Genomic DNA, 57,671 nt, shown 5'->3' with positions numbered 1-57,671 from the left:
TCTGGCATTTGAGGTTGAATTACGACTTTCTTGTTGAGAGCTTCTGGCTGAATCCCGAAGAACTGACTAACAATGGGTACCGCGTAACCATAAATATTCCAGGCCTGGGATATCATCCCGTAATCTGGTGAAACTTCATACATACTCCCGGGAAAAGCGAAACTGAAACTACGCGTCATTCGCTCCAGGTAATCCAAAGCTTTTTCGGGTCTTCCATAATTGTTTTCAGCAATTATCTGCACAGCGGTGGGTAAAGTCATTACCGCACCGGTATAAGTAAAAACCTCCCCACCTTTAAATGAATTTTCTTCGGTTTTTTCCACTTCATCACGATCTATCCCGGTTACAAAGACCCCAAAAGGATTTCTGTATTTTTCAGCAGTATTTAAAGCTTTTAATGCTTTTTCGGGCTCTGCTATTTTGGTTTCCATTGGGGTATTTACCACCCAATTATGGTGCACTACAAAAGGCCTTGACCCTTCTGAAGGATTAGCCTCTATTTTCGCTTTGGTTTCCTTTAATTCCTTAACCGCCCAGGGTTTTTCCAAGGTATCAGCCCTCACGATAGCATCATCTATCAGCCTAAAGGCCTGTTTGTCTGTTCCTATAAAATCGGCGTAAGAATTAAATTCTTCAGACCAGAATTCTTCGTTTATTTTCTTTTTGAGGTTTTCAGCCATATCAGCATACTCCCTGGCCAATACCTGCTCCTCAAGGATTGCAGCCATTTTTGAAGCATCGGCAAATGCTTTCTGGCTGTAGACAGCAACATCTATCATTTCACTATCCAGCCCATGAATTTCCATCATCCCGAAACCTTCGGGGAAAAGATTAGCATCGGTATCTTGTGTTTGCAACCACTCCAGCCCTTTTTTAATGGTAGGAAAATATTTTTTTAGAAATTCCAGATCGCCATTCCATTTAAAGATCTCCCAAATTAAGGAGGCAAATTGTGGGGTTTCGTTAATATTCCCGTCGTTGAATACAGCGCCATTGGTAGACATTTCATGAATAATTTTCCCATTGCCATTAACCACCTCACTCATACTATCCAGCAATTTAATCGTACTATAAACCGCATCGGTTTGGCCAACCATCATATAGCCTTGCAAGGCATATTCACTGTCTACGCCAAACCACCAGGGATAATCAGGGATGCCGGCGGTGATACCAGTGCCAATTCCCGGTACGGTCTGTACCAGCCAATCGCTATTATATTTAAGCCATTCAAAGGCCTGTTCAATATTTTTATCGGGAATCGTGAGTTTAGATTTATTGGCCAGGCCTTTATAACGTTCTTTTTTATCGGCCACCTGGGTTTTTAGATTTTCTCTGATCTCATTATATGTCTTTAGCACTGCTTTCCTGCTTTCAAAAGAGCCGGCAATACTGAAATTAATCACTTCCTGCCCCCCTGCACGAATTGTGAGTTTGTAACTCTGTGAAGTCGAAATTCCCTTCCCCTTATACTTTGTTTTAGATTTCTCCTGTTCTTCGGAAGTCCTGTCTGCACCAACAACAGTAAACCAGGGATTATTTTCGTCCTTTATCAACCACGCGTTTTCCTCCGGAAGAAATTCAGCGACATCCTTGTGATCTACCATCCCGGTACGATCGCCCAGCCAGGTGGGCCTAAGATCTGAAGAAGCTGTAAAAATAAAATCTGCATTTATTTCTTCTGAAGAATTATTCTGAATTATATACTGCACGGCCAGGCCTTCCTCCCCATCGGGAACAAACTGCCACCGGGTAACTTCAATTACATTATTTTCAAGCTGAAAAATATGTTTTCCGGCAAAAGGATAGTTGACAAATTCCGAAGCATTATTTAACTCAATCTTCTTTTCATTTAAAACGATTTCCGCAGAAAAACCATCTAACAGTTTAATAGGATGATTCCAAACACCGCCCATTTCACCTTGAATATGCCAGCCGAGTTCCGGAAAATTACCATTTTGGTGCCCCACAACGTAAACCCGGTCTCCCGCTGTAACGAAAGGCGAGTCCAGGTATTCAGCTTTTCCGGAAATATGTGGAGTATCCAGTGTCCAATCGGTAAAACTTTCCTGGGCAATTAAAAGATTAAAGCTAAAAATCAAGCTAAAACTAAAGAGAGATATTTTTTTCATAGCTGAAATTTACAAAACTTTAGTTTAGTCGTAAGTCAGAAAAAAAAATTGGTGAAAATCTTACACCAGTAATAATCCGGTAATATAAACCAGCGTTCCTACCAACATCATCACCAAAGTATAAGGAAGAATTTCCCGGGCCTTTAGTTTTGTAATAGCAAGTAAGGGCAAAGCCCAGAATGGCTGCAACATATTGGTGATTTGGTCGCCATAGGCCAGTGCCATGACTGCTTTATTAAGCGGCACCCCAAGTTTTAAAGCGCTTTCCAGAATTATGGGGCCCTGCACCGCCCACTGGCCTCCCCCGCTGGGCACAAAAATATTCACTAAACCAGCGCTAAAAAAACTGTAAACCGGGAGACTTACATCTGTCGCGATACTGACAAAAAAGCCTGAAATATCCCCCACCAGACCGGTTTCACGCATTACGCCCATAATCCCGAAATACAACGGAAACTGGATTAAAATCGCCGCTGCTCCCCCAATGGCTTCCTGCAAGGCTTTTAAAAATGAAGCGAAAGATGAGTGCAGTAAGATGCAAAGGCAGAGCATTAGGAAATTCAGCATATTCGGGGTTAAGTTTCCAATTAAAAGTTCTTCGGAATAACTTGCAAAAAAGGCTGCGAGCAATAAAAACCCGAATGCAAATCTTAGCCATTTTGAATGGTCTAATTTTTCGGCCCCGGTGATTTTTGTAAGTTGATCTGATTTTGTTTCCGATTCAATTTTCACCGTTTTCGTTTCGCTAATTCTTGAAAGGAGATAGAGCGTAAGCGGAATTAACACTAATAAGGTCGTGAAGATCAATAAATTCCATTGAGAAAAAATAGTGCTTGCTGTGGGCAAGCTGCTAGGTAACTGCGAAAGAAATTCAGAATCTGCGCCGGGGAACAAACTCGCTAAATGCCCATCTTCTGCCGCTTTTAGTGGTGCACTGCCGCTCATCCCACCGTGCCATACCATTAAACCCACATAGCCGGCGGCACCAATTAAGGGATAATTAATTTTGAACCCTCTACTGGAAGCTGCTTCAGCTACTTTCCTGGCCATAATCGCCCCAAAGATCAAACCCAAGCCCCAATTAAAAAACGCAACCAGCATTGTAGAAACCGAAACGATAATCACTGCGCTTGCATTTCCGGTCACAATTTTGGTTAACTGACTCGTAAGCCAGGAAACAGGTTTACTGAGCACTAAGACATGCCCCAATACTAAAATCAGCATCATTTGCACCATAAAGACGATGAGGGCAGGATCCCACATCCCGGTTTGCCAGAAATCGAGGATTTTAATTGCCGAAGTGGTATTGGTTTCCCCGGTAAAGAAAAATGCGATAAAAAGTGTAATCAGGGTAAGTAACACCGCTAAAGTAAAGGGCGCCGGAATAAGTTTTTTAAAGGTATTTTCAATGAATTGGCTCAGGTTCAAATTATAGAATTTATACGTGCTGGTCTACCAAAATCGCATTACCATCTGGATCTAATACTATAAAACTAGCCGGACCTGATGTGCTTTCATCGGCTTCACTTTCAAAGCTTACTCCTTCCATTTTTAGTTGCTTTTGAATTTCCCTCACATCATCAAACTCCTCCAGTTTCCTGGCTTTCGCGTCCCAGCCGGGATTGAAGGTGAGAATATTATTCTCGAACATACCCTGAAATAAACCGATTAGGCAGTCTTCATTCTTCATAATAAAATAATTCTTATCAAAATCGCCGGCAAAAACCTGAAAGCCCAGTTTTTTATAAAATGTCTTTGAAGCCCTTAGATCTTTAACGCTCAGACTTACTGAAAATGCCCCTAATTTCATACGATTTGTGTTTTGGTTATTAATATTCAATAATAATATTCCATTTAAAGTAGGTTATTGATGGGCACTGCTTAAAACTATAAATTATTTCTGGAATTTATATAAAATAAAGGTTTCTAATTGAAAACCCTTAAAATGAAGATTGGTTAAAAAAGGAACCCCCCGCCAAATTGACGAGGGGTTCAAATTCTCAAGTTTTTTACAGTATACAATCTACATTATACATTTTAAAAATTACAATTTCTCCAAATCCCTGGTTTCAGATTTATCGGCTTCCATAATGCTTATCGCATAACCACCGCCGGGAGCAGATTTTTGTGAAAGTTCAGACTTACTGTTCACCATGTATTTCTTGATCTCATAGGCCTGCGGGTTCTCTTTATAATGCGCATCTTCGGCATCGGAATATACCGTGGCGATATAGGTTTTTCCTTTTTCAAGAAAATCGAATTCAATTTCTGAAGTTCTTGGAGTTTCCCCATTTACATTTCCTACAAACCAGTTATTACCATCCTTTTCCTTTCGAGCAATGGTGATGTAATCTCCGGGCTCAGCTTCCAGGTAAACACTTTTGTCCCAATCTATCGCCACATCTTTTATAAACTGAAATGCATCCATAAACTGCTCGTAATGCTTAGGCAAATCGGCTGCCATCTGCAATGGAGAGTACATCGTTACATACAGGGCCAATTGATTGGCCAAGGTGCTGTTTACGTGAGAATTGTTGTCGGGATTCAGTTTACTGATATCCATTTCAAAAATTCCCGGAGTGTAATCCATCGGCCCGCCAATTAAACGTGTAAAAGGCAAAACGGTCACGTGATTTGGTTTATTTCCGCCGAAGGCTTGATATTCAGTTCCACGAGCCGATTCGTTTGCGATAAGGTTTGGCCAGGTTCTCGCGATTCCGGTTGGTCTAACGGCTTCGTGAGCGTTAATCATGATCTCATATTCAGCAGCTTTTTCCAGTGCATATTGATAATGGTTAACAATCCACTGGCTGTAATGATTTTCCCCTCGCGGAAGAATGTCGCCTACATAACCGGTTTTTACCGCGTTATAGTTATTGGCTTTCATAAACTGGTAAGCGGTATCTAAATGCCTTTCATAATTCCTAACCGAAGCCGAAGTTTCGTGGTGCATAATCATTTCCACGTCTTTGCTTTTGGCGTATTCCCTGATTTCATCGACATCAAAATCTGGGTAAGGCGTTACAAAATCGAATACATAATCTTTAGAATTTCCAAACCAGTCTTCCCAGCCTACGTTCCAGCCTTCCACTAATAAACCATCAAATCCATGTTCTGAAGCAAAATCAATATAATATTTTACGTTTTCAGTAGTTGCAGCGTGGGTATCGTTGGGCTCAGCGGCTTCAAAATCGGTTTCGCCAAGTTTTACTGCAGCAAATTCATCGGTGTAATCCCAGGAACTCATTCCTGTGATCATTTCCCACCAAACACCCATATATTTCATTGGCCTAATCCATGAAGGATCTTCAATCTTATTGGGTTCATTCAGGTTATACGTAATTCTTGAAGAAAGGATATCTTTTGCGTCATCACTAACAATGACGGTTCTCCAGGGCGTTTGTCCCGGGGCGATCATATAAGCTTTGTCGCCATTAACATCCGGGGTTAACCAGGATTCAAAAACCATAGTCTCATCATCAAGGTTAAGGTGCATCGCAGGATAATCGAGTAAAGCAGCTTCGTGTAAATTGATGTACAGGCCATCTTCGGTTTTTAGCATTAGCGAAGTTTGCACTCCGGTAGGAGAAAAAGATTTTTGGGAAACATTGGCGGTAACCGCTTTTTCCATCAGTCCTCTTATTTCTGAAAGTTTACTTTCGGTATAATCGTATTCCTGGGTATCATAATCACCGGCGATCCAGAAAGCGGTGTGATCTCCACTCATGGCAAATTCGGTTTTTTCATCTGAAATCACGAAATGCGCAAGATTGCCTTGCTGCGGAAATTCATATCTAAATCCGAGTCCATTATTGAACAAACGGAAACGAATCAACATTTTCCGTTCTGAATCCTCCTGATGTAAATGAACTACAAGTTCATTATAATTATTTCTAATCTCGCTTTCTTCACCCCAAACCGGTGTCCAGGTTTCGTTAAAAGTAGATTCTTCGGTATTTTCTATGCTAAAATTTGAGGTAAAGGAATGTTCATCTTCCTTTAGTTCTATTCCCAGTTTACTGGTTTCTACTATGGTTTTTCCTTCAAAATCCAGTTTATAAACCGGGGTACCATCTTCCTGAAGGGAGAAATTCATTTCCAGGTTTCCATCGGGAGATTCCAGGTTTTGAGCCTGCAGGCTTCCAAAAACAGCCAGGGAAAACAGGCTCAATATTAATCGACTTTTCATAAATTCTACTTTAAAGTGTGTGAATTTACAAAAGTAAGGTTTTATGTATTTAAAGGAAATTAAAGCCCTAAAACTCTTCCATAAAGGGCAGAAAAGTTATATCTAGGAAGCCAGCATTCTAAAAAGCTCCTCGTCTATTTTGGCATTTTCGTTACGATGATACTTGTTGAGTAAATTCGTGATAAGCTCACCTATTGCGTCTTGCCGATCTTCAGATTTGTTCATAAACTGGATTTTCCCCCAGCCGCGAATATCGCAAACCATCATTCCTTTGGCATCCCAAATTGTTTGTTGCCTGCTATCGTAACTAACCGGAAACTTTAGAGTTTCTAAAGCTAAATTGTTCTTTTCGTTTGAATTCATCACCTAATTTTTTGCTATTATTTTCAGCAAAATTAGATGCAAACATTTCGGAATAAGTTATTTAAAAATTAAACCTTAAGCCTTGATCTTTAATTGAATGTTAAGTTGAAGAAGTAAACTTCCAGGTAATATAAGCTTAGTATTTACTTGACTTTCAATTAACCTAAGTACTGCTTAACTGATGTATTTTTGAGTTGAAAATTGGGAATAGAAAAGGGGGCAATTCTGAAATAAAAGTCAAACCCCCTTTTTTTATGCGAATTTTTAAGAAATTAATTATCCTTAAAATATATTGTTTTTCCTTTTCTGGCCGATTCTTTTGCTTTTTCTAAAATTTCTACAACAACAAGATTCAATGGAAGACTGTACAGGTCAAAATCTCCTACTTCTATTTCCTCATTAACCACTGCCGCCAAATAGGAAAAAGGATCGTCGTAAGGATCTTCACGTGTATCTAATTTGAGGATTTGTTCTATTTCACTTTCGCTAGCGCGCATTTTAATAGTTTTAGCATCGCTGGCAATAGCGTAAGCTTTGGTTCCATAAACTTCCATATCTTTTCGCGAAAAAGTCCAGTCCCAGGAGGCCTGGATCACACACTGTGCTTTTTCATACTGAAGAATAATCGTGGCTTCATCATCGACTTCCTTATAAATCTCAGGTTTATTCTGATTCGTTACCGCAGTAACCGAAATTGGTTTTTCTCCATCCAATAACCAGGTCATTAAATTGGCGCCGTAGCATCCAAAATCCATTAAAGCTCCTGCGCCATTCTTTTCGGGATCTACCAGAATTTCCAGAAACTCCTCACTAACCCCAATTTCTTTTGGCCCCTGATGCCCGGAATTTACCATTACTTTTCTAATATCTCCAAGTTCGCCTGCTTCAGCTAAATCTTTTATATACTGATTACTCGAATACCAGGAAGTTTCGTAGTTAGTAAGCACGTGAATGGAGTGTTTTTTGGCCAGCTTTTCGATTTCCCTGGCATCTTTTATAGTTGTTGCCAGTGGTTTTTCAAGCATTACATGAATCTTTCTTGGCGCACAAGCTTTTACCACCTTAAGATGCTCATTATTTGCACCAAAAGCGGAAACGGCTTCAGGTTTTACAGCATCGAGCATTTCTTCAAAATCGGTATAAAAGAGATCCTCATCCAGATCATACCTATCCCTGTATTTTTTGATGAGCTCTTTATTACTTTCATAAATGCCTACAATTTCAATATCGTTCTTATCCTCCCGGTTAAAAATCCAATTCACGTGACCGTGAGTTAAGCCCGCCACCGCCAGCTTTATTTTTTCCTGGGAAAAACTTTGAGTAACAAACAGACTGAAAAGAAATAATGTGCAAACTTTTTTCATAATAATCGATTGAAATTGTGTCGGAAAAGAAAGTTACTCATCTAAACTTCAAAACCAAAATCTTATTTATTTAGCATTCCAGAGCATTAATGAGTAGAAACTGGAGTCTCCCCGCTAAAATGATGAACTATTAGCACTTAGAGAAAATAAATATAAACGAAAATCAAAAACCTCGGGGCAAGTCCACGAGGTATGCATTGGAAAATACTTTTAAAAAATTCGAGGCAAGCCTCGGAGAATTAAACCCTCAATGAGGGATTTAAAGAAAAATGCCGCCCAGTAATAAGCAGCATTTTTTATTCTCTCTAGCTTTTCAATTCAGTTTATTTATCTGAATCATCCGCAGTTTCTTCTATTTCCTTTTCCCATTCTGAAGCTATTACCTCATCTTTTTTTATGAGATTTCCTGAAGTGGTTATTTTAAAATGCTTATTTTCTGAAATTTGTAAATCCCAGATAATATTTTCTGCCTCCGGAAATTCAGCATTGCCATTCATTTGCTCTTCAAATAATCTTTTAACGATATTTCTGTCTGAAAGGCCATCATTCAATAACCTCAGCAGCGTTGCTTTGCTTAGGTCGGAATCGGCATCTGTATTTGAAGGAGTAATCGTAAAATGAATAATGGTGGCACTAGAGCTTGGGAATTTCCCATTGTAAGCTTTAAAAAGCAATTGATTCACGTGGAATAATCTGGATTGTAATTCCATTTCGGGATATTCCTCACAAACCGTGTCTGTCAACATATCGTTAGAAATCTGTTCAATTTGTCCTTCAGACAATTCCTCGCCCAGCTTGTAATCTAAAACCAATTTAGCCGCTTCACCAGGTTCAAAATCTGATATGGCCATAAATAATAATTCTCTTAAGTTTTCAGAATCAGATTCTTCCGCATCTGGAAAATCGAATTTTTTCAGCAATTGAATGTAATCTTCATTCGTCCAATACTCCTTAATTTCGTCTACATTGTGGACTTCCTCTATGTTTATTTTATATTTCATCTTAATTTTTTATTCGGTTGTAATAAATAATTTATCGCTAGTGACATGATAATCATTTTCTACCACTAAACAGATGAATATCTCTGAAATCTTAACTTTATTCCGAAGCAAATACAAAACTTAATTTCACTCCCAATCAGCAGCTTTATTTCGTAAAAATATAGTGCTGTGTCGCGGTAAAATAATCGCGAAAAACCTGATTTAAGGGATGGTTTTCCTGGCTTGCCTTTATGCCTACATAGGGATAAGCTTCAATAATATTTCGGGAGATATTTTTCACTGAATTTGAAGCTGAAATATGAATTTCTTCTATAAAATCCGTAGTAATGCTTTCTTGATTCGCAATTTTTGCTTCAATATCTTCTGAATATCGACTGATTTGTCGGTTGTGAAAATTGAGGTTTTCTTCTAAGTTTCTTAAAGCATCTACCGATTTGACAGAACGAGCTTCCACCAAAAAATGCTTGGCCATACCAATATAATTAACCCAAAGTGTGAGATCGGCAAATACTGAAAATGGAATTTTAAAAATATCCTGTGGTTGATAAAATTCATTGTAGATAAAACTAAAACGCTTAGGAACCAGTACTTCTTTTACTTCAAAAGAATGGGTAACCGAAGCTTTTAAACCCATCGTATTCCAGTCTTCAATAACCCTGACATCTTTTTTAGGCAATACAAACGAGCGTACTTTTGGCGATCCATCTTCATTTAATAAAGTTTTACCATTTTCGTGAATTTCAGCATTCAGTGTAAAATGACTTAAGTAGGGAGCACCTGTGGCATAACGCCAGATTCCGGAAATTTTATAATTATCGCCTAGTTTCTCGGCTGTTCCAAATACTCCCCCACTACCCCCTAAAATTGTAACTTTTGAATTATGAAAAACCTCCCTTGCCGTTTCAGGTTTCAGGTTTCCTATAAAGTAATTAGCACCACTGCATAAAGTTACCGTCCACCCCAGGCTGCCATCAATTCTGGCCAATTCCTTGAGTTTTGCAAGTCCTTCAGTAAGGGAGAATTCTAATCCCCCATACTTTTTAGGCACCCATAGGTTCCAGAGGTTTTCATCTTCGATCAAGGTTAAAACTTTTTCAGGAAATATATTTACGCCCAAACATAATTTTCTAAGCTCTTGCAACTTGTTGTCTTCTTTCATTCCTAACAATTTTTCGCCATTTAAAATATCCCGAAGTTCCAACTATAAAAAGGAAAACTGTTAATCCGGCATATATGTATAGTTCTTTGTAAATAAGTAAAGGAATAGCAATGGTATTACTGATATTTAGAAAAATCCAGTTCTCCATTTTTCTTTTAGCCATAAGCCACATCCCGGCCCAGGCGAATCCACTAACACCGGCATCCCAAAACGGAACATCAGAATTGGTATGAAACCGCAACCAGTAGCTCATTGCTGTAAAACACACTAAAACAATTGCAATGGCTTTTAGATGTTCAGATTTGCTTGAGTAAGAAATTGGGGTTTCTTCTTCTTGCCTGCCATACCTCCAGTAAAACCAGCCATAAATACTCATCACCAGATAATAGAGGTTCAAAATAATATCGGCATATAATTTTGACTGGTAAAGCACCCAAAGGCTTATAAGAATAGCGGCAATCCCGAATAAATAATTATGAATATTATTTTTTCTCGCCAATAATACCTGCACCACTCCAAAAGTAGTCCCCACGGCTTGCAACCAGGTAAGGTGTGTAAAGAAATCCTCTATCATTGTTCTCGTTTTTAACCAATGAAATGAGGAGATGAAGTAACTGAAGATTGCAGGAATGTAACCTCAGCTTAGAAATCCCTACGCCGGCATTATCCGGATCAGGTTCAGAGTAAAAAACTCCCGGGTATCATCTCAGCCTGCCTTATGGCAAGCACCCCATTTCAAGTACAAAGCTATAATTATTTTGGGGAAATTTCTGATAATTATTAATAATCAAAATATATTGAAACAATCAAGTTATCACCGTCATTGTCGTCAATTAAAGTATGATTTATGGTGGTGATTATCTCCAATTATCCTATATTTTCGGAGATTGGAAGGGTAAATATAAACTTTGTGCCTTCTTCTGGCCTGGAGATAAGTTTAATAGTGCCATTATGCTGCTCAATTATTTTTTTAACTATAGCTAAACCATACCAGATTTGGAATGTTTTTATTAGTTTCTAAACGTTTAAATATTATAAAAACCTGTTTTATTGCTACTGGGAATACCCATACCATTGTCTTCTATAGCAAACTTGTAATTACTATTCTTTGATTTTTTTGCAGGTTATTTTCACTTCTGGTTTTCGTCTTTCTTGTGAATATTTCTTTCGACCAGTTAATAAATCGGGAGGAGATAAAAAACCAGAATCATTTACATTTAAATATTACAATTTTATTGGGAGGAGGTTAACTCGATCTAATATCCAATACCGTAACCTAACTTTTCGAGCGGCTGTAAGTTCTTTAAATTCCTAAATTGATTAGTTGGTTAAGGTTAGTTTAACCATTTATTTTTCATTACTATTACAACCAAATAAATAATACTTAATCGAACTGCATTCGGGTTCGATTTTTGTTTAAGTCTCATAGCAATAATAAGTCTTTGTGAAGTTTAGGTTTTAGTATTTAAAAATAGGAAGAAATGATTATGGAAGAAATTTTAGATACAACAGAATACAGAAGAGTTAAACATCTGGCAGAACTTGATCTGGATTACCAGAAACTTCATGAGGAATTTGAAGATCTAACCCAGCTGGCAGCCTCAATTTCAGAAACTGATATTTCTTTGGTAAATCTTCTGGATTCACATATGCAATGGTCTGTTTCCGGTAATGTCTCCTTCAATCCAATACCAAGAGAAGAATCGGTTTGCACCTATACTTTACGGGAGTCTGAATTTTTTGAGGTATCCCGACTGGATCAGGATTCTCGTTTTTTGGATAAAGATTACGTGAAAGGGGAAAACGGCTTAAAATATTACTACGGCATTCCCTTAAAAATGGAAACCGGTATTCCGGTAGGCGCGCTCTGCGTTTTAAGTAGTAAGACCAAAGAGCTAAATGAAGATCAGATTAAAAAGCTCCATATAATAGCTCGAGAAATTATTAAAAGACTGGAGCTAAAACTTAAACTACGACGAACAGAGAGAAATGCAGATAAGGAAAAGCAATTAAAGCAAAGGCTGGCTCACGATATACGCGGTCCAATAAGCGGGATCGTACAGCTTCTCAATCTCGCTCAAGAAGACAACTATACTACTGGAGAAATGCGGGAAATTCTTAACCTGGTAAGCGATAGCGGTAAAAGCGTCCTGGATCTTACAGAAGATATCTTACAGGAAGCTCTAGAGGCTCAAAAGAAAGACAAGTATAAGTTCAACCTCTTAACTTTTGCAGAAAAATTACGGTCACTTTATATTCCACAGGCACAAAGCAAAGGAGTAAATTTTGAGGTCAATTTTAGCGAAGACATATCTACCATGTTCCCTAAAAAAGATCTTTTACCGGTATCGGGTAACCTTATTTCAAATGCAATCAAATTTACCCCCCCAGAAGGTACTGTATCTGTGTTTCTGACCATTGAAGAAAATAATCAGGAAAAGGAACTGCTTATCATGGTAAAGGATACAGGCAGGGGAATGTCTGAAGACAAGTTAAACGATCTTACCTCAGGAGAGGCAATCTCTGAACAGGGTACACAGGGAGAAAAGGGTTTTGGTTTTGGTTTACGGCTGGTGATGGACCTTGTTGAAGAAATGGAAGGCAAACTCGAGGCTTCTTCTACTCCGGGAGCAGGAACAAAAATTACTGTTCGACTTCCTGTAGAATTCCTATAAATAGTTTAAAATTTTAAAAGGACTAAAATTCTCCTGCTTTCTTTCAGGACATATTATTTCTCTGATTTGCTTAAGACTACTGCAACCAAAGAGAAAAAAGGGGTATTCTGTACCCCGTTATTTATTTGAGAAACTATTGAAAGAAGATTCATTTCTACATACAAATTATAAACCTAAAGGCTTTTTAATAAGGACTCACACCCTATGCAGTCTCCTGGATATTATCACATAGAAATTTAACTCAAGAGCAAATCTAAGCGACCAACACGCAGAAAATAGCTAAAAAAATTAATTGTGGACTAAAAAGCACAAGTAGCTCCAAATAAAAAACGCAACCTCTTTAAAAACAAGTGATTGCGATTCAATACTCTCGATATATTGTGACCTCGCCAAGAATCGAACATTCTTTTTAGAGACTTTATTTTAAAGGACTTCAACCAATTAACCCTTATTCTGTTGACGATTTGTGAACTCTTATTGGTGATTTTCACTTCGCATATCAAAGATAATCATTTCTACACAAATGCATTTCTTTTAAAAATTGAGGTAATCTAATTGATTTTTTAATTATGGAACAAATAGGATGAAATTGAAAATTATTTCAAAAACTAAATCTTTTGATTCGAAGAAAAAGGGTATGAAAAAAGAAAAGAAAGAGCAGTAAAATAAAAAGCTACATTCGACAGGTACACCTTATCTTTGGATTAGGAAGTGGACTCGTAGTATTTATAATGGCGGTTACCGGTTGCTTGTGGGTATTCAGGAAGAAATAGAAGCTTTCACTTCTACCGGATATTCAAAAAGAAAATTCCTTGTAATACCATCTATCGAAACCCGAGGAACTGCTCATGAAATTTTCCGGGAAGATTTGGTACATGGAACATTGTATGCTGCCGAGCATGAACCAATAAAGGTTATTTTTTACGAGTTTGAACCCGAATTTTATCATACTGTATATATACATCCATACAATGGAGAATTATTACATATGGATAACAATCTTACCGGATTTTTTCCTTTTATGCTTGAAGGCCACAAATTTTTGTGGTTGCCTAAATCTATTGGTGAACAACTCGTTGCCTGGAGTACTGTAATTTTTGCCATTATGTTGCTTACCGGGATTATTCTTTGGTGGCCGAAAACAGAAAAACCGCAGGCAGAGATTTACACTGGACTGGAAAGAAACTACAAAATGGAAAAGAAAAAATTATGACCTTCATTCTGTCCTTGGATTTTACATTAGTCTTATAGCAGTAGTAATAATATTTACCGGGCTAATCATGTCCTTTGAAGGATTTCAAAAATTTGTTAATGGAGGACTTGGGAGTGATAAAGAAGTAGTATGGAGAGTGCCGCAAAATATTCCAACTCCTACAGAAACTTCGGGGTATCTGGAACCTATAGTCGAATTATTCTATAGATTACTAAATGAATATCCGCAAGCTGTTGACCTGAAATTTCATTATCCAATGACAGAAGATGAAGCGGTTTACGTGGAGATTGGGTATAATAAAGGCGTTTATTATAACGCTGATTATCTTTTTTATGACCAGTATAGCCTCGAAGAATTAGCCTCTCCTACTCCCTACGGAGTTTATAATGATGCAGGCTTTCCTGAAGAAGTCATGCGAATGAATTATGATACATTTGGGGGCAATTGGTGGGATTCCGGGTAAAGTTCTTGCATTCTTTGCAAGCCTTATTTGTGGAAGCCTTCCTGTAACGGTTTCATACTTTGTTATGGTCGGACATTTAAAAAGAAAGCTAAGGTCCCTTATAAAAGATCTACAAAACACGCACTTACAAAAACTGAATAATTTTCAGTTTACAACAACCTGATTCTGTAACAGTAATGCTTTCCAGATAGATTTTTTATTTATATTAATTTTAAATAAGCTTTTTTTTATAAAATTCCCTTCCTACATTTGCACCTTATTTATAATTAGTCCAAATTAAAATATATTAAAACAATGAGCCAGAAATATATTCTCCTACCCCTGCTCCTTATCATTTTTCAATTCAGTTTCAGTCAGACCCCCGGAAGTATCCAGGGAAAGATTATTAATAAAAATGGAATAGCAATTTCCGGAGCCAATGTAGAAATCCCGGGCACCAAAATGGGTACCGAATCAACTCTTGAAGGAGAATTTGTTCTCCACAACGTGCCTGCAGGAAATTATACTCTCAGGATCTCATATGTGGAATTTCAAACCAGAGAACTGGCAGTATCTGTTCAGGCAGGACAAACAACAACTTTATCTACCGTAATTCTCAACAGCAATGAGCAAAACCTTGATGAAGTTGTAATTAGAGCCAATGGTTATATCAATGAATTTACAAGAGGTAAAAGTGACTATGTGGCAAAATTACCTTTAAAGGACATTGAAAACCCCCAGGTATACAACAATATTACCGCTGAACTTCTTGAAGAGCAAGTTGTGACCAACTTTGATGACGCCTTGAAAAATGCTCCAGGAATAACCAAATTATGGGAAAGTACAGGAAGAGGTAATGACGGTGCCGGATATTTCTCTCTAAGAGGATTTCCAGTACAGCCTACACTTGTTAATGGACTTCCAGGACTTACTAATGGCAGTCCAGATCCTGCAAACATAGAGAGAATTGAGGTTGTAAAAGGACCATCAGGAACTTTATATGGCAGTAGCCTTATCTCTTACGGTGGCCTTATTAATATATCTACTAAAAAACCTTTCGATTATTTCGGCGGAAATGTGTCTTACACTTTGGGTAGCTTCGGGTTAAACCGGGTTACTACAGATGTTAATACCCCGCTGGATGAAACCGGAAAGGTTGCCCTGCGAGTAAACACCGCATATCATAAGCAAAATAGTTTTCAGGATCTGGGTTTCAGAGAATCTTTCTTTTTTGCCCCCTCGCTAAGTTATATGGTTAATGACCGACTCTCATTTTTGGTAAATACAGAAATTTTCAGAGGGGAGAGCACTAACCCGACTATGCTATTTTTAGATCGTGGAGCCCCACTAAGAGCTACCAATATTGAAGAGTTGGGATATGACCCTGAGCGCTCCTACACCAGCAATGACCTCACAATAGTTAACCCCAATTTCAGCCTTCAGGGCCAAATGAATTATAAATTATCCCCGGACTGGACTTCTCAAACGGTATTTTCAAGAGGTTCCACAAAAACGAAGGGATATTACTCATACCTCTATGAAACAACTCAGTATTACCAGGGGAGAGAAGAGGCTGAAGGTTCTTTGACCAACCTTGATGACGGTCTTGTTTTCTCACGGTATATAAGCAAGCAGAATTCCAACACGTTAACTACAGATATTCAGCAAAATTTCATTGGAGATTTTCAAATTGCGGGTATGAGGAATCGTATGGTAGTAGGCCTGGATTACTTTAACAGGCAGGTTATTGACAATAGTACAGGATATATAGGAAATGGTAATGTTTACGTTGGGAATGCCAGCTTACAAAATGTGAACGAGAGCGTTTTTGGGATCTATGATCCTTCAGCTTACATAACCAATAATGACAGTGGGAAACTTTCTACTGCAGCTACAGATAATTTGCTTGCAAATGCGGGATTAAATAACAACACCACCCGTGAAGATATATATAGTGCATATGTCTCAAACGTATTAAACTTTTCTCCAAAACTTTCAGCAATGGTAAGCTTAAGAATAGACCAGTTTGAAAGCGAGAATAACAGCCAGACAGCGCTATCTCCTAAATTTGGTATCGTCTACCAGCCAATCCTGGAAAGAGTTTCCTTTTTCGCAAATTACATGGACGGGTTTAGTAATGTTGCCCCGCTCCAGCAAGGTGATCCGGCTGCAGGAGTAACCACAACTGTTACCTTTGATCCTGAAAGAGCAAGGCAACTGGAGATAGGAACAAAACTTAACCTGGTTAAGAATAAGGTTTCAGCCAATATAAGTTACTATAACATTGAAGTAACTAATATGGTAATGGAAGAAACCGGAAGGCCGTTCTTTTATGTACAAGATGGAGAGCAGTATAGCCGGGGGTTTGAGGCCAGTGTAACAGCAACTCCTTTTGCAGGATTAAATCTTATTGCAGGTTATAGCCATAACGATAGTAAACTAACTGAGTCTGACCAAACCGACTTTTTAGGAAGACGTCCGGAATCTGCCGGTCCTAAAGATCTTGCCAATTTTTGGGCAAGTTACAGGGTGCCAACAGGAAAATATCTGGGATTTGGTATTGGTGTAGGCGGGAATTATGCCAGTGAAAATATGATATTTAACCGGGCTTTAGGAGGTGTATTCACACTTCCCTCTTATACCGTTCTTAATGCATCTGCTTTTTATAATGTTGAAAAATTCTCAATAATTTTTAAGCTAAATAATCTTACAGATGCTGAATACTATAACGGTTGGTCAACCATCAACCCTCAAACTCCACGGAATTTTGCTGCGAGTTTTACCTATAATTTTTAATTTGCGATAAGCCTGAAACGGCCGTCTGGGATATTAATCCAGGCGGCTTTTTTTAAAATATGTCCAAAAAGAAAAAACATAATTTCTGGAAAAAATGGGCTGGCAGACTACACCTGTGGCTTGGCTTTATAACCGGAATAATTATTTTTATAGTCGCCATTACCGGAAGCATTTTTGTTTTCCATGACGAAATCCAGGATCTCACCAGGGATTGGAGAAAAGTCGTACCCCAGGAAAAATCATTTGTTCAACCATCTTTTCTTCTTGAGAAAGTTGAAAAAGCATTTACTGGTACAGACGCCAGTATGGTAATTTATCAGAAAAAGGAAAGGCCTGCACATGTTTTCACTACTATAGAAGGCACACCGCATCATATTTATTTTAATCCCTATACAGGTGAGTTAACACACGTTCAAAATCTTGATAAGGACTTCTTTTTATTTATTGAGGACCTTCACATGCATTTACTCTTACCGGAAGAGATAGGTAAGCAGGTGGTAGGGGTTTCCACTCTTATTTTCATCGCAATGCTTATCACCGGAATAGTTCTTTGGTGGCCAAAGAATCTAAAGAATATCCAAAAAAATCTTAAGATTAAGTGGAATGCAAGATGGCGCCGGAAGAATTATGACTGGCACAGAACAACAGGGTTTTACATTTCTTTTTTAGCTCTGTTTATGGCCATTACGGGTCTTAGTTTTTCTTATGAATGGATGTACGAAAGTTTTTATGCTATAGGAAATTTGGGAAAGGAATATCCGGAAGATAAGGTAGTCCCGGAAATCAGGGTGGTTACTGAAGAAATTTCTGCAAATCCACTGGATATTGCTATGTTCAAAACCTTTGAACTTATGCCGGAAAGCGGAATGTATTTTATCTGGGATCAGGGCGTGAATGCACCCATTGTTACCGGTGCTTATCCTGATGCCCTGGAATTTGACCATCAGTCAAATTTTTATTTCCATCCCCAAAACGTGGAGTTGCTGCAGGAGCATCATTATGATGATAAAAGTAACGGACTCAAACTGCAGGAAATGAGTTATGGATTACATACAGGGCAATATTTTGGATTAACAGGGAAGATCATAGCTTTCTTTACCAGTCTCTTTGTTGCCGGGTTACCTGTTAGCGGGTTTATGATCTGGTGGGGTCGAAGAAACAAGAAAGGTTATAAAGACATTGAATAACTGAAATAATTTTCTATCACCATCCTTTTCAAAAACTTTTATATTACTTTTGCCTTGTTTAAAATCAATCTAAATAAGAATGAGTTTTACAATCGCCCATTTAAAGCGGGGTCAAAAGGGAATAATTAAAAATGTTTTCATGAACGATGTACCCTTGAAGTTACTTGAAATGGGCTGTCTTCCGGGGAATGAGGTAGAGTTGGTGCAAACCGCACCTTTTCGTGACCCAATGTACCTAAATATCCATGGCTGCCATTTAGCAATTCGTAAGGAAACTGCTCTTTTAATTGAAATAGACCTTATATAATGGAGAAACACATTAATGTTGCTTTAATAGGTAACCCAAATACCGGTAAAACTTCAGTATTTAATGCCCTAACGGGACTTCGCCAGCAGGTTGGAAATTATCCTGGAATAACTGTAGAAAAAAAAGAGGGAATTTGCAAACTTTCCCGTGGTTCAAAAGCTCACATTCTCGATCTTCCAGGAACTTATAGTCTTAATGCTTCTTCTCTTGATGAAAATATTGTAATTGAACTCCTTCTTAATAAAAACGATAAAGATTATCCCGATGTCGCCGTGGTGGTGAGCGATGTAGAAAATCTTAAGCGCAATCTTTTATTATTTACACAAATCAAAGATCTTGAAATTCCCACCATCCTTGTTATAAATATGGCCGACAGGATGAAGAAAAAAGGAATTACCCTGGATGTCACAAAGCTGGAAGAAAAACTGAAGACGAAAGTAGCCCTTGTAAGCGCAAGACAAGGTTCAGGAATTGAAGAATTAAAAGAGCTTATTTTAAATTACAAAAATATTTCTACCGAGCCTTGTTTAAAGGCTTCGGTAATGGATCTTGAATATTTTGAAAGGCTTAGGAAGGTTTTTCCTAATCAATCTTTATATAAGCTTTGGTTAGTTATTACTCAGGACATCAATTTTGGAAACGTTAATCGGCAATCTTTAAACAAAAATCCCGATTTTCAAATGAAAAGTAATAATGACCTGAAACGGCTTCAGCAAAAGGAAACCATTTTAAGATACCAGTTTATAAACGGCCTCCTGAAATCTGTAATGACCGTAGATCTTAACAAGGCAACAGACTTCAGGATAAAACTGGATAGAATCCTTACCCACAAAGTATGGGGATATCTTATTTTTTTCAGTATTATGTTAATCATTTTTCAGGCCATATATAATTGGTCTACTTACCCAATGGATCTTATAGATGGAAGTTTCGCCACCTTAAGTGAATGGGTGAAAAATAGTCTCCCGGCCGGTCCCTTTAACAATTTAGTAGCCGAGGGTATCATCCCGGGTTTAAGCGGTGTAGTTATTTTTATTCCGCAGATCGCCTTTTTATTTCTTTTTATCTCCATTCTCGAAGAAAGCGGATATATGAGCAGGGTGGTTTTCTTAATGGATCGTATTATGCGCAGATTTGGGCTTAGCGGAAAAAGTGTTGTTCCCCTGGTCTCGGGAACCGCCTGTGCTATTCCGGCAGTTATGGCCACCAGAAATATTGAGAACTGGAAAGAACGCCTTATAACCATACTTGTTATTCCATTTACCACCTGCGCTGCCAGATTACCGGTATACCTTATAATTATAGCTCTTGTAATTCCCGACAGTACATTTTTAGGCTTTAATCTACAGGGGTTAACATTGATGCTTTTTTACATCTTAGGTTTTGGTATCGCAATATTTTCGGCATGGGTGCTTAACCAGGTGTTGGACATTAAATCAAAATCTTATTTTGTGGTTGAAATGCCAAACTACAAATTACCCATGCTTAAGAATTTAGCATTAAATGTAATAGAGAAAACTAAATCTTTTGTTCTGGGGGCGGGAAAAATCATAATGGCCATATCAATAATTCTTTGGGTGCTTGCAAGTTACGGTCCAGGTGACGAGTTTGAAAATGCTGAAGAAATTATAGCTTCACAGCATATGGGAGATTTACCGGATGCAGAGCTGGAGCAGGAAATAGCCTCTCATAAATTAAAATATTCCTACATTGGAATTGTAGGCAGAGGAATTGAACCTTTGGTTACACCTTTGGGTTACGACTGGAAAATTGGAATAGCAATTGTAAGTTCGTTTGCGGCAAGGGAAGTTTTTGTAGGTACCCTTGCTACAATTTATAGTGTAGGTAGTGACGAAGAAGAGACCATAAAAAAGCGAATGGCCGGTGAAGAGAATCCTGTATTAGGAGGTCCTTTATTTAATTTTGCAAGTGGGATAAGTTTATTACTTTTCTATGCCTTTGCCATGCAGTGCATGAGCACCCTTGCAGTTGTTAAAAAAGAAACGAATTCATGGAAATGGCCAATACTTCAACTGGTGATTATGAGCGGATTTGCTTATTTTGTAGCCTTAATAGCTTTTCAGAGTTTAAAATAAGGTGCTTTATACTATCAATATATTAATTATGAAAATACTTCAGATTCAGGAAATATTAGTATTCATCACATTTCTAATTGCAGTGGGATATATGATCTCGAAATTTATATGGAAACCCTCTTTTCTTAAAAACTCAAAAAATAAAGACAAAAGTTGTGGGGTGTCTAACTGCGGATGCGGCTGATTCTACTATACGGGAAATTATAGATAATTAAAACCATACCTTTTATAAATATCTCGAAAATAAGAATTCCAAAAGTTAAAAGTAACTTCTACTTCATCTCCTTTGCCGTCAAAAAAATATGAGGTGCATTTCCATTGCTCTTTCCTTGGAATTGTTGTCCATCAAATTGCGGTAGCGGAGTAGTTTCCGAGTTAGATAACTTATTGCTAATTCTCCGTTTTCTTCTATTACATCCAGTCTTTTAACAGAAAAATATCTTATTTTAAACTGACTATATTTGTGGCCGCCCGCTTAGGTTTGCGGTGTCCACATTTAACCAAATCTGACCAAACTTCTATCAATCCTGTAGGAATAGGATGTTTGTATATAATTAACCAACAGATTTGTTAAAGATACTATCGCGGCTTCCTAGTAAATTGTTGTTCATTTTGTAAATCCTGCAATTCATTAATTTGATAGAGTATACTATTATCCAATAAACCTAAATCTCCGGCAGCTTTCATGGTCTCCAGAGTAGTAGCATTAAATCTCCCAAATGCCGGTAAGTTGCGATTAAACTCGATTTTTGCAATATGACTCAAGGTGCTTATATAACCCAGGATCCAGAAGGTGAGGAGTTTGTATTTAGGTGCCAGGCTGATGATTTCTCGGAAAACCAGGAAGTATATTTCCTCAATATTCCTCTTCAGATTGAATATGAATCTCCTGGGATGATCCGGTTCTATGCAGCGGCTGGTGTTAAAGCAGGCTCAGTTGTAGATTCAAAATACAAATCCAGAACTACTTCTTTAGAAAATAGCGGATATTACCCGCAATACGATGTTGAACTTACCGACCCCGAATTTGCGGGATTTGGTGAAATTAGCGTTGTAAATAGTGTTAAGTCTGACCTGAACCTGAAAACAAACTTTGTAGCTCACTTGGAAAGTGGGGCAAAACTTATGTTAGAAAACAGTCTATCCCTTTATATTGGAGCTTTCCTTGATTATGGGCTTAATGATATTAAATCTGATGTTTCACAGGATAGGCTTATTGATTATAATAACTAAAATCCAACAGCTTTTGCATTCGGCAGCCTTTTATCTTCTCGGAGAGATATTAATTCATTACAAGATCTAAATGAAGTCCGCACCCTGGCCTTTGGTTTAAAAATCCAATATGCATTTCAATTCTAAAATGCTTTTATGATTAAAAGAGTGTGCCCTTTCATTCTTGGAAGGGCATACATATTTTTCCGTTGTAATGGTAATTAGAATAAGTTTTTAATAGGATATTATTCGATTATTATTAAGAAATAACAACCCTATCTTATTATTTTTCAAAACCAGTACAAAAAATGAACAAGTGGTAAACAAGTAGGAAACAAGTGTTGCACCCCTTCTTGACAAGCTTTGGTATAGTTGGCTCCGAAAAATAACAAACGCGCTATCGCGCCTAAACATTAGCAGACTTTGGCCAAAAAGTTTTTTATTTTGATTTACCCTATAAACCTTTCCTTTATGTTTTCAGTTTTTTCCGCTTTTTTAAAAAGAAGAAGAGGTAAAATAGTATCAATTAACTGGAATCGGGAACCACCATCCCTGTAAACCAGAGGAGTTTATCATTGTACTTCAAACACAAGTTCATAGCCTTTTTATTAAAAATAAGCGGACTATAGTACCTTTTCACCTCGATCAGTTTATACTGATCGGCCAGTTTCTTCAATCGTGATGCCGTAGCAGCAGAGATTGAAAAAATAGAAGCTAATCCTGAGACGGCCACCGGTGCAGGTTGTTCTTTAAAGTTAAACCTGGGGGATAGAAAATGATAGGTACTGCCTTTTAAGTGTACGCTTTTCTTCCTCCTGGTTTTTCTCCAGAAATCGGTATGCAAATAGGCATATAAAATGCCTCCTATAATGGCCTTCAGGCTTAAGTAAGAATCAAATCCTATAGAAAAAGCCTTTCTTACGCTCCAGCCTTCTTCCTCCCTTATGCGGTCAAAAGACTTTACGATATAATAGCCGGTTTTAGCATTAAGCTGTAACCAGCCTTTCTCACATAAAAATTCAATATACTTTTTGGTAGTTTTTCGGGACTTGATCATTCCCATCCATTCCATATCCAGGAGATCGTCTCTATTGAATTTAAGCTTTCCACTGGGATAGCATAATTTTAGAAGCAGGAAGAAACGAAGCTTATTGACATACCCATTTACCTGGGCATCGATGAGCATCTGGATGGGAACCGATACGCTAACTTCCTTCATCGCTGTTTTCTTGCCTGGCGATGTCGGTCAATAAAAGCTTTGACATCGCCAATTTTATAATAGATCTTTCCTTTAATCTGCAGGAATTCAATCACCCCATCTTCTCTCCAGTGTTGTGCTGTCCTGGCCGTGATTTTAAATAGCTGAATAAAATCAGCATTATCTAGTAGGAGGTATTCGGTATGTGTCAAGGGCTGTACCTTTGTAGCTCTTATGAGCTCATCTATCTTCACTTCGAGGGAATGAAGGCTTTGTCGCAAAGGCCGAGAAAATCCTTTTTCCATAACAGAACTTTTAAGTTAAAGGAGTGTCCAATTAACTCTAAATGTAGCCCATAACTTCCGTAACCTAAAAGTACTATTGTTGATAACTTCAGTAATGATAGGGGGTTAAAACTTTAATACAGACTAAAACACATCAATAAAAATTAGGGAGTAAAATTCAAAAGTTCAAATGGAATTAAAGTCCTATTTTAAAAATGCTACCGATGTTGAAAACTCTTTTCAGTCATTTACTTTTTTCATCTGGAGCATTTTCCTTTTGAGGGTGAACTGGAACCGGATGTAGATCAGAGTGAATTGATAGTTCCGCTATTTTCATTTACTTCTTCCAGCGCCTTCGCATTACCTTTTGGTGCCCACTGTATCTTCAAGCTTTGAAATTATAGAGGAGTTATAAATAGGTAAGCCGGTTTATGCACTCCGATTAATTTCAAAGCTTATTTCTTTGGCAGCAAAAGGGAAGGTGGTGTCGGAAGCTTCCAAAAAAAGAGAAAACTTGAAATTCTGATTGTTGAATTTCAGTTCGGACCAGGCGGACTTGAGGCAAAAAGTTTCAACGAATTATCTCATTTACCAATTCATCTTCAAAGTTTTTTGGCTCGTGTCCAAGACAATTGTAATGAACCTCTTTTGCTGAAATGAAGCTTTTGCGGAATGGAAGTAAAAGTGGTGAGTAGTTTTAAAAATTCATTTTTTCATAAAAAATTTACCATGGTTACTGGGCTGAGAGCATTTTTTCATAAAAAACTTACCCACTGTTTTGATATTTACATAGGGTTTGATGCAACCTGCATTCAAATGATGTAAAACAATAGGAAAATGACTACCCAACATCGCGTAGCGTGTTACCCTCTTGCTGTCATTTTCGATATTCCATATAGTTTTATTTCCTTTGATCAACCTTTAAATAAATCCTTTAAAACTTAATAAGAAATAAAGCTATCTTCTACCTATTTCTGCCATTAAATTTACTCGATAATCGAGATTTATCTAAATATATTTTCCAATTATGTCTCCAGGCGCCTGCCCCGAGGTAGTTTACTGACTTAAAGTAGTGAGCACTTGTTTTTCCTTGCTTTTTGCAGATTTGGCTTTCACCCTTTTCCCGTACCATAATAAGAATCCGGTGATGGGAAGTGAACTACATAATAAACTAATTAAAAAAGCAAGAATTTTACCCGGCAATCCTGCTATAGCACCAACGTGAATGTCGTAGTTCATTCTCAGTATTTTCTCGGCAATACCGGCTTCTTCGTAGATTCCGTAAATACTCTCAGATTGAATTTCAGAGAGGTCGTTTTGATCGTAAAATCTATAATCTGAATCGTAATAAAGTCCGTCGCTATTGCTTACTTCTACATAAATACTATAATTTTCATCATAGGGATAATGAATTTCGTAGTCTTTTGCATTTGGGAATTTTTCCTTAAGAAGAGGCATTAATTGTCTTATAGGCTCATTTTGCTGCCCTTGATTCTGGAAACTTCCACTTGCATTTCCAGGAACTGAAAATACCACTTCTTTATCGCCCCTAATACTTTTATAAAATGCCTTTTCAAAAGTTTCAAAAGTCATAATAAGTCCGGTAAAAATGAAGATTATAGCTATAAAGCTGGCGTAGAAACCTATAATTTGGTGTAGGTCATAGTTTTTTCGTTTCCACTTGGTACTTGATTTCCATTGAAACCAGGTCCGTTGTTTTCTGATTTTTTTGTTTTTAGGCCACCATAGGATAATACCCGATACCAGCATAAGGAAAAAAATAAAAGTACTCCAGGCTACAATTTGGCTACCTATTTTCTCTGGCAACCACAAATGCATATGGCCATCCAGCACAAAATGGAAAAATCCTGATAAATGATCTTCTGTATGAAGAATTTCGCCGGTCCAGGGATGGATAAATAGCGATTGGTAGAATTCTGGTTTTTCTTCATAGAAAATCACTTCTACAGGACTAGTTCCGCCTTCGTATAGGGTACCGTGAACATGTTTGCCGGGAAAAACATTTTGCGCAATGTTTTTGGCTTCTAATGGATCTATTTCAGGCTTGTTTTGCGGAACAACTTCTGGAACATCAGAAGTTAAGGAAGTAATTTCTTCCTGAAAAACCCATAAGCAACCGGTTATAGATACTATAAAAACAACTAAGCCCGTTGCCAGCCCAAGGTATAAATGTAGTGTTCGAATATATTTCCTAAACTTTTTACCAGGTTTATTCTTTCCCATTGCTAAAGTTTTAAAGCCCGGCCGAAGCCGGGCAGTAATAATTAGAGTTTATAAAAACCTTTAATGGTCTTTCCTTCAATTTTAGCCCCTTTTGTGGCTTTGGCGGTTTCAATATCTACTTGATAAACATAAGCTTCATTAGCGGTTTCAATACTAACATAGATTTTACCGTCTTCTACAAAAACTGGTGAAGAATAACGTTTAGCATGTAAATGTACGTCTGCTACTTCAGTAACAGTTTGAGCTTCTAGATCCAGGATGACTAATTTTTGGTTAAAAGCATCTCTACCAAAGGCTCCCCAGGCAGCCCCATCATCGTGAGTTAATAACCTGGCAATCGCCTTGTTATTACCAACATAATCAAACCAAAAGAGTTTTTCGCCTCCGGTAGCTTCTTCAACGTTGAAGAAATAGTCTTCATCAAAATCGGTTTCACCATTTGGAATGCGTAGTATGCCCGATGGTTTTGTGGAAGCGGGAGAAAAACCGGCCATAGTTGCTCCTGAAGAGAAAGAATAAATATCTCCCTGCTCGTTTTCTATAAGTCCGGTAGTAGCTCCATTTACTCCTATGTTAGAAGTTCTGGTATCACTTATTATTTTAATAGGCTCTTCTTCAACATTCGGGTAAGAATAAATCGCTACAAAGGCCGTATCTACACTTGGAGTAGTAAAATATCCCTGGGGATCCATTTTATGGAAAGGTACAAAGAGGTTATTACCCCTTACCTGGATTGCAGAAGGCCAGGCTACCAATTCGTCTTCCTGGGATTCAAAAATTGAAGTTTCTACTATTTTCTCTACCTGCACATCATCTACATCTACAAAATACAGTTTCCTGGGTGCGTATCCCGAACGTGGTATTTCAAAAGCCAGAAGAGTTTCATTATCATTGCTTTGACCAAACATTTCTAAGGCATTATCAAAAGTAAACTGGCCCTTCGCACTAATAATTCCCTCTTCGTCGCTAGTATATGCAGTGGCTCTGTTGTCTTCGCTGTAGCCTGAAGCAAAAAGTGTATTGCCAACAGGGTAATAAAATCTCCAACCGGTTTGCTCTATACCGGTTCCTTGAGCCGATATACTTCCTTCCATTATATTTTCCTCAGTAATAATATATTCTGGCTCTTCACCTCCAGTTGTCTTAAAAGCCATTGTGATTTGTGAAGATTCGGGTTCTGGCTCTGGGTTAGGGTTTACATTATCATCTTTTTCACAGGCGGTAAAAAGGATTCCGAAACAACTTAACCATACTAGTTTTTTGATTGCTGTCATAATTGAATTTTTAATTTAGGTTATATCTGATTTTAAAATAAAAGGCTCTTCCAGGTTTTTGGATCCTGAAATTATCGTAAAGTGCTGTATCAAAAATATTGGCAGCAGTAAAGCTCATATTATACCTTCGGGAAGGTGAACTAAATTCCAGCTCCAAATCATTTGCAAGTTGGGCAGGAATTGTAGGTTTAGTATCTGCATTACCAAGGTTTTCCCAATTCAAGAAAAATTCGTGGACATATCGGGAATTCCAGTAAATATTAACTACTCCAATATCTGGATCGGCATAAGCATCGTAACCAATTCTTAGATTACCGAATAAATAAGGAATGTTAGGTACCCTGGATTCAAAATTCACATTAGGTAAACCTTCATCTGTTTCTGTTTGGTCGGTAATATGTTGATAGGTAGCATTTAGGTCCAGCTGAATTCTATTAAAAACTATCTGGTTACTCAACTCGCCCCCAAGAGTTCTAACATTATTTATATTTTCAAATTGGCCAAAAGGTCCCATTGGCCTGAAGCGTATAAAATTGGTGGAATTTCTTAGAAAAAAGTTCCCTTCGGTTCTAAAATTCGAAGTTCCAATAGGATTTTTATAACGGAATCCAAGGTTGAAATTTTCGCTCTCTTCGGGGTTTAATTGAGGATTAGGATTGGTGAAAACTCCATCTCCCAGAATTTCGTAAGCTTCCGGTAATCTTATAGCTTTTTCAAATGAAGATTTTAACTGAAATGTATTACTTAAAAAATGAGTTGCCGTTATCCCGAAGCCTGTTTGATCTAAATTTACTGAGTTAAATACAATATTGTCCTGAAAATCTTTAGTGGTAATTTCAGCATCGTAAACGTATTGTTTCACAAACGCTCCTACTTTCCATTTTTTGGAATTTGTGCTAAAATCATAACCTGCCGCAATTATATACTTGTTTACCGAATTTGGAAATTCTATGGAAGTATTAAATTCATTCACCTTGTCATAACCTTCCCTCTGCAACGAATTTTGACTAACAGAAGCAATCAGACTATGATTTTGGTTAAATTCATAATCCAGTTGGACATTGCTTCTTAATACTTCATCATTTAAAACGATAAATGAACGTCTATCAAATAATTCGCCTCTCATATCTTCATTAGAGCGCATTAATTTTTCTCCTATCCAATTATAACGATATGCCGAAGTATCTATAGTTTGTTGCTCGATTTTGCCGTGCATCAAATGAGCACTAAGGCCCAATTTATCGAATTGTTTTTTGTACTTAATATCAGCCAGGATATTCTCATTTTTAGTATGAAAATCCCCAAAAACCCTATTGATATTATTTGATGGGTGTTGCTGATTATTTCTGTTGCCAGACCAGGTTAGGGAAACAACGATTTCATCTGCCCAGGTCCTGTCAAATATTCCGGTTTGTACTTTGGCCATTCCAGAGGTATAGGCGCTGTGAAACCTTTTAGTACTTATTTCACCAAAATAATTACCAAGTTCCAGGTCATATAGAGGAACCGATTTCATTTCAAAATCGTTGTCAGAGTGATTAAAGTAGGTGATTAGCCGAACATAATATTTCGATTTTTCATTTGTGTATTGTCCATTAACCGCGGCTCGCTTAGTGTTGAATGAACCTAGGCTATATGAAGCATCTAAAAAGGAAGATCTTTTAGTTTCGGTGGTGATATTCACGGCACCACCCAGGGCATCTGCTCCCAGAGAAATTGGAACCACACCTTTATAAACCTGTATATCTTTTATTAAATTAACCGGGAAGTTATTTAGGCTAATAGAACTACCAAAATTTTCCATTGGCACTCCATCGATAAAAAAGCGAATTTGATTTCCTGAGAGGCCATTTAATGAAAGGTTAAAATCTGAACCAAGGCCACCGGTTTCCCTGATATTTATGCCTGGCGTAGTTTTTAATAAACTAGTAAGGTCGCCAGATAGGTTTTTGTAAGCTGCAGTTTCTATTACTGAAACTTCATAAGCACTTTCCCTCAAATTTTCTGCCCTGTTTTTAGCGATTATTGCTACTTCACCCAAATTTTCTAAACTCTCTTGCAGATAGAAATCCAGTTCCAGAGCTTTACCTGCAATGATTTCTATATTCTTTACAATTGCTGAAAATCCAAGGCCTGTAACTTTTAAACTATAACTCCCATGCCTGAGGTTTTTTAAATGATATTCTCCATTTTTATCACTTACAGTTCCTTTATTAATTTCAGGAATAAGAATATTTATCCCCAGTAAAGGTTTATTATCAGAACCGTAAATTTTACCAGTTATATCAGAACTTTGCGCCATTAATGGTACGCTCCAACCTAAAAAGAATATGATAAAATATAGCTTTAAATCAGTATATACCATTTAGAATTAGTCTAAATAAATTTTACGGCAAAAATAAAATCTTCTAAATTAAAGCGCAAATTTTATTTAGAATATTTATAAATAATGCGGGAAGGATGACAGATACCGTTAAAAGTCGGGAGACCTACCTATTCTGATTGCACAAGGCTTTCGCCGTTTGGAAGCTTAGATCTTAAAGATGTTACCAAAAATAATTTTTTATTTTAAAGGAAAGGTATCCCTTTCGGGACATCCTCCTATTTCCCCTATTTTTCTTATCGCTCAGCATTACGAAGCATTTTAAAGGCTTTAAAAACTAATTGTTTAATTATTAAAAATTAGAAATGCAAACGCACATTCTTGGCTATCCGCGAATTGGTAGCAACAAAGAACTCAAAAAAGCCTGCGAGCAATAATGGTCAGGTAAAATCGAATTACAGGAGCTTCTCCAAATGTGTAGAAAAAGCCGTAAAGAAAAACTGAAATCTTCAAAAAGACGTTGAAACTGACCTGATTCCCTATATTGATTTTTCATATTATGGCCAGGTATTTGGATATTACCGCTATGGAAATGACCAATGGTTTGACACAAATTACCACTATATTGTTCTGAATTTTCTAAAAACCAAAAATTCTAATTTCGCTCAGAAATCCTTAATGAATTTGTAGAAGCAAAAAAATCTATCCAAGTTGCGAATCTGTTTCCCGCAGTAAATAATTAAAAAAATACCGAACCTTAGCCCCCAGCTGAAGAGTAAAAACCGGTACCCGTTCTAATAACATACCACTTTGCTTTCATTTTATCTACTTAAAGATAATGAAAAGAAGGTAGGTTGGTTTTAAAGATTTTATGTATAAAAGCTTGAAGGACAATATAAATTTTGAATGCGATCTATTTGTACGTAAAATATCCAGAAAGGAAACAAATAAGCTATTTTTTGCTTAAAAATAAAACACTGGTAGTGTTGGATATTACCAAGGACTATTCTAATTCTGGTTATTCATGACAGAAAAGGAAGAGTCATTTCTCCATACGCATTATAAACCTACAGGCTTTTTAATGAGAAGGAAAGATGCTGCTATAGATTGCTTGCTTTATTTCTAAAGACAGGAAATGTCCAGACACAGGTAAACTTTTCTGTTTCGTTAGCCCATAAAAAACTAGAGTCTAAGTGATTTTGACTTCCGCAAGGTTAAAATACTCCTATCTTAACCTACTTTAATCCCATCCGTACTTTTTAACAAATTTAGTTTTTTATAATTACCCATTTTACAAAATTTTATTGTGTTTGGTGAAATATTAAATTCCTAATTCATTTTTCTGGCTGGCTCTCCCCCATCTTTTTTACTTTCATCCTCTCTGGGCTTATTTAATTTTTGCTGTAGTAATCCCATATCTTCACTTACTTTGCGTTCCACTACTTTAGCGTAGATTTGGGTTGTAGAGAGTTTTTTATGGCCTAAAATTTTAGAAACTGTTTCTATTGGAACTCCATTGCTCAAAGCAACAGTTGTGGCAAAGGTATGCCGGGCAAGGTGAAAGGTCACATTCTTTTCTATATTGCACTTTTCAACAATTTCTTTTAAGTAGCTGTTGACCTTTTGATTCGACCTGACAGGTAAAAGACTATTTTTCATAAGACATTCTTTATCATTCTTATATTCTTCAAGCAGATTGATGGCCTTTGACAGTAAAGGTACTTTTACCTGATTCCCATTCTTTTCTCTCCTGGTGATTATCCAGAATTTCTTATCAATTCCAATAACCAGGTTTTGCGGAGTAAGAAGCATAAGATCTCCATAACTTACCCCGGTATAACAGCTGAAAATAAAGAGGTCTCTTACTTTTTTCAGTCGAGGTGATTCCAGTTCAAGATTTTCAATGCTCTCTAATTCTTCCAGAGTTAAAAATCCTCTTTCTTTTTGTTCCAGGTGTGGTCTAAACTTTACAAATGGATCACGATTAATCCATTCCAGATGAAAGGCCAGAGTGACCATCTTTCTCAAACGTTGAATATGTTTCATTACAGCATTGTGCTGAAGATTTTTACGATAGTGCCGAGGCTTGACTGCACGGAGGTAATTTTCAAATTTTATGACAAAACTGTAGTCCAGCTCTTTTAAATAAAGGTCTTTCCGTCCATATTCCTTTTTCACAAACCGTCTGATATAATTTTGACTTATAATATATAATCGGGAAGTATTATACTTCAATTTCGAAAACATATTGTTATTGTGATATTCAAAAATGTCCTCAAAAGAAAAAAGATGCTCTCTATCACCAAAATAACGTGACTTGATACTTTCGGGAGAAAGAACGCCCCCTTCCATTCTCAAGTCCTGGTAACATTGAAATAATTTGGAGTGCTCTTGATCCAGAAACTGGTTGAGTTCCCTGGCATACTGACTTTTGCCTTTGAGCTTTTGTTTCCTGGGATCCCATAGGGTAACATCAACTTTTCTCTTAAGGCTGATGTTTAATTTTCTACGGTTAATAGAGATTCTGGCGTAAATAACGGTCAGATTATCTTTGGCTCGTTTGGAATAGATCCAGAATAAAACGGAAAATGTTGATTGAGTACGCATAACTGATGATTTTAAGTTGAACAATTTTGCGAAGTCAAACCACCATTATGAGAACAATTTCATAATATCAAGATAAGAATTTTTGCTGAAAAAATGTTGACGATTTGTGAACTTTTACAGCGATATCATTAAACATCATCTAAAATTAAAAAATATTAAAAAACTGATATTCAGACGATTAAGTGTTTTTTGATTTCATTTAAAATGTTAAAAGTGACCTCGCCAAGAATCGAACTTGGATCTAAAGTTTAGGAAACTTCTATTCTATCCGTTGAACTACGAGGCCTTGTAAGCGGCACAAAAATAATAATGTTTTCAGAAATTCATCATATTATAACTTAAAACTTCAGCAGGGTTGCTTTCCTTTTATTAACTTTAATTCAGCTGCTATTCTATTATTAAATGAAAACTTTTATGAAAGCTATAATTCTAAGCCTGGTTACAAGTCTTATTTTTCTGAGTACTAATTGTAACAGGCAAAATTTAAATGAACAGATGCAACTCACAGGAACCATAGAAAGTCAGGGAATAACTTCTTATCAATATGGTACACATACCCTTAATACAGAAGATGAGTTCTATGCCCTTAAGAGTGAAAATTTAGATCTAGACGAATTTATTGGGAAAGAAGTTTCTATTTCGGGCTCAAAAATAGAGGGATATCCTGTAGATGGTGGACCTCTTTATATATTGGTAACAAACGTGAAAGAACTGTAAATCCCTATTTTTTCTCTGCGGAATGCTATATTTGCGGAAAAAGCGAAAAATGAAAAAATTATTTGTTTCCGCAGTTCTATTTAGCCTATTTATATCATTTTCTGCCAATGCCCAAATTGATGAAGATCAAACCGGTGCCTGGTATATGTATTTCTGGAACACCGATTTTGGCGAAAGTCAATGGGGACTTCAGGGAGATATACAATATAGAAACTGGGACCTCGGCGGTGACCTTGAGCAATTACTTATTCGTGGGGGCCTTACCTATTCCCCTAAAAATGCCGATGTAAAATTCACCCTTGGATATGGTAATATCACCTCTGGAGAGTTTGGTGACAGCAACGAAACTTCGGGCGAAAGCAGAATTTACCAGGAAGCCTTACTTCCACATAAAATAAGCAGTCGATTTTACCTTACTCACCGTTTTAGATATGAACAGCGCTGGGTAGAAAATCAGGACTTTAGAACACGATACCGTTACAACCTGTTTTTGAACATTCCTTTAAATCAGCCCAATCTTAATAAAGATGCCATTTATATTGCATTGTACAATGAGCTATTTATTAACGGAGAAAGAGGAATTGGAGCCGGCCGGAGTGTAGAATTATTTGACCGTAACCGCTTTTATTCTGCGCTGGGTTATGCCTTAAAAGACAATCTAAAACTACAGGGCGGGTATATGACGCAGACTACAGATGATGTTAGTAAGGGACAAATTCAGCTTAGCCTGCACCATACTTTTTAAACAAATAAACCTGGGATAAGCCTAAGAAATATATGCGCCAAAAAATCCCAATCGAATCAAAACCCGGAGTCTTAAATCTACCGGGGGAATAATTAAGTAGAGTTTCGTTATCTTTAGTTTTTAATCAGAATACTCAATTATGAAGCAATTTTTACTCTTTACCGCTTTAATATTTATTTCAACTTTAAATAGTACAGCCCAAACTTCTGAAATTAGCGGAGACGCTTTCGCACATACCTATTCTATTGTGGCTCGCGATGCCAAAACCGGTGAAATGGCAGTTGGCGTTCAAAGCCATTGGTTTTCAGTCGGCCCACTTGTAGCCTGGGGAAAATCGGGGGTTGGGGTAGTCGCCACCCAGTCTTTTGTAAATCCCGCTTTTGGTCCCGAAGGACTTAAGCTTTTAGATGATGGATATACTCCTGAAGAAGCCGTGGAAAGCCTTATCAATAATGACGAAGGTCGTGATTTTAGACAACTTGCCATTTTGGGGAAATCTGGAGCAAATGCGGCGTACACAGGAGAAAAATGTGTAGCTGAAGCTAAACACGTGAATGGAGATAATTTTTCCGTTCAGGCAAATATGATGCTTAATGATGATGTTGTACCGGCAATGGCTCAGGCATTCACAGAAAATATAAACCTGCCTTTAGCCGAAAGAGTGGTTGCTGTTTTAAAAGCCGCTCAGGATGCAGGTGGTGATATTCGGGGGAAACAATCGGCTGCTTTAATCGTGGTTGGGCCCGACAAAATTGAAGAAATCTGGAAAGACAAAAAAATAGACCTTCGGGTAGACGATCACGAAAACCCGGTTAAAGAATTAGACCGATTACTAAAAACCGCGAGAGCTTACGAATTTATGAACCGTGGCGATCTGGCTATGGAAGAAGGAAATGTAGAAAAAGCTTTAGAGGAATATGGCACTGCTGAAAGTATGTTTCCCGATAACCTGGAAATGAGATTTTGGAAAGCTGTAGCCCTTGCCAATAGCGATCGTTTAGACGAAGCAAAACAAATTTTTGACAGGATTTTTGATGAAGATGAAAACTGGAGGACAATGCTGAAGCGTTTGCCAAAAGCCGGACTTATAGATGTCACCGAAGAGGAATTGGAGATGCTTACCCAGTAATCCTCACAGATTTAGTATCTTTAGAACATAAAACAATGCTATTATGAAAATCACTTTTAATAAAATTTTTCTAGGATTAGCGGTTGTATCACTTACCGCTATTACTTCTTGTAAAGACGAAGAAAAAACTCCCAAAACCCAGACCACTACAAATACTGAAATGAGTGGAAACACGGCTGGAAGTGCAGAAACTCCAGATGTTAACCCGCCACACGGGGAACCAGGTCACCGTTGCGATATGCCGGTTGGTGCTTCTTTAAGCGGAGCAAATAATAATACCAATGCAGGTTCCAGTTCAGAAATGACTACTTCTCCTATCAGGTTGAAAGAAGCAAAACCTACTAAAAACCCTGCTCACGGAGAGCCTTATCACGATTGCGCAATCCCTGTAGGAGCAGATCTTGAAGGTTAAACTTTTAGATTTCTATAAATAGAGGAGGTTGTTTGAAAAATTCTGTTTCCGTCAAGCTGAGACCCGTGATAAAAAAAATTACCTAGCGGAGGAAAATGACGTTTTCGAGCAAAGCGAGTTTTAAACTCCGTGTGTGAGTGTAGAAAATCAGCAGCGTTAATAATTTGAAGCCTTGGAAAAAATTTAGCTGCTGATTTGCGATTTTTTGGCCCTGTTGCCAAAAAAAACACCTCCACATAGGACGCCCTTTTTTGTTTCGTTTTTTGGGCGAGCAAAAAATGAAAAAAAGAAACTTCCATACCAGTTAAGTTTCATTTTGAATTATAAAAACAAGCCTGAATAACAGGATTTTAAAAATACGTCAATGGTAACCTGTTTCAGCTTCTAACATGTTTTAAATATTTAACATCTTAGATCCTGAAACAAGTTCAGGATGACGAATTTAAAGACTTTACAAACAACCTCTTTTTATTCAGAAAAAAATCAGAACTTAATCCAATCCTCCTTTTCTCTCGGCATCCCTTGGCTCTGGCCAGGTCATTTGCTCACCAGACCTTCTGCTAATTGGTAAAACAGCTTTCTCCCTCGAAGTTGTTTCAGGATCTTCGCTGGCCATATAAGTCATAATAGCGGTTAAGATCACATTGCTTCTCACATCGTCGAAAACAATCTTATCATAAGTATCTAAATTGGTATGCCAGGTATAGTTCCAGTAAGACCAGCTTAAAGAACTTAACATGAATGCAGGTGCTCCGGCAGCTACAAAAGAAGCATGGTCAGATCCTCCACCCGATGGTGTTCCCGGGAAAGAAGTTTCAATTTCACCTTTTATTTCCTGCGGAACCGGCTCCAGCCATCTTCCGATATAATCGTAAGCGTGAAGGAAACCCTGTCCGCTAATATTTTTAACCCTTCCGGTACCATTATCCTGATTGAATAGAGCCTGAACATTCGCAACCACTTCCGGATTATCCTTTACAAAAGCACGTGACCCGTTAAGTCCCTGCTCTTCACTTCCCCAATGCCCGGCAATAATTGTACGTTTTGGGTTTGGATATAGTTTTTTAAGAATTCGCATAGTTTCCATCATTACCACAGTTCCGGTAGCGTTATCGGTAGCACCGGTCCCGCCGTCCCAGGAATCAAAATGAGCTGAAAGTATAATATATTCTTCAGGTTTTTCGCTGCCTTCAATCCTTGCAATAGTATTAAAAGTAGGAACTTCACCTAGATCTTTAGATTCAGCAACCACTTTTATTTCGGGAGCATTATCATTTTCAGCCAAACGATAAAGCAAGCCGTAATCTTCCAGATTCAAATCTATCGTTGGAATTTTATTGGTATAAGCACCAAAAACCTTATTTGCACCAAAACCGTGTGACCAGTTAGAAGTCACAATTCCTGCTGCCCCTGCTTTTTCAAGTGCTTTCGGCAATTCACGGTAACCATAACCAGTTTTTTGAATTCGGTTTCTCCAAAGGGAATCGGCTTCTCTAATGCTCTGCTGCATATTTTTCCAGGATTTTTCGGTTGCCCATTCTTCCCAGTTATAAGGAGGTCTTCCGGTTGGTTCGTTTACCGAGATCATTACAAATTTTCCTTTAACCGAAGAAAGTATATTGGCAAAAGCAGCAGAGTCTGAAGCTTCAGGCAATATCACTACCTCTGCAGTTACTCCTTTTTTTCCTGTTGAAGGGCTCCAGGCAAGTTGCCTCCCGTGCAGCGTTCTTAATCGTGGCTCAACAAGGTCAATATGGGTGATTCCTCGCTCCCAGCCACGCCAGGTTCCATATTCCTCGTTTTCAGCTGAAATTCCCCAGCTATCATATTTCTTCACCGCCCAGTCGTGCGCGTTTTTCATTTGTGGAGTCCCCACCAATCGCGGACCTACAACATCTACCAGCTCATGGGCAAGTTCTTCTAATTTTGAATTTTCATTGGCCTCGGCAAGAATTTTATCGACCATTTCTTCCTGCGCCTGCACCTGTAATGCACCCGCTACAAGAAATAAACTAAAAAGTGTACGTAAATTTTTCTTCATTCTGTATTATTAAATTTTAATTTTTCAGGATAAAGATATTAATTAAGACCGGATGGAGTGTTTACAATAGCACTTTACAAGTATTATCAATTTAACTATATTGGCACTGCTTTTAAAAAATAAACCCACAACTCCTTAAATCGATGAAAAAAACCTTACAAAACACCTTCAATTTTAAATTTCACTTCCTCTTTTTTCTATTTATAAGTTTCAGTTTTACCGGAATTTCCCAAACAAGCGAACTTTCCGTAGAAAAAATTATGCAGGATCCGAACTGGATGGGCACGTTTCCTTCTAACGTGAAATGGAGCGCCGATAGCAAAACCATTTATTTTGATTATAATCCTAAAAAAAATGTACAAGACTCTCTTTATAAAATTGAGTTAAAGAATACTTCGAAAATCAGCAAAGTGAGTTTGGAAGAAGAACGAAAACTAATTCCCTCTTACGGTGATTTCAATAAAGACCGGAGCAAAAAGATTTTCAGCAAAAATGGAAACCTGGTAATTTATGATATTAGATCTGGCGAAACCACTCAATTATTAGATCTCTCAGAAGCTATTACCAATGCCGAATTTCTGGCAGACGAAAATAAAATCAGCTTTAATGCCAGCGATAATGCTTTTATATACGATAGAAAAGCAGGCAGCATTAAACAATTAACCAATATCACTGAAGGCAAAGCCGAAGAGGAAAAGGAAGATAAAACTTCAGAAAAAGATGCCTGGGTAAGAGATGAAAACCTGGGATTACTGGAGGTTGTAAACAAAAGAAAAACCGATAAAGAAAGCAGGGAAGCCTACCGCGAAGCTACGGCTGAAAAAGAAGCCTATACTTTTTACCTGGAAGATCGCGATCTAAGTAATTTGCAGGTGTCCCCCAATGCAAAATTCGCAACTTTCAAACTTATTACCCGGGAGCAGGATGGAAGCACCGACGTGCCTAATTATGTTGACGAATCTGGCTACACCGTCAACTTACCGGCAAGAAGCAAAGTAGGTGACGATAAGACCAGTATTGAACTGGCCATCTACAATTTTGAAAAAGATACCGTTTATACCTTAAAAACAGAAGATTTACCCGGAATTACCGACCTACCCGATTACGTAACAGATTACCCCGATAAAGAATGGGAAGAAACCGAAAGGGAGGTAGCCCCTACTACGGTTTATTTTTCTAAAAACGGGGAACACGCGGTGGTTAACATTCGTTCTAAAGATAATAAAGACCGCTGGATCGCTAAAATTGACCTGGAAACCGGAGAGTTAAACACTTTAGACCGACAGCGTGACGAAGCATGGATTGCCGGACCCGGAATTGGTTACTCTTACTATGGGGGCGAGGACATGGGCTGGTTACCCGATAATAAACATATCTACTTTCAAAGTGAAGAAACCGGCTATTCGCATTTGTATCTATTAGATGTTACTACCGGAAATAAAAAAGCACTTACCGAAGGTGATTTTGAAGTTTTTGACCCGGAACTTTCAAATAATAAAAAGCATTGGTTTTTAACAACTTCAGAAGTTGGACCGGGTGAACGCCATTATTATAAAATGCCGGTTATGGGCGGGAAGATGGAAAAACTCACCCAAATGGAGGGCAACAACGATGTCTATCTTTCTCCCGATGAAAAAAATATAGCCATTTTACATTCTTACAGCAACAAACCCTGGGAATTATATTTAAAGAAATCAAAAGCAAATGCTGAAGCTGAAAAATTGACGGAAGGACAATCTGAAGCATTTAGCAGCTACGAATGGAGGGAACCTGAATTAATAGAATTTGAAGCCGAAGACGGTGCTATGGTGCCGGCGAGATTATACAAACCTGAAGCCGATGTGAAAAATGATGCCGCGGTTGTATTTGTTCACGGTGCGGGTTACCTTCAGAACGTCCACAAATGGTGGAGCAGTTACTTTAGGGAATACATGTTCCATAATTTATTAACCGATCTTGGCTATACCGTAATCGATATTGATTACCGTGGAAGTGCGGGTTACGGGCGTGACTGGCGTACCGGAATTTACCGCCATATGGGTGGAAAAGATCTTTCTGACCAGGTTGACGGAGTGGAATACCTTATAGAAAATCACGGAGTGAATCCTGAAAAAGTAGGTGTTTACGGTGGAAGTTACGGCGGATTTATCACCCTTATGGGAATGTTTACCGAACCGGAAACTTTTAAGGCCGGCGCTGCGTTAAGATCGGTTACCGATTGGGCGCATTATAATCACGGCTATACTTCCAATATTCTAAATGAACCGGCTGCAGATCCAATCGCCTATAAAAGGTCTTCCCCTATTTATTTTGCTGAAGGTCTTGAAGGAGATTTATTGATCGCCCATGGAATGGTAGATGTAAATGTTCATTTTCAAGACGTGGTGAGGCTTTCTCAACGTTTAATTGAATTAGGCAAAGAAGACTGGGAAATGGCAATTTACCCGGTAGAAGATCACGGTTTCGTAGAGCCAAGCAGTTGGACCGATGAGTACCGCAGAATTCTGGAATTGTTCAACGAAAGCCTTCTAGACTAATGGATACTGAATTTGTAAGAAGTCAATTTCCGGCACTGGAAAGGGAGTTTATATTTATGGATAATGCCGGTGGCTCACAAACCTTAAAGAAAGTCGCAGACCGCATTAGCGGATATTTACTGCACCATAATGTACAACTGGGCGCTTCATATAAGGTTTCAAAGGAAGCCGGCGAAAAACTCAATTTTGCCACCAAACAGGTTAGTAAATTTATAAATGCAGGTAAGCCGGAAGAAGTGGTAATAGGTCCATCCTCCTCTATGCTTTTACGAATTTTAAGCATTTGTATTAGCAAGCAATGGCAGGAGGGTGATGAGGTAATAGTAACCAATACCGACCACGAAGCCAATGTTTCACCCTGGACAGATCTAAAGGAAAAAGGCATTAATGTAAAAGTTTGGAAAGCAAATCCTGACAGCCTGGAACTGGAAATAAACGACCTCAAAAAATTACTGACCAAGCGAACTAAATTAGTCGCGGTAACCCACGCTTCAAATATTTTAGGAAGTATAAACCCAATTAAAGAAATCGTGAAAACTGTTCATAAAGCCGGCGCATTAATTTGTGTAGATGGCGTGGCCTATGCGCCGCACCGACGGGTGGATGTGAGAAATCTAGATGTAGATTTCTATGTTTTCAGTTGGTATAAAACCTATGGCCCTCATCTGGCAGTGATGTACGGCAAGTACAATCAGTTGTATAAAATGGATGGCATTAACCATTACTTTTTTACCAAAAAAGATGTGCCATATAAATTTCAGCCCGGAAATTTCAATTTTGAACTTACCTACAGTTTACTGGGAATCACCGAATATTTTGAACAATTATTTAAACACGAATTTCCAAGAGAGAAGAAGGCCGATTTTCAGGAAAAAATGGATAAGATTTTTGAATTGATTGGCCGGCACGAGGAACGAATAAGTAAGCCTTTAATCACTTACCTCGATGAACATCCCGACATTAAAATTATTGGCCGAAATACCGCAGAAAGAGAAAAAAGGGTGCCCACAATCTCATTTGTACATAATAAACTGAAAAGTGATGAAATCGTTGAAAAAGTAGACGATTACCGTATAGGAATTCGGTTTGGTGATTTCTATGCGAAAAAACTTATTGAAGACTCCGGATTAAAAGAAAAGAACGGCGTGGTGAGAGTAAGTTTGGTGCATTACAATTCCCTGGATGAGGTAAAAAGATTGATTTGGGTTTTAAAGAAAATCATCTAAAACATTTTAAAATAAATGATGGTTTGTAACTTTAACCAGTATAATTAGGAAAGAGGCTGTCTAAAAAGCCTGATTTCGTCAAGAAACTTACCTCCGTTTAGGCGGGTTTGTTTCGGACTTTATCCCGAATTTGCTTCGGGATTCTAACATGTTTTGATTATCAACATCTTAGATCCCCGATAAAAATCGCGGCAGGCTCTGAAACAAGTTCAGGATGACGATTTAAAAAATTTTTCAGACAGCCTCAATTATAATTGATGCGATTTTAATAATTACCGCCACACCATCCCGCTAAGCATAACAGTGTATTCCTTGGCTTCAGCATCATAGTTGATACTGTACCTGGTGGGATAATAATACCCTGTCCTCTCAAAACTCTGTGGTTGATGGATCTGGTATTCCATGCTTGTTTTTTCATTCAGGTAATCTAACGTAACCATGGGCTCAAAGAAAATAAAGCTTCCATTATAGGAACCCATTATGAAAGTCTGGTCAAAGACCTCTCCGTTTAATTCCCCGGCTTCCATACTTAGCCAGTGCTTACCCATCATTGGTATAAATCCCGGAGTGGGTATGTAAGTGGCGGGAATATATTCAGCCGGAGGAAGGATTTCAGCAAGCTCTGCATCTGTGATCTGCATTTTTTCCTCGTGGGATATCATATAGAAATGCAAATCAAAATGAGGAATATCATATACTCCCGGCGGTTCGTGTCCCTGTGGCATAAAACCAATGTCAATATGATCAAAAACAATTCCCTCTGCCTCTTCAGGTAATGGCAAAGTAATTTCATACATCATCTCAGGCATCCCGGATAGTGCAGATTCTGAAAATTTTAAAGCTATAGCATGAAGATCCCCATCACTATCAAATTGCACCATGGACCAGGCAGTCCCGTCTGCAAATTCCTGAGAGGGGCCATAATAAGTAGCCAGGGAATCATCTCCTGAGAAGAAATCCTGGGAATCTTCCCCGGAGCAACCTTCCTGAAAATGGAAATACTCAACATTACTTTCACCTGAGAACAGGCTTCTCACATCTTCATCTGTTATCACACCCTGGCGAATAACACTCTCTGTCACCTCGCCATACGCATCGGAATTTAGCAAGGTTATTTCTACATAATACTCATCTACACCCTCTGTATCCGGCAAGGCTACACATAAGGGGCTAGCTGCATAATCTCCTGATTCATCCAGCTCTACAGAATTTGAAAGATCCGAGTATAGCTGTGTTCCTATCTCGTCATTTTCATACCTCCAGATATCCATGCTAAAAGCTGCGGGGTGGTGTCTCCCATTCTCATCACAATAGTTTCCGAATACACACCACTCAATAACCTCATTTGGAATAAGATCAAAAAACAGGTAACCATATTCATTCACCATTCGATCATCAAAACAAAGCACCGGTACCTCTACATACTTTTTTACTCCCGCTCTAAGATCTATAACTATGGGCAGGGAGGTATTTACAAAATCTGCAAGCGGACTTCCCGCCATTGGTGTAACCCAGATAGCATTGTTGTTCCCGTCATAGACCACAAAATAATCAAGGCTATAATTACCCGGATCCAGCTCGAGTTCCGGAACATTTTTGGTGAAAAGTTCCCCTTCTACAAGATCTATCCTGAAAGGATCTTCTGTAGAACCTACTACATTTCCACTCCCGTTGGAGAGTACGATTTCCACATACACCACATCCTCATCTGAACATGCGGGTATTTCTGTAACCGCCTGTTTAGATTTGTTATTCACAAGATCACTAAGCATCGCACCAAAGGAAACAGTTGCTTTTTCCTGGTTAAGATCCCCCGTTGACACCGCCTCATCACTGCTACATGAAGTGAGGATCAACAACATCATCGCCACGCAGGCGATACCAAAATTAATTTTTTTCATAATCATTTTAAATTAAATTAGTAAGAATGCCTCTTTGGAACATAAAGCCCAATAATGGGGGGCTGGAGAGTAGCCTCCTGGAAAGAACTTCCAGGAGGCTTACACTTTCAAAAGTATAATTTTTTGATTTATAGTGTGTTAAGGGATTTTCTGTATAAATTAGTCTTACTAGAAGTTTTAAAAAAAGGTGGTGAAAATCAATAATTTCATTTATAAAAAATGCCAAAAAATATGCCGCCTCTCACCAGGTAAGACTTTTCTAAATTAATTGAATCTTGTTTCCCCATTCTAACTCAAGGGAGACAGAAAAAAGCGAAATCATTCCGCTAGCAGAAAGAATAAGTAGAGTGATTTCTGTCAACTTAGGTTAACCAAAACTTTTCTAAAATTATAACTTATGAAATCTTAGCCCAGGGCCTGCTTCAAATCCTCTATTAAATCTTCTTCATCTTCAATTCCTACACTTAATCTAATTAGGGAATCCACAACTCCGGTTTTAGCTCTTTCTTCTTTCGGGATGGATGCGTGAGTCATAGTGGCTGGATGGCCGGCCAAAGATTCTACACCGCCAAGCGATTCGGCCAGGGTGAAAACTTTAAGCTTTTCAACAAGACTTGTTGCACTTTCTAAAGTGTTTTCTTTTGTGGTAAATGATATCATTCCGCCGAAACCTGTCATTTGCTTTTTCGCAATATCGTGGTTCGGATGATCTTCAAATCCAGGCCAGTAGACATTTTCTACTTTTGGATGTATTCTCAGGAATTTTGCTACCGCTTCTCCATTTTCACAATGACGTTGCATTCTAATATGCAGAGTTTTTATTCCGCGTAACACCAGGAAACTGTCTTGCGGACCGCAAATTCCCCCGCTTGCCTTCTGAATAAAATATAATTTTTCAGCTAATTTTTCATCTTTTACAACCAAGCCACCCAACACCACATCACTATGACCTCCCAAATATTTTGTAGCGCTGTGCATCACAATATCGGCCCCAAGGACTAAAGGTTGCTGTAAATAAGGCGTAGCAAAAGTATTATCTACCGCAAGCAGTAGGTTATGCGCTTTTGCTATTTCAGAAACCGCTTCAATATCAATAATATTCATCATTGGGTTGGTTGGGGTTTCAACCCAAAGCAATTTGGTGTTGTCGTTGATGTATTTTTCAATATTGCCCGCCTCATTCATTCCAATAAAATGAAATTTAATGCCCATATTTTCAAAAATAGAAGTAAACAATCTATAAGATCCACCATAAAGATTGTTAGTAGAAATAATTTCGTCTCCGGGTTTAAAAAGCTTCATCACGGCATCTATAGCAGCAAGCCCAGATCCAAAAGCAAGACCGAATTTCCCATTTTCAATACTGGCTAAAGATTTTTCCAGAGCAGAGCGGGTTGGATTTCCGCTTCGGGAATATTCAAAGCCTTTATGCCCACCCGGTGTGCTTTGTGAGTATGTAGTGGTTTGATAGATTGGAGGCATTACAGAACCGTATGCGGGATCTATATTCTCCTGCCCTCCATGTATTGTTTTGGTATTAAATTTCATAATTCCAGCGTTTATAGCAAATGTAGCGTGCTCATTGTCTTTAAGCAAAATAGGTTTATCTTTATTCGCGTATTTAACAGCCTTTTTTTATGTATAGAAGCATCCTTTCTCTCCTTGTTATTTTCCTAATTTTCACTTCTTGTCGGGACGAAAAATCTGATGCTAGCGTAAAACAGGTTAAAGGCGACACCGAAGCCCTGAGTTTTCACGATGTAGGTTTATTACCTAAAGATTTTCAAACTTGCAAAGCCGAAAAATGCCCAAAAATAAGAGTGAATTATTTAAAATTCAGGGAAGACCGGGAAGCGGCCAAAGAAATGAACCGCTACAATGAAAAAAACCTTATCAAAATTTTTGATAATAGCGAAGTTGCTTCTGAAGCTAAAGATGTAAAGGCCGCGGTTAGTGAATTCATCCAGGATTTTCAGAATTTTAAAAAAGATTTCCCCGAGGCTGAAGCCGAATACGAAGTTGAAATCTCACAATCGGTTTTAAGTCAGACCAAAAAATTATTGGTTTTGGAAACCAATTTCTACCTGTTTACTGGTGGCGCCCACGGTTACGGCGCTACACGTTATGCGAATTTCGATATCGCTTCAGGCGAACTACTGGGTAAAAATGATTTATTTTCAGACCTTGATGCTTTTACAGATTTTGCTGAAAAAGAATTTCGAAAAAAACATGAGATCCCGGAAGGAGAAAACATTAATTCTAAAGGTTTTTTCTTTGAAAAGGATAAATTTGCGCTTCCGGAAAATATTGCAGTCACCAAAAATCGGGTGATTTTAATTTATAATAGGTATGAAGCCGCCAGTTATGCTGAAGGGGAATTAAAATTATCTTTTCCGAAGAATAAAGTGAGCGAATGGCTTAACTACTAATTAAAAATAGTTATGAAAAAAGTATATCACCTCTCTACCTGCAACACCTGCCAGAAGATTTTAAAAGAACTGGAATTGCCTAATTCTTTTAAACTTCAAGATATAAAAGAAGAAGAAATTACGGCAGAACAAGTGGAAGAAATGAAAGCTCTCGCAGGAAATTATGAAGCCTTGTTTAGCCGCAGGGCACGCCTCTATCGCGAAAGGGAACTCAATAAAAAAGAGCTTTCTGAAAGCGATTATAAAGACCTAATTTTAGATCATTACACTTTCTTGAAAAGACCGGTAATTATTATTAATGATGAAATTTTTATAGGAAATTCCAAGAAAACCGTCGCGGCGGCCAAAGCAGCGGTGCATGGATAACAATCGTATTCTGGCCATCTTTGCGGCCATTGGTGCAAGTGCGATCTACGGACTTAATCACACGATTGCAAAAGGGGTAATGCCCACTTATATTGAGCCTTTCGGGTTTATTTTTTTAAGGGTTTTTGGAGCGGCGGTTCTATTTTGGGGAATCAGTTTCCTTGGCCCAAAAGAAAAGATCGCAACCTCTGACTGGCCGAGAATTTTAGGTTGTGCCGTATTTGGAATGGTGATAAACATGCTTTTCTTCTTTAAAGGATTAAGCCTTTCCACGCCTATTAACAGCTCGGTAATTGTGACGCTATCGCCGGTTATGGTGCTAATCCTGGCTTCTATTCTCATCAGGGAAAGAATTACTTTACTCAAAACCCTTGGAATTATTGTGGGTTTAGCGGGTGCTTTGGTTTTGGTACTTTTTAGCGCCGAAAGCACCGGAAACGCGCCCAATATTCCTATGGGAAATGTGCTTTTTATAGTAAACGCGTTCAGCTATGGGCTTTACCTTATCCTGGTAAAACCACTAACCGCAAAATATCATGCATTTACATTAATGAAATGGCTATTTCTAATCGGTGTTATTATCAATTTCCCTATAACTATCGGCGAATTTACCGATGTGAACTGGACGAGTTTACCTTTTGATGCTATTTGGAAGATGGCCTTTGTAGTGGCTGGAACAACTTTTTCTACTTATTTGCTGAACATTTATGCGCTAAAACAACTTTCAGCATCTACAATTAGCGTGTTTATTTATATGCAACCGCTCATTGCCATCACCTATGCGATCTTAAGTGGCGCCGATGAACTGAATATGGTAAAAGTAGTGGCGGCAATCCTGGTATTTGTAGGAGTTTATATGGTAACCAAAAAGAAAACCGAAATACGGGCTTAAGTTAAGCCAGTTTTTCAGCGAGATTTTGTAGATAAGCCTTATTCTTTTTTATAGCTGAAAGTTGTGCAGTGTAAGTATTCACCCTGCCAATTGTCGGAAAGCTCAGTTTATCTTTTGCGATTGAATTGGCTAAAGTTACCTGCAGATAGTTATATGTGAGTATAATTTGCTGAAGAAAATTAGCTCTTTGTTTTCGGAAACCCAGTTTTTCTGCGGTCCTTTCATTTAGTATATAACTTGTGCCCTGCAGGGTGATTTCATCAGCCTCCTTTTCACTGAAAGATTCCGTGAGTTTCAACAAACCTAAAATGTATTGTCTAAGAATAAATCTTATGCGCTGCTTTCCGTTCCAGCTTCTATCAATCACGTAATAGTAATCGAATAAAGTCCCACCGTGGATAGTGATTTTTCGGTTCTTCTCTTTTTCAGTAATAAACAGCGGGGAATGGTAGATCAATTTGCCTTGCTTTTTTCCCTGTGGAGTATCTATAAACGGCGCCAGAATAGAAAGAATTAATGGAGCTGCAAACAAGGGCAAATAATACCATTCAAGAAATAATGCAATGACTACAAACCCCAAAAATATCAAAAAAGCAAGCCCGGAAAATCTGAGGATTTCCCGGGTTTGTTCTTTTTCTGGTTTTATGTAAAAACTATGTTTTTCGATGGGGGAATTTAAGCAATTCCGAAGAAGAAGTATCTAAAATCCTAACTTTTCCGGTTCCAAATTCTGCGGACGTTTTCCAAATCTTCTGGTATCTTCCCTGGTTAAAATCTTAAAATCCTCGGTATGACCTAAACTGTCTAAATTATTACGTAGGGCTTTTGGTAATTTGGTGAGTTTTCTTTCTTTTAAATCTATCCAGGCGCCCATCATTTCACAGCTGGCAAAATTCCGGCCTTTTTCATCATAAAAATTATGGAGAAATTCAAAATACATGCCATCTTCAGCCAGTCCTTTTAATTCTAAAGTGACTTTCACAGGGTTTCCGGCAAAAACTTCTTTAAAATAATAAATATGCTCATAAAAGACCACCGGGCCAATGTTTTGCTTTGCCAGTTCCTTCTGTCCAAAACCGTTTTCCATTAAAAAAGCCATCCTTGTATGGCTCATAAAATTCACATAAGCCGTATTGGCTAAATGCCTGTTAGCGTCTATATCACTCCAGCGTATTTCAAACTCTTTAATATACATTCTGTTTTTTTAATAAAACTAAGCATAAATATTATGCGCGCATAAATATTTTAAAATTTTCACTCACTACTCACGAAGTGAGGTTCAAAATCCTAGCGGAATTCCCAGAAAAATACAGACTTAATTTTTTACTGCTTAACTTTGACCACTATGCCCATTATAAAATCAGAATATACAGCTTCCGGGATTTTTAAAAACGCCCATGTTTCCAGTATTTATGCCGCTACTTTACGAAAAGTAGACTTTAGTTTTACCGCTAAAAATCGCATAGAATTAAGCGATGGAGATTTTTTAGATTTGGAACGTAGTTTTTACTCCTCCAAAAACAACAAAATCGTTATTTTACTTCACGGCCTTGCCGGAAATGCCAATCGCCCTTATATGCTGGGAATGGCAAAGCATTTTCAGAAAAACGGCTGGGATGTGGCTTCTATGAATTTCAGGAGTTGCAGTGGGGAAATGAACCGGCTTTATCGCAGTTACCATGCAGGTGCTACCAAAGATCTGGAAGCGATTATAAATCATCTTCAACAGGAAAACAGGTATAAAGAAATCGCATTGGTGGGTTTTAGCCTGGGAGGCAATTTAATGCTGAAATATCTAGGCGAACAAAATCAAATTCCTTCGGAAATTAAATCGGCGGTGGCTGTTTCTACGCCTTGTGATCTTGGTGCATCTTTAGAGGAACTCGACAAAACGCATAATTTCCTCTATTCAAAGCGCTTTATCAAAAACCTGAAAAAGGAATTACAGCTAAGACAAACCCATTTTCCTTCAGAAATTAGCAAAGAAGAAATCAAGCAATGTAATTCGCTACTTGCCATAGATGAGCTTTATACCAGCAGGGCCCACGGATTTAAAGATGCTTCAGATTATTACAAAAAGTGTAGTTGTATAGGGTTTTTACCTGAGATTAAGACTCCTACGCTTCTGCTAAATGCACAAAACGATACTTTTCTATCGCCGAATTCCTATCCGATAGCAGTGGCAAAACATTCGGAATTTCTTCATCTTGAAATTCCAAAACATGGCGGGCACGTTGGGTTTTTTCAGAGCAAAAAACCTTATTATCACGAACAGCGTGCGTTGGAATTTATAACCGAAAGGAAATCAATAACTTCAGAATCTGCAAAATAGCCTTTGGCCGGCTTTGCCCTGCTACAGAATTCATTATCTTTGCGCAAGCTTAAAAATCACACATGATTCAGTCAATGACAGGTTTTGGGAAAAGCATAACGCAACTCCCATCAAAAAAAGTAACCGTTGAAATCAAGTCGCTAAACAGCAAAAACCTTGATGTAAACGCCCGAATTCCTTCGCAATACCGCGAAAAAGAACTTCAGCTAAGAAATACAATTTCCAAATCGCTTACCCGCGGAAAAGTGGATTTTTCGGTTTATGTGGAGGTGACAGGAGAGGAAACTACAGCCTCTGTAAACCGGGGTGTGGTGAAAAATTATATGCAACAACTGAAAAGTATTGTTGACGGTGACGAAACCGAATTGCTGAAAATGGCCGTAAGAATGCCCGATGCAGTTACAACTGAAAGAGATGAAATAGACGAATCTGAATTCAAGGCAATTGAAGCCGCGGTAATTGAAGCCCTGGAAGAAATTAATCAGTTTAGAACAGACGAAGGAGACGCTCTGGAAAAGGACCTGAAACTGCGGGTAAATAATATTGAGGCTTTGCTAAAGGAAGTACTAAGAATTGATCCGGAAAGAGTTGATGCAGTAAAGGAGCGCCTAAGAAAAGGAGTGGCCGATCTTAAAGAGAATGTAGACGAAAACCGTTTTGAACAGGAACTGGTTTACTACATCGAAAAATTTGATATTACCGAAGAAAAAGTAAGACTGGAAAACCACCTTGCTTATTTTAACGAAACCATAAATTCCCCGGATTCTAACGGAAGAAAACTTGGTTTTATTTCTCAGGAAATGGGCCGTGAGATCAATACGATTGGAAGCAAATCCAACTATGCACCTATGCAACAGTTGGTGGTGCAAATGAAGGATGAGCTGGAAAAAATTAAAGAACAACTTTTAAACGTACTCTAAATGAGCGATGGTAAACTTATCGTATTCTCGGCACCATCAGGATCGGGAAAAACCACGATAGTCCAACATTTATTAAAGCACAAAGAATTAGACCTTGAGTTTTCGATCTCTGCCACTTCACGTGAGCCAAGAGGCGACGAAAAAAACGGAGAGCATTACTATTTTCTTTCTTTAGAAGACTTTAAAAAGAAGATCAAAAACGACGAATTCCTTGAATGGGAAGAGGTTTATCGAGATAATTTCTACGGAACTTTAAAAAGCGAAGTAGAACGAATCTGGTCTCACGGGAAAAACGTGATTTTTGATATTGATGTGGTAGGCGGATTGGATATTAAAAACATCTATCCGGAAAAAACCCTTGCGGTTTTTGTGAAACCTCCAAGTATTGAAGAATTAAAGATTCGGTTGAAGAAACGTAAAACTGAAAGTGATGATAAAATAAATATGCGTGTTGCAAAAGCCTCTATTGAGCTGGCGACGGCACCGCAATTCGATTTTATTATTGAAAATCATCATTTAGATACCGCACTTCAGGAAGCTTATGATCTTGTGTCCACTTACGTAGGCGTAAAAAATCCAGCAGAAAATGAATAGGAAAGTCGGTTTGTTTTTTGGGACTTTCAACCCTATTCATATTGGCCATCTTATCATCGCCAACCATATGGCCGAATTTTCAGATTTGGATGAAATCTGGCTGGTGGTTACCCCGCATAATCCGCATAAAAAGAAAAATACGCTTTTAGAAAATCATCACCGGCTGGAGATGGTTTATAAGGCTTGCGAGGGTTATGAACATTTACAACCTTCTAATGTAGAATTTAGTTTACCACAACCCAACTACACCAGCACTACCCTGGCCCATCTTCAGGAAAAATACCCTACCAACGAATTTTGCCCGATTATGGGAGAGGATAACCTAAAAACTTTCCACAAGTGGAAGAATTACGAGGTGATTCTGGAAAATCATCATATCTATGTTTATCCTAGGATTTCTGGTGGAAAGGTGGAAAATGAGTTTAAGGATCATCCAAAAATTATCAGAATTGCTGCACCGGTGGTAGAAATCTCTTCAACATTTATTCGAAAAGCTGTAAAGGAAGGAAAATTTATAAAGCCCATGTTGCCTGATGCGGTTTGGGATTATATTAAACTGATGAATTTTTTTAAGTAGTCTAAGACCTAAAAAAGAAAAGACTGTTTAAAAATCTCATTTTAGCCGTTCTGGTTAGCTGATTGAACCTACTTTTTTCATTGTGGAACTACAAGCTATAGGACGTCGTCTGCCCTCAATGTAACAACCTCAAAAACTTTAAACAGTCTTTAATCTTTATTTCTTTTCCAGGCGTGGGATTCGTAAAACCTGCCCGGGGAATATTTTATCGGGATCTTTAAGCATTGGTTTATTAGCTTCAAATATCACCGTATATTTATTTGCATCATCATAATGTTCTTTGGCGATTTTACTTAGATTTTCGCCTCGTTCTACCGTATGAAAACCAGATTCTGGTTCTTCAATTTTAACGGCCAGCCTGTCATCTACTTTAGCAATACCATGAGAATTTCCAATTATAAGCACTATTTTTTCTCGAATAGCCTGTGAATCAGCAAGGCCGTAAACGGTGGCAGTATTTTCTTCAATATCAATCACAAAATTTTCTCCTGCTAAATTCAAGCCTTTTATTGTTTCCAGAAGTTTATTGGCAGCTTTTGCGTTCTCCTTTCGTAATATTTCCTTTTTCGCTTCACTGATTTCTATGTTCTCTTCTTCCTGTTCTTTTTCTTTTCCGAAGATTTTTTCCCCGGCATCTTTTATGAATGAAAATACTCCCATTACGCTGATTACTAAGTTAGTGAAAAGAAAAGTACGAAAGGAAATCTGTATTTCGCTTATTGTAAGTCCTAAATTTTTGTTAGATTTTTCTTACTTGAAAACATTACAAACAAAAACCGCAAACTACAATTGAATTGTAAGTTTGCGGTTTTCAAACTAAATAACCAACCAAAAAACTAAGAAAATTCATCTTCCTTTATAAGAAAGACTCGTCGTCAATAAGATAACGTATAAAAATTCAGGGAATTGCAGCTGGGCAAATTTAAATATGTTAAATTTTTATAGGCTTTTCTTATTTATTCTGCAAGAAATCGGTTTATAAAACTCTGTCTCTTTAGATATACTTAGAAATTTGTTTATTTTTGAATTACAGAAAACCAACCTATGGATAAATCTCCAAAGTTTGCCGTGATTGGCGGAGGTAGCTGGGCTACCGCAATAGTAAAAATGTTAAGTGAAAATGTAGATACCATTTATTGGTATATGCGTAGTACTTATGCGATAGAGCACATTAAAAAACAGGAACATAACCCTAATTACCTTAGCTCGGTTGAATTTGACGTCACTCAGTTAGAACTAAGCAATGATATTAATAAAACGATCGCAGCAGCCGATTACATCATCTTCGCCATTCCCTCGGCCTTTTTAAAGCGGGAATTAGAGGCTTTAACGGTTTCCCTGGAGGATAAGATTATATTCTCGGCCATAAAAGGAATTGTGCCTGAAAGCAGCCTCATTGTTGGCGAGCATTTTGAGGAATACCATCACGTTCCGGCAGATAATATTGGAGTAATTACCGGTCCCTGTCATGCCGAAGAAGTTGCCCTAGAAAGGCTTTCCTACCTCACTATTGCCTGTACCGATGCGGAAAAGGCAGAAGTTGTGGCTAACAACCTAAACAGTGAATATATTAAGTGTAAAATAAGCGATGATGTAACGGGAACCGAATATGCTGCAATGCTGAAGAATATCTACGCCATTGCCGCCGGAATTGCCCACGGATTAGGTTATGGAGATAACTTCCAGAGTGTGTTGATGAGTAACGCTATTAAAGAAATGAAGCGCTTTATCAAAAAGGTACATAAAATGAAACGTAATATAAATGACTCAGCATATTTGGGTGACCTTTTGGTAACAGGATATTCAGTGTTTAGCCGAAACCGTATGTTTGGAAATATGATTGGAAAAGGCTATACCGTAAAAAGCGCTCAAATGGAAATGAGTATGATTGCCGAAGGTTACTACGCAACTGAAAGCGCTTATAAAATTAATAAAGATAAAGGTGCAAAAACGCCCATAATTAATGCCGTTTATGGCATTCTGTATGAAGGGAAAAACCCAAAAAAGGTAATTAAAAAGCTCGCAGAGAAGCTTACTTAAATGGCTTAGCCTGCTATTTTCATTTGACAGTCAGGAATTTATTTTCTCCTGAATGGATTTTGTATTGCTCTTATTATTAGCTTTGCAGCCTTTTAAAAAACACCTTCCATTTCTAGGAACCTCTTTACCAGGACCATCAACCCCCATTTCATGAATAAAAAATTACTTTTCGCTTATTTCTTATTTAGTTTAATCATTGCTTCGTGTTCTTCAGAAGATAATGGCCCGGCGCAAGAAAATAATGATACTTTTAAAGTGAATTCCAATACTGAAGATTTACAATCTTCAGTAAAAAGAGACGGTGCCGGAGTTGTTGGTATCACCTCTATTACAAAAAACGACCAAAGACAAAACATAGAAGGAGATCTTCCACAAGTATCTAACATAGCCCTGGAGCAAATTGGTTTTATTCAACCTCCTAGTGTAGATGGATCTGCGATGCGCGCCACGCATATAGACCTTGACGGAAATTATGCTTATGTAGCCTATACCAAAGAAGGTAGTGAATACCTTGGCGGTATAGATATTATAGATATTAGCGACACATTTAATCCGAGATTGCTTAACCGGATGACAAATAGTTATGCTGATATAAATGCTTTATTCTATCAAGATGGAAATATCTATTTTACCGGTGCGTATCACGATGGTTTTGCAGGATCTGACCGGGCAATGATGGGAAGCGTTGAAACCAGTAATGGTACTTTCACTTCAAAATTTTCTCTAAAAACACAAATGACTGGTCAAACCGGTGTTGATATCCTGCCAGCAAATAACAGTATAATAAGCCTTACCGGTAGTGATGGTATTCTAGGAGTTTACAAGATGGAAAGCGGTTCTAACATTTTTGAAACCCAGTTGGAAACTGAAATTTCAGATTTACGTTCTGCAGCTTATAAGAATGGTAATTTAATAGTACTAAGCGGCGAAAGTGGACTTTTACAATTAAACACTTCCACCAGCGATTTAGCCGTGGAAAAAACTATAGCTATAGAAAATTTAGCCAGTGAAGCCAAGAGAACTATTTCTTTTTATAATGATCTTGTTATGGTTTCTGAAGGTGCGAATGGAGTTGGTATATATGATCTTAGCGCGGGAGCACTGGCTACAAGATTGCCTGTTAAATTCCTTGATGAGACTGGCGTAAATCCAGAATACAAGGTAACCAATGCTGTTTCCGTAGCCGAGGATTTTATTCTTATGGCAAATGGTGGTGCCGGTATTGGTATTACCAGGTTAAATGAGAATTTACAAATTTCTGAAGAAGGAGTTTTGGAGATTACAGGTTCTTCAAATTATGTGAAAGCCGATGGCGACTATATATTTGTAGCTTCAGGCTCTGGTGGCTTGCGTATTCTTAAAATGAGTAAGCCAGTTTCTTCACAATCAGCACCAAATTTTATAGACTGTGCCGCAGCAATTCCTTATAACGACGGGCCTAATCTTAATGTGAATTCTAACGAAGAAAAATCCTTTAGTGGGACTGCAACTATTAATCACCTTAATGTTAATGAAAAACTTAATTTTTGTGGTTCATTAAACATAAAACACACTGCCAATATTAATAGCAATGCTACATTTAATATGAGTGGCGCACTTGCGGTTGGTGTTGTTGGCAAGAACAATGACCTTAATATTAATTCTGACGCGGTTTTAAAGATTGAGGGTAGCCTAACGGTTTATGGCGACCTTGATAGAGACGATAATTCAGAGGTGGTTGGAAATTTCACCGACACTTCTAATAAATTATAAAACTGAATTTCTCTTAAAACTAAAAGAACCTCCTGATTGGGAGGTTTTTTTAGTTTTACTTATATCCTGAATTTACTCAGCCAGTATTCCTTTATTCGGAATAATAGGAATTTCGCGTAACGCATTTTCATTTACGCTGTTTTTCCTGAATAAATATTTCTTTTCATACATTTTACCTTCAGCAAAAAAAGTAACCTGAAACTGGTTATTTAAAGCCAATACTTCTTCCTGAATAAATTCGATTTTTGCAAAAGATTTTGGAGGAAGCTTTTCCAGTTTATGCCGTATGGTAGAGGTTTCCTTATTTTCATCGTAACCCTTACTCACAATTAAAGCCATTTCAATAGCTTCATCTTTATCGTTAATAAGATAAGCATTCCACTCTTCGACTTTAAAAGCCTCGTTATAGACCTTTACAGCAGCTACATAAACTTTTTCGACTTTAGGGATGTCAATGTCTTTCTTCACTAATCTTCAATCTTATTTTTAGCCCATTTAAACAATCCCCAAAGGATAAGTGCGGCAAAAACTAATAAAATGGCGCCTAATGCCAGCTCAATTATCTCTACTGCAACTAAAATAATAATTACCCCCAGGGCAAGAATTCCGAAAATGACCAAACCAATTTTTTTCATAATAATGTTATTTTTGCATCAGCTTTCGGCCAAGGCAGGTTAATTAAAACGAAGACTTAAACTGCTCGAGGAATCTTAGGTCGTTCTCATAAAACATTCTAATATCGCCTATTTGATAAAGCAACATCGCGATACGTTCTATCCCCATTCCAAAAGCAAAGCCTGAATATTCTGTAGGATCTATATTACAATTTCTAAGAACATTGGGGTCTACCATTCCGCAGCCCATAATCTCTAACCAGCCGGTGCCCTTTGTAATTCGGTAATCGGTTTCGGTTTCAAGGCCCCAGTAGATATCTACTTCAGCGCTTGGTTCGGTAAACGGAAAATAAGATGGTCTTAACCTGATCTTCGATTTTCCGAAGAGTTGCTTTGTAAAGTAAAGCAAAGTTTGTTTAAGATCGGCAAAACTTACGTTTTTATCAATATAAAGTCCTTCTACCTGGTGAAAAATACAATGGGATCGTGCCGAAATTGCCTCGTTTCTAAAAACTCTACCCGGAGAAATTGTTCTAATTGGTGGTTTGTTATTCTCCATATAGCGCACCTGTACAGAAGAAGTGTGGGTACGCAATAAAATATCGGGATTTGTCTGAATAAAAAAGGTGTCCTGCATATCTCGAGCCGGGTGATATTCCGGAAGGTTAAGCGCAGTAAAATTATGCCAGTCATCTTCCATTTCCGGTCCTTCAGAAACATTAAAACCTATATTAGAGAAAATCTCAATAATCTGATTTTTCACAATAGAAATAGGATGGCGCGAACCAATCTCAATAGGTTCTCCCGGTCTTGAAAGATCGCCATAAACTCCTTTTTCTTCCTGTTTGCTTTCCAGAATTTCTTTCAGCTCAGCAACTTTAGTTTCAGAAGCTTTTTTAAGCGTATTCACCGCCTGGCCAAATTCCTTTTTTTGTTCGTTAGGCACTTCTTTAAAAGAAGCGAAGAAATCGTTTAAAATTCCTTTTTTACCAAGATATTTAATCCTGAAAGCTTCTACTTCTTTGGCCGATTCGGTTTTAAAAGCTTCTACTTCAGCTATATGTTGCTTTATTTTATCTATCATGAGATCCTTTTCTTTTCAGAAGGGCAAATTTAGTAAAAATGTAGTTTTAGGCAGCACGTGGCGGCTTTAATCTATGTATCCGTTATTGATAAAATAATTTACAATCGCTTCTTTCATCAAAACCGATTGCTCACCGGCTTTAAGCGTGGGTAATTGTTCCAGGATCTTGTAATGTGGCCAGCCTTCTTCATCAAAATAATCAAATTCATAATACCCGTATGGTTCCAGCAAACGGCAAATAGCAATATGCATTAGATCTATTTTATGGTCTTTTTTAAATTTCTTGTGAGGCTGTCCTAATTCCTGAACGCCAATTACGTAAATTATAGCATCAAGATCCATTACTTCTCCATCGGCAAACTGGTTGGAAAGCTTTTTTTGTAAACCATCCCATCTACCCTTCAAATTTTCATCTCTTGTCATAGCGCAAAGATAATATCTTAGTATTTGAAATTACTCCCTAAGAGATTTAAAATAAAGCCAGATTGTTTCGAAGATTTTTGTTTTTTCTGAATTAAATACCTTGTGGACTTAGCATAGTGTATTTTATTATATTTGAAATATGAACACAGTAGATATCGTCCTGGCCCTAATTCTGCTTTACGGACTCGTTAGAGGTTTTTTTAGAGGGCTATTGGCCGAGATTGCTTCCCTGGTAGGTATTGTAGCTGGAATTTATGGTGCTATCCATTTCTCTCATATTTTAAGTGATTTTTTTTCTGAAAATATGGATTGGGATTCAGAATATGTAAACCTAATCGCATTTGCAATCACTTTTATTTTAATTGTTTTTCTAATTTCTCTTGCTGGAAAGATCTTAACTAAAATGGCAGGTTTTGCCGCTCTTGGTCTCGTAAATAAATTACTTGGCGCAGGCTTCGGGTTATTAAAAATGGCCTTTGTAGCAAGCGTGGTAATTATGTTTTTTGGAGCCACCAACGAGGAAATAGACCTGGTTAGTGAAGAAAGCCTTGAAAAATCTAAGCTATATGATTCAGTAAAAACTATCGCCCCGGCAGTGCTTCCTTCAATCTTAAGAGAAGCAAGAGAAAGAGACTTGCTGGATGAAGAAAATGGCTTTTTCGGAAATGAAAAAGAGGAAGCTTGAAAAGCTTTTTAGTTCGTCATCCTGAACTTGTTTCAGGATCTAAGATCTTAGAAGCTGAAATAAATTACCATTGACGTATTTTTTAAGTTGCTGTTTTATAGCTGATTACCATGTCCATTTCTTTTGCCATTTTGAACAAGCTTTTTTGCTTATTAAGCAGTATTTTTTCCTGATAAGCTTTAATTCCCTCTT

50 protein-coding genes, 1 tRNA gene and 1 riboswitch (1 of these 52 running past the window's edge) are annotated in these 57,671 nt (G+C 37.8%); of the genes, 24 read left to right on the top strand and 27 right to left on the bottom strand.

All coding sequences use genetic code 11. The annotated features are described in order from the left end of the window. The 10 genes from LB467_RS09710 to LB467_RS19180 form a co-directional block, all read right to left on the bottom strand. Positions 1-2,129, bottom strand: partial view of an alpha-L-rhamnosidase-related protein gene (locus tag LB467_RS09710; RefSeq protein WP_224473835.1) — the 5' portion only. It extends 256 nt beyond the left edge of the window; 2,129 of the gene's 2,385 nt are visible here — the first part of the coding sequence; its start codon is at positions 2,127-2,129; its stop codon lies off the left edge, out of view. 60 nt (positions 2,130-2,189) lie between these two features. Beyond that, the gene (locus LB467_RS09705) at positions 2,190-3,557 is read right to left on the bottom strand and encodes a short-chain fatty acid transporter (RefSeq protein ID WP_224473834.1); all 1,368 of its coding nucleotides are present in this window, start codon (positions 3,555-3,557) and stop codon (positions 2,190-2,192) included. A gap of 10 nt (positions 3,558-3,567) precedes the next feature. Then, positions 3,568-3,939 carry a VOC family protein gene (locus LB467_RS09700; protein ID WP_224473833.1) on the bottom strand — a complete coding sequence of 124 codons (372 nt, stop codon included), beginning with the start codon at positions 3,937-3,939 and terminating at the stop codon, positions 3,568-3,570. Between the two features lie 234 nt (positions 3,940-4,173). After that, positions 4,174-6,318: a glycoside hydrolase family 97 protein gene (locus LB467_RS09695; RefSeq protein WP_224473832.1), complete on the bottom strand. Its 2,145-nt coding sequence runs from the start codon at positions 6,316-6,318 to the stop codon at positions 4,174-4,176. A gap of 102 nt (positions 6,319-6,420) precedes the next feature. Next, entirely contained in the window at positions 6,421-6,681 is a 261-nt protein-coding gene (locus tag LB467_RS09690) for a hypothetical protein (RefSeq protein WP_224473831.1), read from the bottom strand. A gap of 272 nt (positions 6,682-6,953) precedes the next feature. Next, the gene (locus LB467_RS09685) at positions 6,954-8,045 is read right to left on the bottom strand and encodes a Gfo/Idh/MocA family protein (RefSeq protein ID WP_224473830.1); all 1,092 of its coding nucleotides are present in this window, start codon (positions 8,043-8,045) and stop codon (positions 6,954-6,956) included. 323 nt (positions 8,046-8,368) lie between these two features. After that, positions 8,369-9,046: a hypothetical protein gene (locus tag LB467_RS09680; protein WP_224473829.1), complete on the bottom strand. Its 678-nt coding sequence runs from the start codon at positions 9,044-9,046 to the stop codon at positions 8,369-8,371. 145 nt (positions 9,047-9,191) lie between these two features. After that, positions 9,192-10,205, bottom strand: a complete 1,014-nt coding sequence (locus LB467_RS09675; RefSeq protein WP_224473828.1) for an acyl-CoA dehydrogenase family protein — start codon at positions 10,203-10,205, stop codon at positions 9,192-9,194. Next, on the bottom strand, positions 10,174-10,779 hold the full coding sequence (gene pnuC, locus LB467_RS09670) for a nicotinamide riboside transporter PnuC (protein WP_224473827.1): 606 nt from the start codon (positions 10,777-10,779) through the stop codon (positions 10,174-10,176). Before pnuC ends, LB467_RS09675 begins: the two co-directional genes overlap by 32 nt. A gap of 58 nt (positions 10,780-10,837) precedes the next feature. Further along, positions 10,838-10,948, bottom strand: a riboswitch (TPP riboswitch). A gap of 124 nt (positions 10,949-11,072) precedes the next feature. After that, on the bottom strand, positions 11,073-11,183 hold the full coding sequence (locus tag LB467_RS19180) for an ATP-binding protein (protein ID WP_394371779.1): 111 nt from the start codon (positions 11,181-11,183) through the stop codon (positions 11,073-11,075). A gap of 503 nt (positions 11,184-11,686) precedes the next feature. Here LB467_RS19180 and LB467_RS09660 point away from each other — a divergent pair. The 8 genes from LB467_RS09660 (at position 11,687) to LB467_RS09630 (ending at position 22,154) form a co-directional block, all read left to right on the top strand. Next, entirely contained in the window at positions 11,687-12,880 is a 1,194-nt protein-coding gene (locus LB467_RS09660; protein ID WP_224473826.1) for a GAF domain-containing sensor histidine kinase, read from the top strand. Between the two features lie 751 nt (positions 12,881-13,631). Beyond that, a complete protein-coding gene (locus tag LB467_RS19050; protein ID WP_237690429.1) occupies positions 13,632-14,093 on the top strand; it encodes a PepSY domain-containing protein in 462 nt (153 codons plus the stop codon). Further along, positions 13,978-14,556, top strand: coding sequence for a PepSY domain-containing protein (locus LB467_RS19045; protein ID WP_394371778.1), 579 nt, complete (start codon positions 13,978-13,980; stop codon positions 14,554-14,556). The genes LB467_RS19050 and LB467_RS19045 overlap by 116 nt, the downstream gene beginning before the upstream one ends. Before the next feature lie 294 nt (positions 14,557-14,850). After that, entirely contained in the window at positions 14,851-17,331 is a 2,481-nt protein-coding gene (locus tag LB467_RS09650; protein WP_224473825.1) for a TonB-dependent receptor, read from the top strand. A gap of 59 nt (positions 17,332-17,390) precedes the next feature. Then, complete coding sequence (locus tag LB467_RS09645) at positions 17,391-18,518, top strand: PepSY-associated TM helix domain-containing protein (protein WP_224473824.1); 1,128 nt, start codon at positions 17,391-17,393, stop codon at positions 18,516-18,518. Between the two features lie 79 nt (positions 18,519-18,597). Next, positions 18,598-18,825 carry a FeoA family protein gene (locus LB467_RS09640; RefSeq protein WP_224473823.1) on the top strand — a complete coding sequence of 76 codons (228 nt, stop codon included), beginning with the start codon at positions 18,598-18,600 and terminating at the stop codon, positions 18,823-18,825. Then, complete coding sequence (gene feoB, locus LB467_RS09635) at positions 18,825-20,921, top strand: ferrous iron transport protein B (protein ID WP_224473822.1); 2,097 nt, start codon at positions 18,825-18,827, stop codon at positions 20,919-20,921. The genes LB467_RS09640 and feoB overlap by 1 nt, the downstream gene beginning before the upstream one ends. Before the next feature lie 756 nt (positions 20,922-21,677). Next, the gene (locus tag LB467_RS09630; protein WP_224473821.1) at positions 21,678-22,154 is read left to right on the top strand and encodes a YesU family protein; all 477 of its coding nucleotides are present in this window, start codon (positions 21,678-21,680) and stop codon (positions 22,152-22,154) included. Between the two features lie 505 nt (positions 22,155-22,659). Here the strand turns inward: LB467_RS09630 and LB467_RS09625 are convergent. From LB467_RS09625 to LB467_RS09585, 7 genes are all read right to left on the bottom strand, one after another. Then, the gene (locus tag LB467_RS09625; protein ID WP_224473820.1) at positions 22,660-23,352 is read right to left on the bottom strand and encodes a hypothetical protein; all 693 of its coding nucleotides are present in this window, start codon (positions 23,350-23,352) and stop codon (positions 22,660-22,662) included. Then, positions 23,349-23,636, bottom strand: a complete 288-nt coding sequence (locus LB467_RS09620; RefSeq protein WP_224473819.1) for a DNA-binding protein — start codon at positions 23,634-23,636, stop codon at positions 23,349-23,351. The genes LB467_RS09625 and LB467_RS09620 overlap by 4 nt, the downstream gene beginning before the upstream one ends. 1,035 nt (positions 23,637-24,671) lie before the next feature. Next, positions 24,672-25,859: a PepSY-associated TM helix domain-containing protein gene (locus tag LB467_RS09615; RefSeq protein WP_224473818.1), complete on the bottom strand. Its 1,188-nt coding sequence runs from the start codon at positions 25,857-25,859 to the stop codon at positions 24,672-24,674. Between the two features lie 41 nt (positions 25,860-25,900). Continuing rightward, positions 25,901-27,133: a DUF4374 domain-containing protein gene (locus LB467_RS09610; RefSeq protein WP_224473817.1), complete on the bottom strand. Its 1,233-nt coding sequence runs from the start codon at positions 27,131-27,133 to the stop codon at positions 25,901-25,903. Positions 27,134-27,143: 10 nt separating this feature from the next. Continuing rightward, positions 27,144-29,498, bottom strand: coding sequence for a TonB-dependent receptor (locus LB467_RS09605; protein ID WP_224473816.1), 2,355 nt, complete (start codon positions 29,496-29,498; stop codon positions 27,144-27,146). Between the two features lie 1,287 nt (positions 29,499-30,785). Next, positions 30,786-32,063: a site-specific integrase gene (locus LB467_RS09590; protein WP_224473815.1), complete on the bottom strand. Its 1,278-nt coding sequence runs from the start codon at positions 32,061-32,063 to the stop codon at positions 30,786-30,788. A gap of 214 nt (positions 32,064-32,277) precedes the next feature. Further along, positions 32,278-32,349: transfer RNA gene (locus tag LB467_RS09585), tRNA-Arg, on the bottom strand. A gap of 128 nt (positions 32,350-32,477) precedes the next feature. Between LB467_RS09585 and LB467_RS09580 the strand changes: the two genes are divergently transcribed. The 4 genes from LB467_RS09580 (at position 32,478) to LB467_RS09565 (ending at position 35,066) form a co-directional block, all read left to right on the top strand. Then, the gene (locus tag LB467_RS09580; RefSeq protein ID WP_224473814.1) at positions 32,478-32,780 is read left to right on the top strand and encodes a hypothetical protein; all 303 of its coding nucleotides are present in this window, start codon (positions 32,478-32,480) and stop codon (positions 32,778-32,780) included. A gap of 49 nt (positions 32,781-32,829) precedes the next feature. Next, a complete protein-coding gene (locus tag LB467_RS09575; RefSeq protein WP_224473813.1) occupies positions 32,830-33,525 on the top strand; it encodes a DUF2490 domain-containing protein in 696 nt (231 codons plus the stop codon). Positions 33,526-33,664: 139 nt separating this feature from the next. Then, positions 33,665-34,654 carry a DUF1028 domain-containing protein gene (locus LB467_RS09570; protein ID WP_224473812.1) on the top strand — a complete coding sequence of 330 codons (990 nt, stop codon included), beginning with the start codon at positions 33,665-33,667 and terminating at the stop codon, positions 34,652-34,654. 43 nt (positions 34,655-34,697) lie between these two features. After that, positions 34,698-35,066, top strand: coding sequence for a hypothetical protein (locus LB467_RS09565; RefSeq protein ID WP_224473811.1), 369 nt, complete (start codon positions 34,698-34,700; stop codon positions 35,064-35,066). Positions 35,067-35,556: 490 nt separating this feature from the next. Here LB467_RS09565 and LB467_RS09560 read toward each other — a convergent pair whose 3' ends face one another. After that, positions 35,557-37,107: a M20/M25/M40 family metallo-hydrolase gene (locus LB467_RS09560; RefSeq protein ID WP_224473810.1), complete on the bottom strand. Its 1,551-nt coding sequence runs from the start codon at positions 37,105-37,107 to the stop codon at positions 35,557-35,559. A 143-nt stretch (positions 37,108-37,250) separates the two neighbouring features. Between LB467_RS09560 and LB467_RS09555 the strand changes: the two genes are divergently transcribed. After that, on the top strand, positions 37,251-39,644 hold the full coding sequence (locus tag LB467_RS09555) for a S9 family peptidase (protein ID WP_224473809.1): 2,394 nt from the start codon (positions 37,251-37,253) through the stop codon (positions 39,642-39,644). Continuing rightward, a complete protein-coding gene (locus LB467_RS09550; protein WP_224473808.1) occupies positions 39,644-40,870 on the top strand; it encodes a cysteine desulfurase-like protein in 1,227 nt (408 codons plus the stop codon). Before LB467_RS09555 ends, LB467_RS09550 begins: the two co-directional genes overlap by 1 nt. 272 nt (positions 40,871-41,142) lie before the next feature. On the opposite strand, the gene LB467_RS09545 is transcribed toward LB467_RS09550, so the two are convergent. Both LB467_RS09545 and LB467_RS09540 read right to left on the bottom strand, forming a co-directional pair. Continuing rightward, positions 41,143-42,771 (bottom strand): DUF5602 domain-containing protein, encoded by a 1,629-nt coding sequence (locus LB467_RS09545; protein WP_224473807.1) that lies wholly within the window; start codon positions 42,769-42,771, stop codon positions 41,143-41,145. Between the two features lie 405 nt (positions 42,772-43,176). Next, positions 43,177-44,319 carry a trans-sulfuration enzyme family protein gene (locus LB467_RS09540; protein ID WP_224473806.1) on the bottom strand — a complete coding sequence of 381 codons (1,143 nt, stop codon included), beginning with the start codon at positions 44,317-44,319 and terminating at the stop codon, positions 43,177-43,179. A gap of 89 nt (positions 44,320-44,408) precedes the next feature. Between LB467_RS09540 and LB467_RS09535 the strand changes: the two genes are divergently transcribed. The 3 genes from LB467_RS09535 to LB467_RS09525 are packed head-to-tail and all read left to right on the top strand — an operon-like array spanning position 44,409 to position 46,458. Then, positions 44,409-45,200, top strand: coding sequence for a DUF3298 and DUF4163 domain-containing protein (locus LB467_RS09535; protein WP_224473805.1), 792 nt, complete (start codon positions 44,409-44,411; stop codon positions 45,198-45,200). A 12-nt stretch (positions 45,201-45,212) separates the two neighbouring features. Then, the gene (locus tag LB467_RS09530) at positions 45,213-45,566 is read left to right on the top strand and encodes an arsenate reductase family protein (RefSeq protein WP_224473804.1); all 354 of its coding nucleotides are present in this window, start codon (positions 45,213-45,215) and stop codon (positions 45,564-45,566) included. Further along, on the top strand, positions 45,559-46,458 hold the full coding sequence (locus LB467_RS09525) for a DMT family transporter (protein ID WP_224473803.1): 900 nt from the start codon (positions 45,559-45,561) through the stop codon (positions 46,456-46,458). Before LB467_RS09530 ends, LB467_RS09525 begins: the two co-directional genes overlap by 8 nt. 1 nt (position 46,459) lies before the next feature. Here LB467_RS09525 and LB467_RS09520 read toward each other — a convergent pair whose 3' ends face one another. Further along, a complete protein-coding gene (locus LB467_RS09520) occupies positions 46,460-46,996 on the bottom strand; it encodes a hypothetical protein (RefSeq protein ID WP_224473802.1) in 537 nt (178 codons plus the stop codon). A 162-nt stretch (positions 46,997-47,158) separates the two neighbouring features. After that, complete coding sequence (locus LB467_RS09515; protein WP_224473801.1) at positions 47,159-47,653, bottom strand: acyl-CoA thioesterase; 495 nt, start codon at positions 47,651-47,653, stop codon at positions 47,159-47,161. 150 nt (positions 47,654-47,803) lie between these two features. On the opposite strand from LB467_RS09515, the gene LB467_RS09510 reads away from it, so the two are divergent. From LB467_RS09510 to nadD, 4 genes are all read left to right on the top strand, one after another. After that, a complete protein-coding gene (locus LB467_RS09510; protein ID WP_224473800.1) occupies positions 47,804-48,790 on the top strand; it encodes a YheT family hydrolase in 987 nt (328 codons plus the stop codon). A gap of 62 nt (positions 48,791-48,852) precedes the next feature. Further along, a complete protein-coding gene (locus LB467_RS09505) occupies positions 48,853-49,710 on the top strand; it encodes a YicC/YloC family endoribonuclease (RefSeq protein WP_224473799.1) in 858 nt (285 codons plus the stop codon). Beyond that, the gene (gmk, locus tag LB467_RS09500; protein ID WP_224473798.1) at positions 49,711-50,304 is read left to right on the top strand and encodes a guanylate kinase; all 594 of its coding nucleotides are present in this window, start codon (positions 49,711-49,713) and stop codon (positions 50,302-50,304) included. Further along, positions 50,297-50,881, top strand: a complete 585-nt coding sequence (gene nadD / locus LB467_RS09495; RefSeq protein WP_224473797.1) for a nicotinate (nicotinamide) nucleotide adenylyltransferase — start codon at positions 50,297-50,299, stop codon at positions 50,879-50,881. The genes gmk and nadD overlap by 8 nt, the downstream gene beginning before the upstream one ends. A 156-nt stretch (positions 50,882-51,037) precedes the next feature. Here the strand turns inward: nadD and lysM are convergent, their stop codons facing one another. Further along, positions 51,038-51,541, bottom strand: a complete 504-nt coding sequence (gene lysM / locus LB467_RS09490; RefSeq protein WP_224473796.1) for a peptidoglycan-binding protein LysM — start codon at positions 51,539-51,541, stop codon at positions 51,038-51,040. 384 nt (positions 51,542-51,925) lie between these two features. Here lysM and LB467_RS09485 point away from each other — a divergent pair, with 384 nt between their 5' ends. Together LB467_RS09485 and LB467_RS09480 are read left to right on the top strand one after the other, a co-directional pair. Then, positions 51,926-52,921: an NAD(P)H-dependent glycerol-3-phosphate dehydrogenase gene (locus LB467_RS09485; protein WP_224473795.1), complete on the top strand. Its 996-nt coding sequence runs from the start codon at positions 51,926-51,928 to the stop codon at positions 52,919-52,921. 150 nt (positions 52,922-53,071) lie between these two features. Beyond that, positions 53,072-54,673: a PQQ-binding-like beta-propeller repeat protein gene (locus tag LB467_RS09480; RefSeq protein WP_224473794.1), complete on the top strand. Its 1,602-nt coding sequence runs from the start codon at positions 53,072-53,074 to the stop codon at positions 54,671-54,673. Between the two features lie 72 nt (positions 54,674-54,745). Here the strand turns inward: LB467_RS09480 and LB467_RS09475 are convergent, their stop codons facing one another. The 4 genes from LB467_RS09475 to LB467_RS09460 form a co-directional block, all read right to left on the bottom strand. Next, positions 54,746-55,141 carry a hypothetical protein gene (locus tag LB467_RS09475; protein WP_224473793.1) on the bottom strand — a complete coding sequence of 132 codons (396 nt, stop codon included), beginning with the start codon at positions 55,139-55,141 and terminating at the stop codon, positions 54,746-54,748. Beyond that, positions 55,141-55,308 (bottom strand): hypothetical protein, encoded by a 168-nt coding sequence (locus LB467_RS09470; RefSeq protein WP_224473792.1) that lies wholly within the window; start codon positions 55,306-55,308, stop codon positions 55,141-55,143. Before LB467_RS09470 ends, LB467_RS09475 begins: the two co-directional genes overlap by 1 nt. Before the next feature lie 43 nt (positions 55,309-55,351). Next, entirely contained in the window at positions 55,352-56,371 is a 1,020-nt protein-coding gene (pheS, locus tag LB467_RS09465) for a phenylalanine--tRNA ligase subunit alpha (RefSeq protein ID WP_224473791.1), read from the bottom strand. 66 nt (positions 56,372-56,437) lie between these two features. After that, positions 56,438-56,794 (bottom strand): hypothetical protein, encoded by a 357-nt coding sequence (locus LB467_RS09460; protein ID WP_224473790.1) that lies wholly within the window; start codon positions 56,792-56,794, stop codon positions 56,438-56,440. 139 nt (positions 56,795-56,933) lie between these two features. On the opposite strand from LB467_RS09460, the gene LB467_RS09455 reads away from it, so the two are divergent. Continuing rightward, positions 56,934-57,479, top strand: a complete 546-nt coding sequence (locus LB467_RS09455) for a CvpA family protein (RefSeq protein WP_224473789.1) — start codon at positions 56,934-56,936, stop codon at positions 57,477-57,479. The last annotated feature ends 192 nt before the right edge of the window (positions 57,480-57,671 follow it).

The organism is Salegentibacter tibetensis, from assembly GCF_020164485.1.
GTDB classification, from domain to species: Bacteria; Bacteroidota; Bacteroidia; order Flavobacteriales; family Flavobacteriaceae; genus Salegentibacter; species Salegentibacter tibetensis.
This window is presented reverse-complemented; position numbering and strand designations above follow the sequence as displayed.

Bases quoted from the DNA above. Each gene is read 5' to 3' on its own strand.
- LB467_RS09685 (WP_224473830.1), bottom strand. From the start codon at position 8,045: ATGAAAAAAGTTTGCACATTATTTCTTTTCAGTCTGTTTGTTACTCAA.
- gmk (WP_224473798.1), top strand. From the start codon at position 49,711: ATGAGCGATGGTAAACTTATCGTATTCTCGGCACCATCAGGATCGGGA.
- LB467_RS09605 (WP_224473816.1), bottom strand. From the start codon at position 29,498: ATGGTATATACTGATTTAAAGCTATATTTTATCATATTCTTTTTAGGT.
- LB467_RS09565 (WP_224473811.1), top strand. From the start codon at position 34,698: ATGAAAATCACTTTTAATAAAATTTTTCTAGGATTAGCGGTTGTATCA.
- LB467_RS09560 (WP_224473810.1), bottom strand. From the start codon at position 37,107: ATGAAGAAAAATTTACGTACACTTTTTAGTTTATTTCTTGTAGCGGGT.
- LB467_RS09680 (WP_224473829.1), bottom strand. From the start codon at position 9,046: ATGAAATATAAAATAAACATAGAGGAAGTCCACAATGTAGACGAAATT.
- LB467_RS09645 (WP_224473824.1), top strand. From the start codon at position 17,391: ATGTCCAAAAAGAAAAAACATAATTTCTGGAAAAAATGGGCTGGCAGA.
- LB467_RS09590 (WP_224473815.1), bottom strand. From the start codon at position 32,063: ATGCGTACTCAATCAACATTTTCCGTTTTATTCTGGATCTATTCCAAA.
- LB467_RS09570 (WP_224473812.1), top strand. From the start codon at position 33,665: ATGAAGCAATTTTTACTCTTTACCGCTTTAATATTTATTTCAACTTTA.
- LB467_RS09695 (WP_224473832.1), bottom strand. From the start codon at position 6,318: ATGAAAAGTCGATTAATATTGAGCCTGTTTTCCCTGGCTGTTTTTGGA.
- LB467_RS09485 (WP_224473795.1), top strand. From the start codon at position 51,926: ATGGATAAATCTCCAAAGTTTGCCGTGATTGGCGGAGGTAGCTGGGCT.
- LB467_RS09700 (WP_224473833.1), bottom strand. From the start codon at position 3,939: ATGAAATTAGGGGCATTTTCAGTAAGTCTGAGCGTTAAAGATCTAAGG.
- LB467_RS09550 (WP_224473808.1), top strand. From the start codon at position 39,644: ATGGATACTGAATTTGTAAGAAGTCAATTTCCGGCACTGGAAAGGGAG.
- pheS (WP_224473791.1), bottom strand. From the start codon at position 56,371: ATGATAGATAAAATAAAGCAACATATAGCTGAAGTAGAAGCTTTTAAA.
- LB467_RS09580 (WP_224473814.1), top strand. From the start codon at position 32,478: ATGAAAGCTATAATTCTAAGCCTGGTTACAAGTCTTATTTTTCTGAGT.
- LB467_RS09650 (WP_224473825.1), top strand. From the start codon at position 14,851: ATGAGCCAGAAATATATTCTCCTACCCCTGCTCCTTATCATTTTTCAA.
- pnuC (WP_224473827.1), bottom strand. From the start codon at position 10,779: ATGATAGAGGATTTCTTTACACACCTTACCTGGTTGCAAGCCGTGGGG.
- LB467_RS09660 (WP_224473826.1), top strand. From the start codon at position 11,687: ATGATTATGGAAGAAATTTTAGATACAACAGAATACAGAAGAGTTAAA.
- LB467_RS09625 (WP_224473820.1), bottom strand. From the start codon at position 23,352: ATGAAGGAAGTTAGCGTATCGGTTCCCATCCAGATGCTCATCGATGCC.
- LB467_RS09555 (WP_224473809.1), top strand. From the start codon at position 37,251: ATGAAAAAAACCTTACAAAACACCTTCAATTTTAAATTTCACTTCCTC.
- LB467_RS09620 (WP_224473819.1), bottom strand. From the start codon at position 23,636: ATGGAAAAAGGATTTTCTCGGCCTTTGCGACAAAGCCTTCATTCCCTC.
- LB467_RS09545 (WP_224473807.1), bottom strand. From the start codon at position 42,771: ATGAAAAAAATTAATTTTGGTATCGCCTGCGTGGCGATGATGTTGTTG.
- LB467_RS09540 (WP_224473806.1), bottom strand. From the start codon at position 44,319: ATGAAATTTAATACCAAAACAATACATGGAGGGCAGGAGAATATAGAT.
- LB467_RS09675 (WP_224473828.1), bottom strand. From the start codon at position 10,205: ATGAAAGAAGACAACAAGTTGCAAGAGCTTAGAAAATTATGTTTGGGC.
- LB467_RS09470 (WP_224473792.1), bottom strand. From the start codon at position 55,308: ATGAAAAAAATTGGTTTGGTCATTTTCGGAATTCTTGCCCTGGGGGTA.
- feoB (WP_224473822.1), top strand. From the start codon at position 18,825: ATGGAGAAACACATTAATGTTGCTTTAATAGGTAACCCAAATACCGGT.
- LB467_RS09525 (WP_224473803.1), top strand. From the start codon at position 45,559: ATGGATAACAATCGTATTCTGGCCATCTTTGCGGCCATTGGTGCAAGT.
- LB467_RS09530 (WP_224473804.1), top strand. From the start codon at position 45,213: ATGAAAAAAGTATATCACCTCTCTACCTGCAACACCTGCCAGAAGATT.
- LB467_RS09575 (WP_224473813.1), top strand. From the start codon at position 32,830: ATGAAAAAATTATTTGTTTCCGCAGTTCTATTTAGCCTATTTATATCA.
- LB467_RS09610 (WP_224473817.1), bottom strand. From the start codon at position 27,133: ATGACAGCAATCAAAAAACTAGTATGGTTAAGTTGTTTCGGAATCCTT.
- nadD (WP_224473797.1), top strand. From the start codon at position 50,297: ATGAATAGGAAAGTCGGTTTGTTTTTTGGGACTTTCAACCCTATTCAT.
- lysM (WP_224473796.1), bottom strand. From the start codon at position 51,541: ATGGGAGTATTTTCATTCATAAAAGATGCCGGGGAAAAAATCTTCGGA.
- LB467_RS09515 (WP_224473801.1), bottom strand. From the start codon at position 47,653: ATGTATATTAAAGAGTTTGAAATACGCTGGAGTGATATAGACGCTAAC.
- LB467_RS09640 (WP_224473823.1), top strand. From the start codon at position 18,598: ATGAGTTTTACAATCGCCCATTTAAAGCGGGGTCAAAAGGGAATAATT.
- LB467_RS09535 (WP_224473805.1), top strand. From the start codon at position 44,409: ATGTATAGAAGCATCCTTTCTCTCCTTGTTATTTTCCTAATTTTCACT.
- LB467_RS09510 (WP_224473800.1), top strand. From the start codon at position 47,804: ATGCCCATTATAAAATCAGAATATACAGCTTCCGGGATTTTTAAAAAC.
- LB467_RS09460 (WP_224473790.1), bottom strand. From the start codon at position 56,794: ATGACAAGAGATGAAAATTTGAAGGGTAGATGGGATGGTTTACAAAAA.
- LB467_RS09690 (WP_224473831.1), bottom strand. From the start codon at position 6,681: ATGAATTCAAACGAAAAGAACAATTTAGCTTTAGAAACTCTAAAGTTT.
- LB467_RS09615 (WP_224473818.1), bottom strand. From the start codon at position 25,859: ATGGGAAAGAATAAACCTGGTAAAAAGTTTAGGAAATATATTCGAACA.
- LB467_RS09480 (WP_224473794.1), top strand. From the start codon at position 53,072: ATGAATAAAAAATTACTTTTCGCTTATTTCTTATTTAGTTTAATCATT.
- LB467_RS09455 (WP_224473789.1), top strand. From the start codon at position 56,934: ATGAACACAGTAGATATCGTCCTGGCCCTAATTCTGCTTTACGGACTC.
- LB467_RS09630 (WP_224473821.1), top strand. From the start codon at position 21,678: ATGACTCAAGGTGCTTATATAACCCAGGATCCAGAAGGTGAGGAGTTT.
- LB467_RS09505 (WP_224473799.1), top strand. From the start codon at position 48,853: ATGATTCAGTCAATGACAGGTTTTGGGAAAAGCATAACGCAACTCCCA.